Origin of the sequence: Neobacillus novalis NBRC 102450, from assembly GCF_001591805.1 — a bacterium.
GTDB lineage: Bacteria > Bacillota > Bacilli > Bacillales > Cytobacillaceae > Neobacillus > Neobacillus novalis.
Genome location: NZ_BCVP01000038.1, coordinates 1 through 57,671 on the forward strand (window position 1 = coordinate 1; position 57,671 = coordinate 57,671).

51 protein-coding genes and 2 pseudogenes (1 of these 53 running past the window's edge) are annotated in these 57,671 nt (G+C 37.0%); 14 read left to right on the forward strand and 39 right to left on the reverse strand.

Annotated features, from left to right (window positions below; translation table 11 throughout):
- Nucleotides 1-182: 182 nt before the first annotated feature.
- Nucleotides 183-442, reverse strand: a pseudogene (locus BANVL01_RS21620) (redoxin domain-containing protein); the annotation flags it as partial.
- A gap of 247 nt (nucleotides 443-689) precedes the next feature.
- Nucleotides 690-2,372: a M14 family metallopeptidase gene (locus tag BANVL01_RS21625; protein ID WP_066093546.1), complete on the reverse strand. Its 1,683-nt coding sequence runs from the start codon at nucleotides 2,370-2,372 to the stop codon at nucleotides 690-692.
- Between the two features lie 346 nt (nucleotides 2,373-2,718).
- Between BANVL01_RS21625 and BANVL01_RS27480 the strand changes: the two genes are divergently transcribed.
- Entirely contained in the window at nucleotides 2,719-3,000 is a 282-nt protein-coding gene (locus tag BANVL01_RS27480) for a hypothetical protein (protein ID WP_156482383.1), read from the forward strand.
- Nucleotides 3,001-3,797: 797 nt separating this feature from the next.
- Here the strand turns inward: BANVL01_RS27480 and BANVL01_RS21630 are convergent.
- Nucleotides 3,798-4,361: an REP-associated tyrosine transposase gene (locus tag BANVL01_RS21630; protein ID WP_066093548.1), complete on the reverse strand. Its 564-nt coding sequence runs from the start codon at nucleotides 4,359-4,361 to the stop codon at nucleotides 3,798-3,800.
- On the reverse strand, nucleotides 4,362-5,900 hold the full coding sequence (locus BANVL01_RS21635) for a YifB family Mg chelatase-like AAA ATPase (RefSeq protein WP_066093551.1): 1,539 nt from the start codon (nucleotides 5,898-5,900) through the stop codon (nucleotides 4,362-4,364).
- Nucleotides 5,901-6,455: 555 nt separating this feature from the next.
- Between BANVL01_RS21635 and BANVL01_RS21640 the strand changes: the two genes are divergently transcribed.
- A complete protein-coding gene (locus BANVL01_RS21640; protein WP_066093553.1) occupies nucleotides 6,456-7,016 on the forward strand; it encodes a hypothetical protein in 561 nt (186 codons plus the stop codon).
- Nucleotides 7,003-7,611 carry a lysozyme family protein gene (locus BANVL01_RS21645; RefSeq protein WP_066093556.1) on the forward strand — a complete coding sequence of 203 codons (609 nt, stop codon included), beginning with the start codon at nucleotides 7,003-7,005 and terminating at the stop codon, nucleotides 7,609-7,611. The genes BANVL01_RS21640 and BANVL01_RS21645 overlap by 14 nt, the downstream gene beginning before the upstream one ends.
- Before the next feature lie 92 nt (nucleotides 7,612-7,703).
- On the opposite strand, the gene BANVL01_RS27890 is transcribed toward BANVL01_RS21645, so the two are convergent.
- From BANVL01_RS27890 to BANVL01_RS21655, 3 genes are all read right to left on the reverse strand, one after another.
- Nucleotides 7,704-7,847, reverse strand: a complete 144-nt coding sequence (locus BANVL01_RS27890; protein WP_169803207.1) for a hypothetical protein — start codon at nucleotides 7,845-7,847, stop codon at nucleotides 7,704-7,706.
- 500 nt (nucleotides 7,848-8,347) lie between these two features.
- Nucleotides 8,348-9,880 (reverse strand): YifB family Mg chelatase-like AAA ATPase, encoded by a 1,533-nt coding sequence (locus tag BANVL01_RS21650; protein WP_066093559.1) that lies wholly within the window; start codon nucleotides 9,878-9,880, stop codon nucleotides 8,348-8,350.
- Nucleotides 9,881-9,922: 42 nt separating this feature from the next.
- A complete protein-coding gene (locus tag BANVL01_RS21655) occupies nucleotides 9,923-10,489 on the reverse strand; it encodes a transposase (RefSeq protein WP_066093562.1) in 567 nt (188 codons plus the stop codon).
- A gap of 475 nt (nucleotides 10,490-10,964) precedes the next feature.
- Here BANVL01_RS21655 and BANVL01_RS28800 point away from each other — a divergent pair.
- The 3 genes and pseudogenes from BANVL01_RS28800 to BANVL01_RS28805 all read left to right on the forward strand — a co-directional run bounded on the left by BANVL01_RS28800 (nucleotide 10,965) and on the right by BANVL01_RS28805 (nucleotide 13,768).
- Nucleotides 10,965-11,831: pseudogene (locus BANVL01_RS28800) on the forward strand (IS4 family transposase).
- 217 nt (nucleotides 11,832-12,048) lie between these two features.
- Nucleotides 12,049-12,993, forward strand: coding sequence for a hypothetical protein (locus BANVL01_RS21665; protein WP_066093568.1), 945 nt, complete (start codon nucleotides 12,049-12,051; stop codon nucleotides 12,991-12,993).
- Nucleotides 12,994-13,582: 589 nt separating this feature from the next.
- On the forward strand, nucleotides 13,583-13,768 hold the full coding sequence (locus tag BANVL01_RS28805; protein WP_082805099.1) for an IS3 family transposase: 186 nt from the start codon (nucleotides 13,583-13,585) through the stop codon (nucleotides 13,766-13,768).
- Nucleotides 13,769-14,101: 333 nt separating this feature from the next.
- Here the strand turns inward: BANVL01_RS28805 and BANVL01_RS21670 are convergent, their stop codons facing one another.
- Nucleotides 14,102-14,650 carry a hypothetical protein gene (locus BANVL01_RS21670; protein ID WP_066093571.1) on the reverse strand — a complete coding sequence of 183 codons (549 nt, stop codon included), beginning with the start codon at nucleotides 14,648-14,650 and terminating at the stop codon, nucleotides 14,102-14,104.
- A 589-nt stretch (nucleotides 14,651-15,239) separates the two neighbouring features.
- Between BANVL01_RS21670 and BANVL01_RS21675 the strand changes: the two genes are divergently transcribed.
- Together BANVL01_RS21675 and BANVL01_RS21680 are read left to right on the forward strand one after the other, a co-directional pair.
- Entirely contained in the window at nucleotides 15,240-15,935 is a 696-nt protein-coding gene (locus BANVL01_RS21675; RefSeq protein WP_066093574.1) for a hypothetical protein, read from the forward strand.
- 500 nt (nucleotides 15,936-16,435) lie between these two features.
- A complete protein-coding gene (locus BANVL01_RS21680; protein WP_066093576.1) occupies nucleotides 16,436-16,831 on the forward strand; it encodes a hypothetical protein in 396 nt (131 codons plus the stop codon).
- Nucleotides 16,832-17,960: 1,129 nt separating this feature from the next.
- On the opposite strand, the gene BANVL01_RS21685 is transcribed toward BANVL01_RS21680, so the two are convergent.
- Nucleotides 17,961-18,191, reverse strand: a complete 231-nt coding sequence (locus BANVL01_RS21685; RefSeq protein ID WP_066093580.1) for a hypothetical protein — start codon at nucleotides 18,189-18,191, stop codon at nucleotides 17,961-17,963.
- A gap of 294 nt (nucleotides 18,192-18,485) precedes the next feature.
- Here BANVL01_RS21685 and BANVL01_RS21690 point away from each other — a divergent pair, with 294 nt between their 5' ends.
- Nucleotides 18,486-19,808 carry a hypothetical protein gene (locus BANVL01_RS21690; protein WP_066093583.1) on the forward strand — a complete coding sequence of 441 codons (1,323 nt, stop codon included), beginning with the start codon at nucleotides 18,486-18,488 and terminating at the stop codon, nucleotides 19,806-19,808.
- 487 nt (nucleotides 19,809-20,295) lie between these two features.
- Here BANVL01_RS21690 and BANVL01_RS21695 read toward each other — a convergent pair whose 3' ends face one another.
- The 21 genes from BANVL01_RS21695 to BANVL01_RS21795 form a co-directional block, all read right to left on the reverse strand.
- Nucleotides 20,296-20,529 carry a hypothetical protein gene (locus BANVL01_RS21695; RefSeq protein WP_066093586.1) on the reverse strand — a complete coding sequence of 78 codons (234 nt, stop codon included), beginning with the start codon at nucleotides 20,527-20,529 and terminating at the stop codon, nucleotides 20,296-20,298.
- A 161-nt stretch (nucleotides 20,530-20,690) separates the two neighbouring features.
- Entirely contained in the window at nucleotides 20,691-22,085 is a 1,395-nt protein-coding gene (locus tag BANVL01_RS21700; RefSeq protein WP_066093588.1) for a lipopolysaccharide biosynthesis protein, read from the reverse strand.
- Between the two features lie 300 nt (nucleotides 22,086-22,385).
- A complete protein-coding gene (locus tag BANVL01_RS21705) occupies nucleotides 22,386-23,294 on the reverse strand; it encodes a glycosyltransferase family A protein (protein WP_066093591.1) in 909 nt (302 codons plus the stop codon).
- Nucleotides 23,291-24,067 (reverse strand): glycosyltransferase family 32 protein, encoded by a 777-nt coding sequence (locus BANVL01_RS21710; RefSeq protein WP_066093594.1) that lies wholly within the window; start codon nucleotides 24,065-24,067, stop codon nucleotides 23,291-23,293. The genes BANVL01_RS21705 and BANVL01_RS21710 overlap by 4 nt, the downstream gene beginning before the upstream one ends.
- A 153-nt stretch (nucleotides 24,068-24,220) precedes the next feature.
- A complete protein-coding gene (locus tag BANVL01_RS21715) occupies nucleotides 24,221-25,381 on the reverse strand; it encodes an O-antigen ligase family protein (protein ID WP_066093597.1) in 1,161 nt (386 codons plus the stop codon).
- A complete protein-coding gene (locus BANVL01_RS21720; protein ID WP_066093600.1) occupies nucleotides 25,368-26,177 on the reverse strand; it encodes a glycosyltransferase family A protein in 810 nt (269 codons plus the stop codon). Before BANVL01_RS21720 ends, BANVL01_RS21715 begins: the two co-directional genes overlap by 14 nt.
- 275 nt (nucleotides 26,178-26,452) lie before the next feature.
- Entirely contained in the window at nucleotides 26,453-27,772 is a 1,320-nt protein-coding gene (locus tag BANVL01_RS21725) for a nucleotide sugar dehydrogenase (protein ID WP_066093603.1), read from the reverse strand.
- A 12-nt stretch (nucleotides 27,773-27,784) separates the two neighbouring features.
- Nucleotides 27,785-29,026, reverse strand: coding sequence for a glycosyltransferase family 4 protein (locus BANVL01_RS21730; protein ID WP_066093606.1), 1,242 nt, complete (start codon nucleotides 29,024-29,026; stop codon nucleotides 27,785-27,787).
- Between the two features lie 47 nt (nucleotides 29,027-29,073).
- The gene (locus BANVL01_RS21735) at nucleotides 29,074-30,270 is read right to left on the reverse strand and encodes an ATP-grasp domain-containing protein (protein WP_218010683.1); all 1,197 of its coding nucleotides are present in this window, start codon (nucleotides 30,268-30,270) and stop codon (nucleotides 29,074-29,076) included.
- Nucleotides 30,271-30,274: 4 nt separating this feature from the next.
- On the reverse strand, nucleotides 30,275-30,814 hold the full coding sequence (locus tag BANVL01_RS21740) for a GNAT family N-acetyltransferase (protein ID WP_066148068.1): 540 nt from the start codon (nucleotides 30,812-30,814) through the stop codon (nucleotides 30,275-30,277).
- 46 nt (nucleotides 30,815-30,860) lie between these two features.
- Complete coding sequence (locus tag BANVL01_RS21745; protein WP_066093611.1) at nucleotides 30,861-31,469, reverse strand: sugar transferase; 609 nt, start codon at nucleotides 31,467-31,469, stop codon at nucleotides 30,861-30,863.
- Between the two features lie 10 nt (nucleotides 31,470-31,479).
- Nucleotides 31,480-32,706, reverse strand: a complete 1,227-nt coding sequence (locus tag BANVL01_RS21750) for a DegT/DnrJ/EryC1/StrS family aminotransferase (RefSeq protein ID WP_066093614.1) — start codon at nucleotides 32,704-32,706, stop codon at nucleotides 31,480-31,482.
- A gap of 223 nt (nucleotides 32,707-32,929) precedes the next feature.
- On the reverse strand, nucleotides 32,930-33,850 hold the full coding sequence (gene galU / locus BANVL01_RS21755) for a UTP--glucose-1-phosphate uridylyltransferase GalU (protein WP_066093617.1): 921 nt from the start codon (nucleotides 33,848-33,850) through the stop codon (nucleotides 32,930-32,932).
- A 61-nt stretch (nucleotides 33,851-33,911) separates the two neighbouring features.
- Complete coding sequence (locus BANVL01_RS21760) at nucleotides 33,912-35,738, reverse strand: polysaccharide biosynthesis protein (RefSeq protein WP_066093618.1); 1,827 nt, start codon at nucleotides 35,736-35,738, stop codon at nucleotides 33,912-33,914.
- A 412-nt stretch (nucleotides 35,739-36,150) separates the two neighbouring features.
- On the reverse strand, nucleotides 36,151-36,918 hold the full coding sequence (locus BANVL01_RS21765; protein WP_066093621.1) for a tyrosine-protein phosphatase: 768 nt from the start codon (nucleotides 36,916-36,918) through the stop codon (nucleotides 36,151-36,153).
- A gap of 99 nt (nucleotides 36,919-37,017) precedes the next feature.
- Complete coding sequence (locus BANVL01_RS21770; protein WP_066093624.1) at nucleotides 37,018-37,722, reverse strand: CpsD/CapB family tyrosine-protein kinase; 705 nt, start codon at nucleotides 37,720-37,722, stop codon at nucleotides 37,018-37,020.
- A complete protein-coding gene (locus BANVL01_RS21775) occupies nucleotides 37,712-38,461 on the reverse strand; it encodes a YveK family protein (RefSeq protein WP_066093627.1) in 750 nt (249 codons plus the stop codon). The genes BANVL01_RS21770 and BANVL01_RS21775 overlap by 11 nt, the downstream gene beginning before the upstream one ends.
- Before the next feature lie 301 nt (nucleotides 38,462-38,762).
- Complete coding sequence (locus BANVL01_RS21780; RefSeq protein WP_066093631.1) at nucleotides 38,763-39,494, reverse strand: LytR/AlgR family response regulator transcription factor; 732 nt, start codon at nucleotides 39,492-39,494, stop codon at nucleotides 38,763-38,765.
- A 47-nt stretch (nucleotides 39,495-39,541) separates the two neighbouring features.
- Nucleotides 39,542-40,348, reverse strand: coding sequence for an EAL domain-containing protein (locus BANVL01_RS21785; RefSeq protein ID WP_066093634.1), 807 nt, complete (start codon nucleotides 40,346-40,348; stop codon nucleotides 39,542-39,544).
- 85 nt (nucleotides 40,349-40,433) lie between these two features.
- Nucleotides 40,434-40,763 carry a hypothetical protein gene (locus tag BANVL01_RS21790; protein WP_066093637.1) on the reverse strand — a complete coding sequence of 110 codons (330 nt, stop codon included), beginning with the start codon at nucleotides 40,761-40,763 and terminating at the stop codon, nucleotides 40,434-40,436.
- A gap of 781 nt (nucleotides 40,764-41,544) precedes the next feature.
- Entirely contained in the window at nucleotides 41,545-43,530 is a 1,986-nt protein-coding gene (locus BANVL01_RS21795) for a hybrid sensor histidine kinase/response regulator (RefSeq protein ID WP_066093640.1), read from the reverse strand.
- A gap of 150 nt (nucleotides 43,531-43,680) precedes the next feature.
- Between BANVL01_RS21795 and BANVL01_RS26970 the strand changes: the two genes are divergently transcribed.
- On the forward strand, nucleotides 43,681-43,845 hold the full coding sequence (locus BANVL01_RS26970) for an aspartyl-phosphate phosphatase Spo0E family protein (protein WP_082805096.1): 165 nt from the start codon (nucleotides 43,681-43,683) through the stop codon (nucleotides 43,843-43,845).
- 23 nt (nucleotides 43,846-43,868) lie between these two features.
- Here BANVL01_RS26970 and BANVL01_RS21800 read toward each other — a convergent pair whose 3' ends face one another.
- A complete protein-coding gene (locus BANVL01_RS21800; RefSeq protein WP_082805097.1) occupies nucleotides 43,869-44,603 on the reverse strand; it encodes a LytR/AlgR family response regulator transcription factor in 735 nt (244 codons plus the stop codon).
- Between the two features lie 221 nt (nucleotides 44,604-44,824).
- Here BANVL01_RS21800 and BANVL01_RS21805 point away from each other — a divergent pair, with 221 nt between their 5' ends.
- The 3 genes from BANVL01_RS21805 to BANVL01_RS27895 all read left to right on the forward strand — a co-directional run bounded on the left by BANVL01_RS21805 (nucleotide 44,825) and on the right by BANVL01_RS27895 (nucleotide 47,185).
- Nucleotides 44,825-45,883, forward strand: coding sequence for a sensor domain-containing diguanylate cyclase (locus BANVL01_RS21805; RefSeq protein WP_066093646.1), 1,059 nt, complete (start codon nucleotides 44,825-44,827; stop codon nucleotides 45,881-45,883).
- A gap of 586 nt (nucleotides 45,884-46,469) precedes the next feature.
- Complete coding sequence (locus BANVL01_RS21815) at nucleotides 46,470-46,985, forward strand: YcxB family protein (RefSeq protein WP_066093653.1); 516 nt, start codon at nucleotides 46,470-46,472, stop codon at nucleotides 46,983-46,985.
- On the forward strand, nucleotides 46,982-47,185 hold the full coding sequence (locus BANVL01_RS27895; protein ID WP_066093656.1) for a hypothetical protein: 204 nt from the start codon (nucleotides 46,982-46,984) through the stop codon (nucleotides 47,183-47,185). Before BANVL01_RS21815 ends, BANVL01_RS27895 begins: the two co-directional genes overlap by 4 nt.
- 144 nt (nucleotides 47,186-47,329) lie before the next feature.
- On the opposite strand, the gene BANVL01_RS21825 is transcribed toward BANVL01_RS27895, so the two are convergent.
- Entirely contained in the window at nucleotides 47,330-47,527 is a 198-nt protein-coding gene (locus BANVL01_RS21825) for a hypothetical protein (protein WP_066093659.1), read from the reverse strand.
- Between the two features lie 517 nt (nucleotides 47,528-48,044).
- Nucleotides 48,045-48,203: a YwzD family small protein gene (locus BANVL01_RS27490; protein WP_156482385.1), complete on the reverse strand. Its 159-nt coding sequence runs from the start codon at nucleotides 48,201-48,203 to the stop codon at nucleotides 48,045-48,047.
- A gap of 462 nt (nucleotides 48,204-48,665) precedes the next feature.
- On the opposite strand from BANVL01_RS27490, the gene tagU reads away from it, so the two are divergent.
- Nucleotides 48,666-49,589: a polyisoprenyl-teichoic acid--peptidoglycan teichoic acid transferase TagU gene (tagU, locus tag BANVL01_RS21830; RefSeq protein WP_066093662.1), complete on the forward strand. Its 924-nt coding sequence runs from the start codon at nucleotides 48,666-48,668 to the stop codon at nucleotides 49,587-49,589.
- A 467-nt stretch (nucleotides 49,590-50,056) separates the two neighbouring features.
- Here the strand turns inward: tagU and tagH are convergent, their stop codons facing one another.
- The 6 genes from tagH to BANVL01_RS21860 all read right to left on the reverse strand — a co-directional run.
- Complete coding sequence (gene tagH / locus BANVL01_RS21835; protein ID WP_066093664.1) at nucleotides 50,057-50,917, reverse strand: teichoic acids export ABC transporter ATP-binding subunit TagH; 861 nt, start codon at nucleotides 50,915-50,917, stop codon at nucleotides 50,057-50,059.
- 67 nt (nucleotides 50,918-50,984) lie between these two features.
- Complete coding sequence (locus BANVL01_RS21840) at nucleotides 50,985-54,200, reverse strand: CDP-glycerol glycerophosphotransferase family protein (RefSeq protein WP_066097100.1); 3,216 nt, start codon at nucleotides 54,198-54,200, stop codon at nucleotides 50,985-50,987.
- A 165-nt stretch (nucleotides 54,201-54,365) separates the two neighbouring features.
- A complete protein-coding gene (gene tagD, locus BANVL01_RS21845) occupies nucleotides 54,366-54,761 on the reverse strand; it encodes a glycerol-3-phosphate cytidylyltransferase (protein ID WP_066093667.1) in 396 nt (131 codons plus the stop codon).
- Between the two features lie 152 nt (nucleotides 54,762-54,913).
- The gene (locus BANVL01_RS21850) at nucleotides 54,914-55,720 is read right to left on the reverse strand and encodes an ABC transporter permease (protein WP_066093670.1); all 807 of its coding nucleotides are present in this window, start codon (nucleotides 55,718-55,720) and stop codon (nucleotides 54,914-54,916) included.
- Nucleotides 55,717-56,922, reverse strand: coding sequence for a CDP-glycerol glycerophosphotransferase family protein (locus tag BANVL01_RS21855; RefSeq protein ID WP_235845696.1), 1,206 nt, complete (start codon nucleotides 56,920-56,922; stop codon nucleotides 55,717-55,719). Before BANVL01_RS21855 ends, BANVL01_RS21850 begins: the two co-directional genes overlap by 4 nt.
- Nucleotides 56,923-57,022: 100 nt before the next feature.
- On the reverse strand, nucleotides 57,023-57,671 hold the 3' portion of the coding sequence (locus tag BANVL01_RS21860; RefSeq protein ID WP_066097104.1) for a CDP-glycerol glycerophosphotransferase family protein. It continues 524 nt past the right edge of the window; only the last 649 of its 1,173 coding nucleotides appear in the window; its start codon lies off the right edge, out of view; the stop codon is at nucleotides 57,023-57,025.

Consider the following 57,671-nt stretch of genomic DNA (forward strand, 5'->3'; position numbering starts at 1 on the left):
ATGATTCTCTTCTAGTTTATCTAATTTTCTTTTTTCCTTCACGCTCATTATCAAAGTGCTTCTTTAGCTGATCTAATAAAGCGGGGAGGATCGGGGGCAGACCCCATAGCCATCAAGTTAAGCATATTTAATGTACAATTCCATAATTTTCTTTATGCTTCGTGACTAGGCACCGAGATTTAATGGTCATGCCATGCTTTATGTGTAAAGTGTGTATCTGTTAAAACTGAGAACACTTCAACTCCAAGACCTTGAAGTTCAGCATATTGGTTTTGAAGGTCCTCAAGCTCAGTCGGGCACACGAATGTAAAGTCTGCAGGATAGAAGCAAACAACACTCCATTGTCCTTTCATGCTTTGTTCAGTAACCCGATAAACTCGCCGTTACCAGCATCGTAAGCTTGTGCTTTAAATGGTAGAATTTCTTTTCCGATTAGAGACATAATAAATCTTCCTCCTAGTATGGTTAGTAAATGATAAACAACTATTAGTTTGGACATAAAGACAAAACTTTAATTAACGAAAAATAACTTTGTATCGATATTAATTATCATTCGTTAATTTCAAAACTTATTATCATATGGAGTTTGCTTTTTGAAAAATAATAATACTTAAATTTTTAAATAATTGTTGCCAATCAATGAAAAAAGCCAGTCCTATGATTCAGGACTAGCTTTATGATAAAAAAGGTTATTTCACAGGAAGCTTATCTTCCTTCATATAACGATAGATCGGAATCTCATCGCCTTTTTGAACAGGGATGAAGTTAAATGTGACGTAGCTATCAACGGATTCAGGTTCAAAAGCTAAAGCGATAAAATTGGCATTTGCTTGCGCCATGGAGAAAACATAGCTTCCTTTAGGGAATTGCTTGTTTTTCGTTGAGATCTCAGTTGTTACTTCTTTCGTATAGTGACCGTTTTCAAGTGTGGTAGATACTTTATTGTTTGTCACTTTGTAACTTTCAATGGAAAGAGTCACTGGTTTGTCGAGCTTCTTCACCTCGACGCCGAGAATTTGAAGCTTACGTGCAATATCGTGGTAGGCTGGAGGCATAATGTAAGCCGTGGGACGTTCACGCTCAAGTGTGGCGTATGCCTCTGTAGAATCTTCCCAATCAATTGGAATGGCGGTTCTTTCTCCTTTTGCCAGATCAACGACATCTAGCGTTTGATCCTTAATCAGCTTGTTTTCGCTTTGAACCACAATCTTATCATTATCGTTGATGCGTTTCCCTTTTCCAATGACCTCTTCACGGGCATCTTTCACTAGCTTTTTAATCGTTTGCGCGTTTTTGGCTGCTGCCTTAATAAAGTTGGTCTGTGCAATGGTTTGAGCGTAGACGCGGCGTTCAAAGTCTGCACGCCCGATATTGATACCACGAGTTTCTATTAAGTAAGTGAGTGTATTTTTCAAGCCAAGAGCATTTCGACCGATGCGTGTTTCCGTGCTGCCTTCCGTTGCAACAAGTTTGCCATCTTTATCTGTGCTAAGGGTATAGTAATCGTGATGAGTGAGTTTTTCTTTATCAAGTTCCTTTTGAACTTCAGGAAGGAGAAGCTGATCGGATGCTTTGCGAACCTGTTCCGGGATGTTTAAGTTTTTGGCCGAAGAGATGAGCAGGTCATAGGATGTGACGGAACCTTTTTCGCCATATGGCTTTAGCAAGGATGAATTGACCGTATATTCATGTGCATCAAGAACAACCTCAGGCTGATATTCGTTAAAAGCTTTATAAACTGCTTGTACTTCTGGATATTCAACTTTCATATAATCACGGTTTGCGTCGAGATTTGTCGCGATTTGCCGCTGAAAATAGTATGAGCCATCTGGATTAATCCGCGGTACAATCACTACATTCACTTTATCAAGGACATCGCCAAGTTTCCCTTCAGCTAGTAGCTGGGCAACGACAAGGTTTGACTCACTTGCAGCTGGCTCATTGCCGTGAATTTGTCCTTGAATCCAAACAAGTGGCTTCTTCTTGTTGTTTTTGACTTCTTTTAATTTATCCTTCGTGAAAACGATGATAGGGATCTCCCGGCCTTCTAAAGATTGGCCAATGATGTCAAGGTGAACATGCTTGTTTTTATTTGCTAGTTTTTTCAGAAAGGACATCATTTCTTCCTGACTAGTAAAGGCGACTTTTCCTTTTTCAAATCCGGGTGTTTGAAATTGCATAGCTGGTTTTGGAAAGAGGTGAGCGATATTTTCTGGCTGAACATAGCTCGGGCCTGTCCCATAATAAGGGGTAAATTCACTCTGAACCTCTGCCGCATATGTCTTTTCTTGGAAAATCCCCCCTGTAAAAGGCAAACTAGACGAAAATGTAAGCACTGCAACCATGGAAGTAACACGTAGCACTTTCTTCATTAGACACTCTCCTAAATTCAGAATTATTATACAATTTAAAACTTATCACAAAAGGTTAGGAATGAAAATGAATAAAGTATACTTCTGTAAAAAACAGGAATTTCAACCTAATCTTATTTTTATAGAACTGGACAAATGGCATAGAAGCACCTTTTATCGTATCAAAGATTATCCGTAGAAGGGCTCATTAAAAGATTGTCATCTTTAAAGATGTGAAAGAAAAAACCACTGTTTAGATTCGTGACGGTTACAATTAATTGTTCCCAATCTAAAAAATGAAATTTCCTATTTAATAAACTCAGACAGCCCCATCTTATTCTTGTTCAATCAATGAAATTTGGCATAAGTGTCACATTTTAATGGCAATATTCATTTTATCGTTTACTTCACTCATACTAACAATCTAACCACTGAATATTATATGAAGGGAAAGTCGGCCGATTATCTGGTCAATCGGCTTAAATGGTATTACAAAGGGATCATTACTACAAACAAATGGGGGATAAAAGCCGATTATTTACTATCAGTTTTTGTTAGGGAAATCAATCCTTATGATTTCCTCAATCTATCAAAACGGGACTTTGCAATCATTAATGAAAACAAGAGCTACAGTCTCTCGGACTTCTAAGATGATGATTTAACCTTCTAAAGAACTGGATGAGGCCACCACAGCCATGAATTGGGATTCTCAGACGATGGCTGGATAAAATGCATAACCTTTAAGTTTGTGTTCTTTCACCAATTTTCTCAATTGGTTAAACCATACAAACGTTTATTTAAATTTGCTAGAAACCGCGACACATAGGGATTATTGCGGTTAAACGGACAAAAACTTTGTCACTCAATCAAACGTTTATTTAAATGGCTGCGGAAGCCAGTGGGATCAACAATTTCCTGCTAAAATTTGAAAAAAAATTAGCGAAAGTTGGTTTTTTGTCTGAATCCGGTCCAGCATGATTACCATCTGCCCGCAAAGAATGACATTCCTCGATAAAATCCCCTTCTGAAAAACAAATCAAACGTTTGATTAAATTGATCGCGAAACCCGCTATTTAGGGTCTCAACTACTTTGGCTGCTAAAAATTTTGTCAGTTAAATAAACGTTTGATTGAAAGTGGCTAAGGCGGACACCATTCCTATATTTAAACCTTCAAACCGCTAAAATGCTTGTCGAAAACCGGAAATAGTTATAATTATTAACATGGTGAAGGAGCTGGGAGGAATAGTCAAACGTTCATCCCATAATTTATGCACTAACTTTTCTCCATTTTGCCGCTTATTTGCCGCTTATTTTCACCCAGTTTACCTTTTATACTTTACCGCTTTAAACTTTAGATGGGTGGGGGTCTGACCCTAAAATTCTGTCCGTCAACTCCTTCGGATAAATCGGGTGGCACCGGGATTATTCACGAAAATTATTAAAAATCATGGCGAGGGCTGATGATTAACACTGACACTCCGACAATACTTCTCCTTCTTCTGTTCCAAGGTCCCTTCATAAAAATCTAATAATCTATCGATATTCATAAAACAGGGTTGCACCGCTCTGGGATACTTAAACAAATAATAGCTGCTCCATGGATAGTATTCTGCCTGCCTGACCATCTTCGCTTCAACAGGATTTAGATGGATGTAGCGACTAACCTCTAACATGCCCTCTCTATCTTCAATCATTTTGTCATAATAGCGCTTTTCATAAACATGTCCTGTTATACGGTACTTTGTATTGTAGTAGTTTGCGTACCGTTTGTTGATAAGAGACATAAGTTTTGAAAAAGGAATTTCGGGGGAACGAATCTGCAGGTGATAATGATTGGTCATTAAACAGTAGGAGGCCATTTCAAAAGGAACCTTTTCATGAAGTTGATTCAGAATGTGCAAAAAAGCTTGAAAATCCGTTGCATTTCGAAAAAGCGGATCCCGTCGGTTGCCCCTACAAACAATATGGTAAAAACGATTGGGGATCCAAATTCTTTTCTGACGTGACATTTATGTTTCCCTCGCTATAGATTGTAGTTTAGGTAGTCCCCTTCTTCTTAAGGTCATGGCCTCCCAAATAGCTGCATCCGTTATTTTGTCTTCCCCGTCAAGGTCCGAGATGGTTCTCGCCAGTTTAATAATTTTGATTTGGACCCGGTTACTCCAGTTTTGCTTTGCAGCAACGTTCGAAACCATATTTTGTTGATCACTTGTTAACGGGCTGGTATGAGTAATAACCTCAAATGGAACCTTTGCGTTTGAAATTTCAGTTTGATAACGTTGATATTGAAGTTGCCGCGCTTTTTCAACACGTGTACGAATATCACAAGAAGATTCTTGTACATTAGATGCTGGTTGATCTAAGTTAATCGACTTTAATGATAATAGGATATCAAGCCGGTCAAAAATCGGTCCTGACAATCGATTTCGGTAGGCTTGAATTTGTTTTGGTGAACATGTGCAGTAATAATCATGAGAACCAAGAAAACCACAGGGGCATGGGTTCATTGCACCAATGAGGATAAAAGAAGAAGGATACGTCACAGTGGAATGGGCTCTGCTAATCGTCACTTGTCCGGTTTCGAGTGGTTGCCGTAACATATCTATCGTCTTTTTAGTAAATTCAGCAATTTCATCAAGAAATAATACACCTCGATGAGCGAGAGAAATTTCACCTGGTCTCGGTGAAGAGCCTCCGCCAATAATCGCAACCGAAGATGCTGAATGATGAGGGTTCCGATATGGGGCATTTTGATGCTGGCTTGACCTCTCCCCTGCTAGCTGATAGAGACTCATTACTTCTAGTTGTGCCTGATTCGTGAGGGTAGGTAAAATGGAAGGAAAAGTTTCCGCAAGCAGGCTTTTCCCACATCCCGGCGGTCCGCTCATGAGCAGATTATGTTCACCAGCAGCCGCAATTTCAAGCGCTCGTTTTGCTTGCTCATGGCCAATTACATGTCTGAAATCCTTTTGTGGTTGGTCTGCAAATAGAGGTATTTGATCATTTGAAGATAAACTTTGATGGAAGGGTAACAGTTCTTGTCCTTCTAAATGTTGAACGACTTCTTCGATATGTTGGATTACAATGCACTCCAAACCTTCCAGCATATGTATAGGGATTGTGGGATCATAAGGGAGATAAATCTTCTTAATGCCTAGTCCTTTAGCAGAAATCAATGCCGGCAGCATCCCCTCTGCTTTTACAACCATTCCATCAAGAGAAAGTGCTCCAATAAATGCTGCATTCGTTGGAATAGCACTTTTAATCATATGGAGCTCCTTCAAAGCAGCAATGGCAATTGCTAAATCAAACAGCGGCCCATTTTTCTTTTGCTCAGATGGCGAGAGATTGATCACAACTTTTTGGTCTGTCACATCGACATCAAAATGACTAAGTGCAGCTACAACTCGTTCCCTCGACTCCTTTACGGAAGCATCCGGCAAACCGACAATCACAATTGATTCTGTTCCGGTTTTAATTTTCACTTCTACTTGTACACGATAGCCTTCAAGACCTTTTAAGCCAACACTTGTAACTTTAACCGTCATAATAAAAAAACCTCCTGTATTATTTTTCTCAAACTACAAAATATGTTGAAATAAATAAATGAAGTGTGAAATAGGAATTGAAATAATAAAGGATTTGAAGAAGATATGAGGATTCCAAAAATGGGCTAGTGGACCTATTATTAGTTATTTTTCTACAAAAAATATAAAAACCCTTCAAAAAAATAAGAATAACTGACAAAGTTTATAATTTAATTTTCGACAAAATTCGGGGCGTGACAGGCACCGATATTCGGTATAATGTTAGCTCTCCCCTTTTTGTGGTCAGTCCCACTGGCCTAGGAAATTATTAAAGAGGAAAAAAAGGGAACAAGGTCATATAAAAACCCCGTTCTCCTTTTTTCAGTTATCAGACAAAATAAACTGTAAATTTTTTTAATGAATTATAATAAGTAACATCCATGCCAAGCCAGTGGTCTGACCCCCAAATCCATAAAACTTCTGAGTCGATTTTTATACTATAAATGGAAATAATGTGATATTATTATACATTATTAACAATTCTTTATTTTCAAGGAATTACGGAGGATTACTTTTATGTATTCGTTTATAGATTTATTAATTTCCTTATGTATAGGATTAGCTTTTATTTGTATGTTTTTAATACAAAAGCTAGTTTTCCCTAAAACATATTTCTCTTCACTATCAGTGATATTGGAATACAAAGTAACATATAGAATAGTTTTAATTAGAGTTTTTTTAATATACCTATTTGGATTAGTAATTTATTGGATTACATTGGATGTCAAAAATCTGTTATTAGGAACTTTTATCGGTAGTTTTTTAATAATCTGGCCAGCCTTGTTAAATCCAAGAGAAATTTACCTTTATCCAACATCTATTAAAATGAAATTAATAGTCTTTTTCTGGCTTTTTTTGTTTCCAGTCTCATCAATTCTTCTAGTTTATTCATCTATACTGAGTTTTCCAGAATCATCAAAATTATTTATTGAATATCTTAGGGCTTCTATTATTCCGTTTATTTTAGGTGCAATATTCATGAGCGGAAACAGTAAGAAAGTTTATGATATATTGGATACTCAAATTAGTAAGGAATCAAGCTCCTTCAACAAAGGAGAAGTAAATGAAAATGAATAATCCTTACTTGGAAACAATAATAAACTACAAGCACAAATTAACCTATCTTGCCAATAGGACAAAAGAAGATACAATACTTACTATTAATAAATATTCTTCCGTATATCAGGTAGACCCGGAAATTATATACAGTTTTATATTAATTGAATCTATGAATAGAGGTGGCATATTTACAAGAAAGCTCGAAAAATTTTGTTCATTTTTCCCATATTTATTAGTTAAACTGGATCCTAGTTTAGGTTTAGGACAAGTAAAAATAAGTACCGCAAAAATGGTTTGGAACTCATCTTGCGATACTGAAATTATTAAAAAACTCCTAAACCCCCAAAATAACATAGAACTAGTATCTAATCTTTTAAGTATATACTTAAAAGATTGCAAGGGTGAAAACAATAAATTTATGAGCTTAGTCAAGCTATACACCACTGGAAATAAATTTACTCCTATAAATAGAGAATTAATTATATATTACAACTTACTTTGTTGGTCCATTTCAAATCATACATATAAAAAAACTACAATAAAATATTCGAAAATAAACAATTTAGGAACTTTGAGGCCAGTCCCCCGATGTGTTAAATCGCCGGCGGACTGACCCTTTTTTACCCGACTAAATCCCGGCGGTGAAAGTGGTATCGGAGTTCTCAAACGTTAGTTGGAAAAAATGCAAAGCCCTCAAGTTTGTGTTTATTCACCGATTTTCTCAAATGGCTGAACCAATTGATTGGTATTTTTATTCTCTATCTCTTCAAACTTTAGTAAAACCGGGGGCGCTTGGCCTTGAATTAAAGACAACCAATCCACTTCGCTTTTATGACAAACCTCGACCATTCTCCTCTAATTTCCCTTTCAATCAAACGTTTAATTAAAAGTGCTACAATCCTTGAAATATAAAGCTTTCCCCCTGTTAACAGATAAAAATATTGTTGAAAAGTGCAATGAATTTTGGATATAACTAGTATCCAAATCACTTATTCTACTATCTGACATCCCTTCGACTCAATTCCATAAGTGCTATACTATTCAATCGTTTGATTGAAACAGCCATAAACACTGATATATAGAGATTTCCCTTCATAATTAGGAAAGAAAATTGTCTAAACTGGCAAGAGAAAATTGCAGATAATAATCCACCTTTCCACAAAATTGGACTGATTTCTTTTGAACATACAAAATTCTATTAAATCCCTATCTTTTCTCCACTACACAAACGATTTATTAAAAGATTCCTAGGTACGCTTGGAACGTGGATTTTTCCCACAAAGTGCCTGAAAAGAATGTCGAGAGCTGTCTTATACTAAATTATTTCAAAAGGAACTATAGTTAGCTGCTTACGTTTCCCTTGCTAAAGATTGTTGTTTATGAAGCCCCCATCTTCTTAACGTCATTGCTTCCCAGAGGGCTGTATCGGTAATTTTTTCTTCTACAGCAAGGTCGGATATAGTTCTCGCCAGCCGAATGATTTTGATTTGAACACGGTTGCTCCAGTTTTGCTTTACGACAACATTCATAAGCATCTTTCGCTGCTCATTTGTTAATGGACTTGTATCTGTTAAGATTTCAAAGGGAACCTTAGCGTTAGTTATTTCCATTTGATAGCGTTGATACTGAAGCAACCGCGCCTTTTCAACCCGTTCACGGATAGTCAGGGAGGAATCCTGTGTCTTTAATGTTTGGTCTAGACTAACCGACTTAAGTGATAATAAGATATCCATTCGATCATGGACAGGACCCGACAATCGGTTTTGATAACTTTGAATTTGCTTCTGGGAACATGTGCAGTAATGGTCATTGGAACCAAGATAACCACACGGGCAAGGGTTCATTGCACCGATGAGGATAAAAGAAGAAGGATACGTCACAATGGAATGGGCTCTGCTAATCGTCACTTCTCCGGTTTCGAGTGGTTGGCGTAACATATCGAGGTTCTTTTTAGTGAATTCTGCTATCTCATCAAGGAACAATACACCTCGATGAGCAAGTGATATTTCTCCTGGCCGTGGTGAGGAGCCTCCGCCAATAATAGCCACTGAGGAGGCTGAATGATGCGGGTGCCGATACGGAGCATTTTGATGTAAGCTTCTCTCCCCTGCCAACTGATATAAACTCATTACTTCTAGTTGTGCTTGATTCGTAAGTTTAGGCAAGATAGAAGGAAATGTCTCCGCCAGCAAGCTTTTCCCGCATCCCGGCGGTCCGCTCATGAGTACATTATGTTCTCCGGCTGCCGCTATTTCTAATGCCCGTTTTGCTTGTTCATGGCCAATAACAGATCGAAAATCCTTTTGTGGCGAAGGAATAAATAGAGGCATTTGATCATTTGGAGTTGGATTAGGATGAAACGGCAGTAGTCCTTGACCTTCTAAGTGTTGAACTACTTCTTCAATATGTTGAACAACAATACAGTCCAAATCTTTTAACATATGTATTGGAATTGTGGGATCATAGGGCAGATAAATTTTCTTTAAGCCAAGTCCTTTAGCAGCTATCAAAGCTGGTAACATCCCTTCTGCTTTTACAACCATACCATCGAGCGATAGTGCGCCAATAAACGCAGTATCCATTGGAATTTTCCCCTTAATCATGTTCAGTTCCTTCAAAGCCGCAATCGCAATTGCCAAATCAAATAGCGGCCCATTTTTCTTTTGTTCAGCAGGGGAAAGATTAATTACAACCTTCTGGTCCGTAATATCGGCATCAAAATAGCCAAGTGCCGCTGCTACCCTTTCCCTCGACTCCTTTACTGATACATCTGGCAAACCCACTATAACCATTGATTCGGTACCAGGTTTTATTCTTACCTCTACCTGCACACAGTAGCCCTCAAGACCTTTCAATCCAATACTTAAAGCTTTTACCGTCATACCAAATAACCTCCTGCTATTTCTGGACTAACCTTGATACGTTCAATTGTGTTTAGAACTTGAAGGGGTAATATTTAATGACCCTTCAACAAATTTTCGGTAATTTTCTTTTTGTGGTTCAGGGAAGTGTGATAATATTTTTTTGGTTGTAACATGAGGATTTACGGAATCCGATATATACGCACTATAGCTGCTCCACCGGTAATCACTAGGTGACTTTACCATCTTTGCTTCTACGGGGTTCAAATGAATATATCTGCTAACATCTAATAGATAGTCTGAGGAATCAATAAGCTCAGCTCCATACCTGCCTTGAAAAACATGCCCTACAAGAAGATGTGGTTTATTAAAATACATCGCATACCTTGAATTAAGCATTTTCATCATATCTTTTGGATGATGGTGAATGGTTTCTATTTGGAGATGAATATGATTGGTCATTAGGCAATAGGCGTGGAGATAAAAGGGATAATAACTGCGGGTTTCTCCTAGAAGTTGTAAATAGGCATCACGATCAAAATCATCATAAAAAATAGAGGACCTTCGATTACCCCGGTTCGTAATATGATACTTGGCACCAGGAAACCAAATGCGGTGATTTCTCGACAACTGGTTATAGCACCTCTCTTTCTACTTTATTCTCAATTAAATACATTATTCAACAACAACCTCTAAATTCCTACCATATTCGATAATAAATATTGACAAATTAAAGAACAAAAAACAGAGAGGGATCTTTACCCTCTCCTTCCATTTTACGCTTTACCGCTTTAAACCTTTATCAGAGCGGGGGTCTGACCCCAAAATTTGGAGAATTCAGCCCTCGCATTATGTAAAGTTTCCTCAGAGCTCCCCGTTAGAATTGTTAGAGCTTTAGTGAAAAATCCCATCCATACCTCCTATATACCAATTATTAGTAATAATTATAAATTAAACAGTATAAAAGTTCTATATAAATATTAAAATATAGAACTATTTTCATGATTAAGGATCGCTAATAGGTAAAAGGAAATGCATTTGCTTAATATATGTAAATAAAACTTTATTAACTAAAAGGGCTTCAGGTGGGATTGGTCGGTTAAATATTGTTGATTCTACTGAAATTAGATTACCAAAACAACTATGTGACTGGGCATTTATTTCAAAAGGACATAATGCCGTTAAAATGCATACAAGATTAGTAGTTGTTTCTCCAGACGTTGCGTTTCCAGACAAAATTGTTCCTTCAACAGGTACTGTTAGTGATTTTGAAAGTTCGGATGCCCTAATTGAAGAAGCCGATGCCACTTATGTGATGGATCGTGGTTATCCTTCGAGAAAAAATCTAATGGACTGGCAATAAAAAGAGATTTCGTTTGTTGTTCGAATCACGAAGGCACTTCGATTATATACATTGGAAGAATATGAACCAACTCATCCATCCGTCATCCAAGACGCCAAGGTATTATATGGTATTTCAAAAACGCCGGTTAGGTATATTGAATTCATTGACGAAAAAGAGAGAACGTATCGAATCTTAACTACTAGATTTGACCTCACAGATCAACAAGTGATGGAGATATACCGTAATAGATGGATGATTGAATTGTTCTTCAAATGGATTAAGCAGCATCTAAAACTTACAAAGATATGGAGTACTAAGCCGCAAGGAATTTGGAATCAAATGTTCCTAGCCCTAATTGCATTTGGACTTTCACTGATTGTAAAACTGGAAACTGAGTCACAAAAAACACCATGGGAATTCTTTCGGTTTTTACAAACCTATCTTTATAAATCTGTGGCTTCCTTTAAGAAAAAATTAAAGCCAAAAAAGAAGAAAAAATCTAAAGGAAGACAGAAAGTCCCTATTCCAATTCAGAAAAAAACACCATCGTTTGGAAACGTCGCTCTGGTAAAAGAAGTGAAGAAAAAAGAAGTTAGAAAACATCCAAGAAAATTAGGAAATTATTAAAGAGGAAAAAAAGGGAACAAGGTCATATTAAAACCCCGTTATCCTTTTTTCAGTTATCAGACAAAACCAACTGTAAATTTTTTTGAATAAATTATAATTAGTTACATCCATGCAAGGCCAGTGGTCTAACCCCACTGGCCCTGGTTTTTATTTAGTGCGTAATTAACAATAAGTGGTATAATAGTTCTTAATTCATAATGAAAGGATTTATTTTACAATGAAATATTTTATAACAATCCTCCTAACAGTTGTTATGGCATGTAGTTTTTTTACGTTTTCTACCTTTGCTGAGCAAAATAATAGTTCTGTAACTATTGAAAAGGTTAATGAATTAATTAAAAAAAATAGCAAGGAAAATCTAACTAATGCTGAATTGAATGACATAATAACCCAATTGAAGAATGACCGTATTGGCCTCCTAGAAGGAAATATATCAAGTCTACTGGGTTTAATGGCAGTTCTGTTTGCTGCTGTTGCAGTGATTGCTATCTTAATTGGATGGTACCTCCGAAGAAGGTTTGATGACCAACTTAATAAAGTTGAAAGCATAAAAGACGAGATTAAAAATGAAAAAGATGAAATTAAGCGCATTACTTCTGAAAGTGATGATTTAGCAAGTCAAATTAGGCAAACCAAAGCCTTTTTGAAAGAAAAAGAGAATGATATTTTGGGAATAAAGCAATTATTCAAAGTCAAAATGGAGGACATTGATCAGATCAGACCCTATATGCAATACCTGGAATATATGATTCAAAATCATAAGGTAATACTTGATTATATTGTAGAAAGGAATCAATTAGAAAAATTAATGTCAAAATTGGAAGGTTTTAAACAAACACCTTATATAAATCATTCCAGAGTTATTTTAAAGGTTGGGCAAGAATTGGGTGTTTTCATCGACCCTAATGAGACTATTGAGGATAAAATAAATTATCTATTTAAATCTGCTAACGAATCTGAAAAAGATTTAATAGAAGAAATAAAAAAATTTAATTTAAAATTTGTTGATTTTTACGATTCATTAGTTTCCGATGGGGTAAGCGAGCCACATTCAGATATAGATGCCTTTTATCACGATTGGAAACATAATATTGACAGTCTAACAATTATTTTAAATTGGCTAAATGCAGTTAGTATTATGAATCCACAAGACAGAGAATGATTTAGAACGGGGGTCTGACCTTTTCAGGGGCAAGGTTCCTGTTGTCCCCTTGTCCTTGCCGAGTGTTACATATTAATGGCAATTTATACGCACGAAAGAAATAATGCACACGTGGCAGCTCTTACTCTTATTATTTTGGCTTTGATAGTCATATAAAAATCTGGTTGACCCCTTCACTTAATCGTAATGCTTTATTGCTTTTAACCTTTATCAGGGCGGGGGTCTGACCCCGAAATTCCAAATTTACAACTAAATACCCACGGATACTTATTAGTCCTTTTCATTTCCTAAACCAAAATTCCGACAAAATCGTCCTATGGTCTCAGATAATTAAATTTTCCAGATTAATTTTAACATAACAATTTAAAAGCTAAAATAAGTAGATAAAGAGATAAGGAATTTTTTTGGTTCATCGCTGTTCAGCGTGGGCTATTTTTTTCAATAATCGGTTCAAAAGATAGCAGAAGCGGTAAACCCCTATGGTCGTAATCAATATGTAGGGTCACTGAGTGGGGGCCTGATCCCAAAGTTCCAAATCTCGACATATACTGGGTGGTGACAGGCGCCATAATTTAGGAGGACTAACTGCATAGATAACGCCTGTATTGAAAGTTTCTTTTCATTTGTAAAATCAGAACGTAATGAATTAAAAACCGTAAAGGATATAGAAGAAGCTAAACAAAATGTTTATGATTATATCCGTTATTACAACCACGAACGAATCCAAGGGGTTTTAAATTTTGGTACCCCTGCACGTTATGCCCAAGCGAGTTAACCAGAGGGGCATACATGCCACATTTTCTCCTTCTCATCTTGATAACCCAACCTAGGTGGAAGGCTGTCAAGTGCTTTCCTTGACGGCCTTCCACCTATCTGAGACACTTCAGGATGATGAGAAGAAAAGGAACCAGGCCTTGTCAGACCTGGTTTCCAAGTAAAATCCGAATTTATATTGTCTACTTTAAGGATCGCAACGCACAGGCACCGCAATTTAAAGAACAAAAACAGAGAGACTTGCCCTCTGTCTTACTTGCGCGCTTTACCGCTTTAATCTTTCGCTGAGTGGGGGTCTGACCCCGAAATTCATTACTTGATCACCTTTTTTATCTTATAATCCTGTATCTTCGCCATTTTCGTTACTATCTTTTTCAGGATGCGAATCCTCACTTATATGGTTATAACTTAGAAAAGGGTCATATGGATCAGGCCAATACTGAATTTGAGTTTTCCCTGATATCCATTCGTAATAAGGGTCATCCATGTAATTAATCTTCTTTTGCCCTTTTCCGTATTTAGATTTCAAATCTTTTAACAACACTTCTTCATCAAAGTTATTATGATCAAAGTAATATGTACCTTCCACCAACACTGGTTCATCATAGATTTTACCATTAAACTCCTTTTTAAATTCATATTCAAGACTTTCTGTCTTTTGACCAGAAATAATAATCTTGTCATACCATAGTTCTATAATATTTTCATCGGAGATTTTATCAATTTTTTCTTCAAAGTCTTTATTCCCGCGTTCTTTTTCTTTCTTTTTAACTAAATCCAATGATGACCCCCAGCTTACTTCTCTAAATCCATTAGTTGAGGATGAACAAGATACAAGAATCAGGACACAAGAAACTAATGTAAATGTGATAAACTTACTCATACTATCTCCCTCCTTAGGTATATCAGCAAAATTCTTTATACCTACCAATTGAATCTAAAATCGTAGAACATTTTTTATTATATTATTCCTTATCGCTGCTCTAATACGTTTTAATTTTTTTCAATATTGACACCATCTTTAACCCCCATTGTATTACATTTTTTATTTATATTCTTTATTTCTACATTTGTCCAAAATATTCCTATGTTTTCGTGTGAAAAGGGTGGGGTCAAATTGTGAGAATAAATCTTTTTAGTATTTTCGCCGATTATTCAATCTTGTAAAAGAGTGTAAACTCACCAGCATCCCATGTGTTGCCACATACACTCCAGGCCACTAAGCGAAGCGCGGTAGCAACTTTTAAAATTCAAAGGTAAAATTCAAAGGTAAAATTCAGTTTTTGTCGAATTATTTCTGTGTCCATTTATTAGGGGCTTGACCACAGGCACCGCAATTTATCACTTGACGGTTACACTAATCTTATACCCTATTAAAAGAGATAAAAATTATTCCTAGTAAAATGAAATTCGAAATTGATATAATGTAACAAAAAGGAATCATTCTCATTTGGATTGTGGGTGGAAATTGAATGAAAATAAAATCATTTAGAAATATATTAAAGCATTTGTTTTGGTGGGCTTTAGGAGTAGTATTATACTTTTACATAGACGATCACTGGTTTAGAAATATAATAGTAAATATATCAGTCATTGCTATGGTCACAAGTTATCTGTTTCCTTGGAGTGAGTGGTTACATGAAAAGGATTTGCGGAAAGAACGGTCAAATGCTGGAGAAGATTTATACAAATGGTCTGACACTTTAGTAGGTGGCGATAATTATTTAGAATATCTTTTTAAAAGTCTTAAACCCTCAGCCCTACCAAATAATATAAATTTAATATATAAAAGGATTTTAATGGAGGCAAATAATAATATTGAAGAATTAAGATTATTAAGAGCTTATTTTAAAGCTTATAAAGAAAGACAAACACTAACACTATATTATAAAACAGTTGGGACCGGTTTTTTAAGTTTTGTTATTTTTGGCATTCAAGCAATTTTACAAGGTAGGATTACAGACCAACACTTCGTTGAATTGTTTCATCCGTATAATTCATGGGGCTTTATCTTTTCAATTATTATTATCGCTTTATATTTCTTTTTACTACCTCATAGAGGTGAAAATAGAATTAATCTGGTAATAAATATTTTAGATGAAAGCATTGAACAAATTGGTCTAAATAAGGAAAAAAGTAATTCGTCCCTCACTTCTAAAAACAAGTGAAGGGCCGACCCTTTTTGATCAAAGTATTTAAGACATACCTACCCTAAAACTACCATTATTCCCCTGGGTGTGGGCCTAACTCCACTTTTTAAATATTCATGACTAAATCGTTAAATATTTTATATCCATGATCTGTAGTCTGATTCATTCCCCTTTACCTTTAACCCCTTGAGTGGGGGTCTGACCCCGAAGTTCTATATTTTCCATATAAAAAAAATACCCTTGTGACAAATTTAGCAATAATATGGCCATAGTCATAGAGACGATGATGGCTATTTCTGCTTTAACCTTTAGCACACCGATCTGACAAATCTAAACAAAATTCCCTTCCATTAAATCTAAATAAACGTTTGATTAAATATGCTAGGAATCCCGCCATTTAAGGATTTAATTCATTCGGCAGCTGAAATTTTTGTCATCGTATAGTAATCAATTTCCTCTTATGATAAATTAGGAATTAATAAAATCGTTCAATAATCTAAATAAGAGAGGTCTTTATTATGAATATAACATCTACACTCGTTACCTGCGTTGATAACTGGCTTCAAAACTTATACACTAAAATGTACTCGCATCATACTGAAACATATGAAAATACTGTTGAGGTCCATGTGCAAGAAACCTCTAGTCCACTTACTAAGACACTAGTACTCAGGATATTAATCAATGAAGAACATAAACAAGTTCATATTCCAAATATCTTTATCCCGTTAAATTTTCATCGTCAGGGCATCGGTTTCGGATTAATCAAAGAGATTCTTAAAGTAGCTAATGTATACCGATATGAACTCTTTATCGTAGACATGACGCCCTCCTTTTATGATCGTCTCCTAAATAGAAACGCTCAACCAGCAGGTTATGATGCTGTAAGGATTGATACAACCACACGATTATAAAATTACCTGTAGGTGTATGTTCTGCAGCTTGTGCAGTTTGAATTCTCCCTTCATTTCTAGAAATATCTTAGATTACTCATTGTAAAAGAAACTGGTGTATTGTGACAATTTCCGTCATAAACGTTTCATGGTGTGTAAAAAAAAGGAGATTTTCAACTAAAATCCATCTATTCTGAGAAGGGTAGGAATTATGAGAATTGACAGTGCACGGGGTATGAAGTCAAGTTGCCTCTTGAGTCTGAAGCTCCCTTATGAGAAAATTTTTAGATAGTACCTGGTCAATTTTAGCACACCTAACTGACAAATCTAAACAAAGTTCCCTTCCAATAAAACTAAATAATCGTTTGATTAAATATGCCAGGAATCCCGCTAGTAAAGGATTTACTCCATTAGGCGGCAAAAAATTTTGTCAGTTAATTAAACGTTTGATTAAATAGGACCAACCCCTAATGATATCAATGTTTCTTCTCTTCTTTTCAAAAAATATTTGACGAATATTGGTTTTATTTCTGGCTCCACTCAGCCATTTTTACTGACACCACTCCTAAACCGACAAACCCCAACAAAATATCCCTTAGAAAATCTAATTAAACGTTTGATTAGATTGTTCGGGAAAGCCGCAGTAAAAGGAATGAACCCATTTGGCAACAAAGAATTTTGTCAGTTAAATAAACGTTTGATTGAATATGCCGTAAAGTCCGCTAGTAAAGGATTAATTCAGATTAACGACCAAAGTTTTTGTCAGTTAATTAAACGTTTGATTAAACATAGCTCTGTCCATCATCTATAGTATTTGATTATAGGTTCAACAGGAGTAAGGATTACTCTTCAGCCAAAGAAATATTTTTAATTGAGGATTAAAAAGGAAGCATGATAACGTTAATCAGCAACCCTTTACTTTTTGTAACTATTTCTTTCAAAGCGGTGCTTAGTTATTGATACTGTTCGATGAAGTTTCCATTATATCGTAATTTGAAAATATAGAAGCCAGCAGAACCAGCCTGTTTTTTTCCATCCCCATGGTCTTAGAAAAAACGACAAAGTTAAAAATTAATTTGTTGACAAAATTCGAGGCGTGACACAAGCACCCGAATTTAGCCCGGAATATCATATAAGGATGATCTTAAAGCTAAATATGTGGATATTTAGATTTTAGGTGTTTTATTGTATTCATTCCATAGTTCTTACCAGATTTAAACAATTCATGTGCTTCCCTTTTTATCTGATTTACAGTATCAACTACACCTTGATGATAACCATTACTCAGTCCCTCATTATAGCCCTTTTTAAACCCTTTTAAATAGCCTACTCTTTCCACTCCTTTAATATATTCATTAAAATCCTCTTGATTCTGATCCATTATATCACCCCATAAACAGAATGTTTGTTCCTAACTATTCTATTCAATTATTTTTGATTTTATTCTAAAAATTTTAAATGAAAAACATAGCAACAAACTATATCCTCTTTTGTGTTCCACAGGGGCGGTTCTCATGGCTCTCGAAAGAGCCGATTGAAGAGGAAATCGTGAAATTAGGAAGAGCTCCTCCTTCCTTCTAATTATCGGTGACAAATTTAGGAATAATCCAGCAAATCTTTTTTCGAATCTGATAAAATAGGAGTTAACAGGTAATTTCCCCAGGAGGATAGAAAGATGAGTTTTATAGAAATACAAAAAATTATTTTTGATACATCCATATTAATTGCTATTATTGCAATTAATATGACTGTTATTGGTTTAACCTCGTTAGCGGAAACAAAGAAAATAATAGGAGTTGATTACGGAAGGTTTCTCGTTAAGAAATATAGAATTGTTGGTCCCGTGAGAATTTATGAACTGCTTGTCTTATTTGCAGTCATTAATGTATCCTCCTTATTTTTTATGTTTGTTCAAACCTTTACGTTCAGATTGGTCCATTTCATTCTGCTCACAGTTAGCTTGGTTTTTGCCATTTACTATTTCTTTGCGTATATTATTTCGGAGAATAGACAGGTTAAGAAGCAAATTTACGAAGATGAGCTGCTTGGATTATATTTTGAGAGTGATAGTTTTAGACATCAAGAAGCTGATGTTTTAACCAAAATGAGCGGCGGTTCTAGAACGAGTAAGAAGCTTTCAAGCAATATCATTAGTTACTTTGATACATATAATAGTGATTCCCAGCATGCTTTTTCAGAGGTGTTTGGTAAGCAATCTATCATTTATGATTACTCTAAAAAAATTCGAAAAAAAATCAAGAAGAAATACGGCACTTCACCCTATATATACAGGAAGCAACCAAACGGAATCTATGACATTTCTTATGAATATTTTCAGTTATTCCGTAGTAGTGAGCAACAATTTAAATGGACTTTGGAGATTTTAAGAATTTTTGACGGAGATCGTTCAATTAATCAATCTTTTGATTTAATCAGATTGTACAACTTCTCCAGGATAGTGACACATCTTAATTTATTTGGACATAATGAATCAATCTATAATTATAAATTTATCGAATATTTAGTAGGATATTATTATCATGCAACGGCAATAACGGACGAGGATTTAGCACATAGGGAGAATGCACCACATCTTAAAAGAATAGAAAAATATACATACCAGCAACTCGTTCAATTTATGTTTGACGTTGAGGATCACCCTCGAGATGCTGCTTTCCTGCAAAAAGCATTTACCATCTCCGAAGACATCATTTTAAATGATAAGTATGGTGGAGTGTTAACTAAAGAGGAACTTTTACTTTTATTATTAGACAAGACAGTAGAATTAAATAATCCTTTACTGAAAAAGTTTTTCACTGTCATTTTGAATAAGTACTATTCCCAAATGAAAGGGATGGCAATTCCACCAAAACTTAAATTGGAACAGATTAAAAGGCATATTAGGGAGTATCAGCAACGGATTGAAAGAAACCATGTAATTTCGATGGAGGAATTATTTGAGTCAAATGAACATCGAGAGCCAGCTATAGTCTTTTAGTATCCAAGTTTCACTTATAGATTGTGAAGCCTTACACCTCTGGCTAAATTTCACAGAGGTTTTGGGTACATTAGCAATTTATTCAACTTTCATATCTTTAAAATTATCAAAAGTTACAATTTTTATATCCAGATCTGGTTATTGCATGTCACGGAAAATCGTCACTCTGGTAGCTATACTGCACGGTTTTCTGGCCAGAAGTATCCCGTTTCAATTCTATTTTGCTACAAAACTCGCCATATGTCGGGTGGTGGCACGGGCATACTTTACAGCTTTAAACTTTAGCTGGGTGGGGGTCTGACCCCGAAATCCTAAGTGGCACTAAAATTTGGCATACGTGTCACTTTTTAATGGCAATATACAACTGCTTATAGCCATGCACGAGTGACAACTCTGCCACTTTTAAGAGCCACAACGGACAGATTTTGGATCCACTTCTGCCATGTTTGGAGCCACCTAGAGTATGCTTACGGACTAGTCTGCAACTTTAATATGGAGAGGCGGGCATGATAGCCTTGTTGGCTAACCAGCCCCATGAATGATGGCTTCCTAGCTGGGCATCCATACACATACCCGCAGAGGCTTCCTTATAAAGTGACAATCTGGTACCACTGACTAATTGCCCAACCTTTTTTATTGATGGCTGTGGCTGTCCTGCTAAACTAGTGGCACTCAACTTTGGCATAAGTAGCATTAAGTCGTGGCAAAATTCAATAGTCATATTATAATTCTGGTTGGCCCCTCCACTTAACCGCAACGCTTTATTACTTTAAACCTTTATCAGGGCGGAGGTCTGACCCCAAAATCTTTCATTTTATTAGTACAAGTGTTTATCTAAGTTTTACAAGTACAAACTATATATATAGATATGAAATGTCTCTTTTATCTCATTTTAATAGCTCTCAGTATTGCAAGAAGAATATCGCTAAAGCTATAGACAGTAATACCAATTAAAATCAAAATAATCATAAATAACAAAGGGATACTTTCGACTGTAAAAAATATATAGGTAACTACGGCTAATAAAAGAATATAAAACAAATTTGACAATGATAACTTGATATTAAATATCTTTCTAACTGCCAAAATTCGTAATAAGGCAATGGCTATAAAAGACAAACATAATGCCCCAACAGCACCATGGAGTCCCCAAACAGGTGTGAAAATCCATAAACAAACTATATTGATACCTGATGAAATGAGGGTTGTCCAGAAAATCCACTTTGTTATTTTTTCTGCCATAAAAATAGTACCAATAAAGTTTGCAAAAACATTAGATGCTACCCCTATTAAAGATAATGGCATTATCATTAATGCTTCATGATAGGCGGAATCGACAAAATATGGGAATATTACTTTTATCAACAATAGGAAAATACTACTCCCTATAATAACCACTTTAAATATATATTCTATTCCTTTTTTATAAATTACAATTCTATTTTTATCCTCTACCATTAAATACGCCATTTCATTCCATGCATATTGAAAAACAGTAACCACTAAAGCAATCATTGAAGTAAATCTATTAGCTACTGCAAACAAACCATTGGCATAATTACCTAATTGCTGAGAAATAACTACCTTTGTGTAACCACTCAACATCCAATAGGAAACAGCAGCAATACAAAGAGGTAATGAAAATTTAATCATGTCTAATTGTATTTTAATATTTAGTCTATCAAAGTGAAAATTTCTTAATGGATGTAACTTTGCTTCAATAATCAACACTTGTATTATAGAGCCTAAAATAAATGCAATATATAGTGATTCAATACCGAAATTAAATTTAAGTATTAGTACAATATTAATAATCGCATTTAGTATGCTATTTATTAATCCTGATATAACAAACAAATTATTTCTCAAGAATGATCTAGCTATAAATGTGTATAGATATTGCAAAGCAACTAATATTCCATAGAAAAAAATTAGCCACGCATACTCGAAATTGAAAACCTGATAAATTATTCCAAAAATTAACGAATATATAATATGGCCTAACACCATTACAGAAAATGAATTTGATATAACACTGTACTTCTCATCAGATTTGTGTTTATCAAATGAAAATCTAAACATTCCATCCCAAATTTGAAAAAAAGCTATGGGTGCGAAGAAACTAATTATTGTAACTACTAAATCATACATTCCAAATTCTTCGGGTGATAACTTACTAGTGTATAAAGGGAGTAGCAAAAATGCAATTATTTTAGATAATACACTCCCAATAAAATAAGTCCCTGATGTACTTAAAAACCTTTTAATTTTGCCCATTAATGCCACCAAATTCTTTAATATATACTATCCTTTAACAATAAGATTCTTTAAATTAATTCTATTACAATAGCACTACCTTTAACTTAATATTATGGATTTCGGTTTAATAATTTTTTCCGTGTAAAATAAGTTATTATCATTCCTAGCATACTCTACACATATATTCTTACTTTTATTAGTAGTTCAATAGTCTATTTATAGTATTGCAATACTTCTCTATGTTCTTGATTAACAATACTTTCAATTTATTATCCTATATATTTTTCAAAATATAAATTTGAATTATTTAATTAAACTTCATCTTATTACGCCTAATTTTATTAGTAGATTTTTTATAAGCGGCTTTATAAAAATTATTGTAGCTTTAGGAATAGCCAATGTATATAATATTTTTTGATCGGAATTTTTTATAATGTTTTTATTTCTAATAATCCAGTTCCCAGCCAAATAGTAAGATATGGCAATATATTTTTCTTTCGTCGATTTGGCAAACTTAATTCTTTGATTTAAGAAATAAATATACGCCTTTGGGTTAGCGCGGTGAACATTTTTTAAATTTTTTGAATATCCATCTTCTAAATATTCACAGATATACAATACCCTATCTAGCAGCAGCATTTTAAAACTCTGGTCTATCTGGTCATATATTACAGCCTCTGTAACAAATTTTTCATCTTTAAATACTGGAAAAAGATAGTTTTTTAAAATAGATGTTTTATAAATAAGCATGGTATCACCTTTAAATTTATGCTTACTATACAAATCGAATAATGAACAAATATTTATATTTTCAGGCATTCTTGTGCCAACTAATTTACCAGTACTATAACTTTTTAAGGCAATAATTCCAGATAGTTGACTATCGCTTTCTACCTTATCCCAATTTTCGTAAATTACCTCAACAGCATCTTTAGTTAAATAATCATCGGAATCAACACACACAAATATATCAGTCCCACAAAAATTAACAGCTGTATTGTGGGCAACGTGTTTTCCACTGTTTTTTTGCTTTATATACTTTATCTCTACCTTTTTTTCTCGTATCCAGTTTTCAACTAACTCCTCAGTATTATCCTTTGACCCATCATCAACTATTAACCAAATAAAATTTTTGTTCGTTTGGTTACATAAACTCTTGTAACAATTCTTTAATATATTTCTACGGTTATAGGTTGGGGTAAATATTGTTATTTTTGAAGAAGTCATTTAATAATTTTCCTTCTCTTTATCTTTAGTTTAAAGTTGTTGAAACCTTGCTCTCCGATAAATAGAACCATAACCTTTTTTACTAACTTTAATAAAATAATAATAACTTTCCAGAAGTTACTATTTTTCCTTCTCCTTTGTTTTTCCGTAAGCCATGTTCCAGCAAAGTGGTGAATTGCATGAGTATTCTCGGAAAAGTCCTGTTTCTTACTTTTATCTGAAAGAGGAGAAAAATACGTTTGAGGATATAATGCAAACCCCTGTATTACTTGATATTGATTATTAGGAACAAATCCATGTTTAGTACATATTTTTGTGAAAATATCTACATTAGTGGTTAAGTCATAAGAACCATCTTCTAAAATAAATTTTTTATTATTATAATGATCTAGGAACTCCCTAATAAGGTTTGAACCCTTTTGGGCTGCTAATATACCAGTAGTAATATGAGTTTTATTTTCAAAACCAGAAAACCCCTCATGCTCTAAAAAATTATTGAAAGATTTAATCACCTCAACATCAGTGTCTAAATATATACCACCATAATTATATAAAGCGTGCAACCTTACATAATCTGAAACGAATGCATACTTTTTGGTTTCATAAGCTTCACGTGTATAAGTGCACAGGTTAATATCAAAATTTCCCTCGTTCCATTCTATTATTTCATAATCTGGAAGAACTCTCTTCCAGCTATCAATGCATTTCAAAACGAGTTCAGGTAACTGATTTCCACCAAACCAGCAATAATGTATTTTTTTTTCTATCCCCATATATCCTCCCTCTTTTTTTATCTGATTTTTTCTTCAAGAGTATCTACTTGTATCGGTAATTATTACATTTAATAAAAGTTGTAAGCAAATTACGGTTGTCCACCTAATACTTTCTACTAACATACCGATATAGATTGATTAATACATATAATATTATTCAGTGTCATATAATTTTTTTCTATTTAAAAGAACAACTATTTTATCTATGTTAAATGAAATAACAAGTATAATCCAAAATTCAATTTTATAAAAAACACTCTCTACTAGTCCAATAATAAGGAAGGAAATAATTGAAAAGGATAATACTCTTGAAATAATATGATGTTTATATTTATCAAGACGGTTTCCGATTACAAAAAGGATAGAAAATAATACAACTATTCCTATCAGCCCCGAATTTAACAGGACTTCAAGAAAACCATTGTGTGTTTCTTCAGTAGGCTTATAAAAAAAGGAATTGGATGTATTTTCAAAGATTACACTATTGCCCCGCCCGTAACCAATAAGCCAGGATTCTTTTATTTTTTCCAAAGCTATATCCCAAATATAAGTTCTACCAGTAAATGAGATATCTTTATTGAGATAGTTAGTTATAAGTTCTCCAAATAATACCTCTTGTAATCTTAAAATTACAATCGAAACAAAAATAAGGAAATAAACTAAAATATATGTTTTAAATGATAAGCTGTAAAACTTGTATATACTTAAAAATATAACTGCTAGCCCCATAATAACTATAGCTGTTCCACTACCAGAAAAATACAAGCTAATAAAACTTATTATTAATAGAATAAATGGGATAAACCTCAATTTCTCATACATATAATAAGAATATAGTAAAATTATTGATATAGCAGGAAGAATCGTAATTTGTATTGTATTTTTTGCTCCCAAAAAGAAAATTGGATTATTTGGCATAGAACCAGGTATACCATTTGGGAAAATTATTATGGATACAAAATTAATAATTATTATTACTGAAAATAAATAATAGAGCCCCCTTATTAGCTCTGTGAAGTTGTTAATATTCCTATTAACATACAGACATATACCTAATAAAGTAAATATAGAGTACATAACCCCCAAGGATACTGTCCCATTTAACAACACGGGAAATAATGTAGAAAGTGCAAAGAGTAAAATAAAAATATCAAATTGAAGAAGGTATTTAGATTTATAAACCTGTGTTATAGCTACAAGACTTGGCAATAAACACAATATCGATAATTCAATTTGAAAATTAGTTTTAAGGGTATAAATATTTAAAAACGGAAAAATAAAAAATACTATTATCCATCTATTAGCTATTTTCATTCTGTATATCCTTCATTTTTTTATATTCTATTGATCCCATAATCATGTTTTTAAATACGTCTTTCATTGAAACACTGCTATTATAGTTCTTATATTTTCTTATAACAAATTGGAGGATAAGAAATAGGTACCATTTTTGAGACATTCCATAATAACTAGCGCCTATACTTTTAAATAGATGAGGGGTATACCCTTTAAACCATGTTGACTCGTCTGTTGAAACTGTCCCTATTCTAACAGGAACATATACTATTTTTAGTCCCTTTTTTAAACAGTCGTATAAAAATATACTTTCTTCCCCTAAGTAAAAATGTGACCCCGCTCCAAACAAGCTATTAAACTTTATTCCACTTTTTAAAATACTTTCTCTTTTAAAAGTTATTTCTACAGAGGAGATTTTCATACAACTAACATAATTTTCAACAGAAGTATAGTTTCTAAATTTTTTTAGCCTAGTAGAACCAGTTCTAATTACTTGAAAAGCTATTATGTCTGCATCCTTATGCAAATCATAAGCACCTTGTATTTTTTCTCTGTAGTCATTGTCATAAATAACATCGTCATCAGCTAATACACAAATATCGCCTGCTGCATTTTCAACAGCCCTATTACGACTATTACTTAACCCGCGCTCTTTATATGTTAACATTCTTATACTACTGTTATCACTTTGCCTTTGATTAAAGTCAACTTTATCACATTGGTTAATTATCAAAACATTATTATTTAGATTCATCTTCTTAGTTAATTCCAATGATTGTTGATTCATAGTTGAAACAAGTACTTCTATTTCCATCCTAACAACTTCCTCTAATTTAATAAAATTTAATTGCAACTAGTACTTATAATTTAATATCTAAAGAAGGCATAGAATGATTGCATAATAGCAAAACATAACCTCACATATCTACAATTAATTGATACACTTAAAAAATCTGTTTTCTTGTTAAAGAATAACTTAACCGATTAAACCTATAAAATTACTTTATAACCTCAAAGCCAAAAACTCTCAATAACTGCTTAAGAAAAAGAAATTTTTCCTTTCAACAAAACAAACTATATGGATTCCATTTATAGGCTCCAATATATATATCCATTTGTTTCGCATTTCTTTTTATTTAATAATCCTTTAATATCTACTAATACTTTTTTATCATCTAAAAAAACATCATCTAGAAAATCCAAGTCGTAGTTTTCCCTAAATTCATTATGATTAACTGCTAATACTACACAATGCAAATTCTTTAATTCCTCTTTATCTACTAGATTTATTCTATAATTTACCCATACATCTTCTTTATCTGCTACTGGATCATGCACAATTACTTCTACACCAAACTCTTCTAGCTCCTTAATTATGTCTATTACCTTTGTATTTCTAACATCAGAACAGTTTTCTTTAAAAGTTATTCCTAATATTGCTACTCGAGAACCTTTTATCGGTTGTTCAGCTTTAATCAAATTTTTTATTATATTCTGTGCAACATATACGCCCATATCATCATTAATCTTTCTACCCGATAGAATAATTTGAGAATGATATCCCAATTGTTCTGCTTTATAAGTAAAATAATATGGATCTACACCTATACAATGACCTCCTACTAAACCAGGAGTAAATTTAAGGAAGTTCCACTTAGTTCCAGCTGCTTCTAAAACTGCCTTTGTATCGATATCCATTCTATTAAATACCATTGAAAGTTCATTCATAAAAGCTATATTAATGTCTCTTTGAGAGTTTTCTATTACCTTTGATGCTTCAGCAACTTTTATTGACTCAGCTCTATGAACTCCAGCTTCAATAACGGTGCCATAGATCTTTGATATGATTTCGAGTGCGTCCTCATCTGAGCCAGACACAACCTTAGTTATTTGGGTCAGTGTGTTCACTTTATCCCCCGGATTAATCCTTTCTGGAGAATAGCCTACTTTAAAATCTACACCAAACTTCAAACCAGACTCTTCCTCAAGAATAGGTATGCACACCTCTTCTGTTGTTCCGGGATATACGGTGGATTCATAAACTACTATAGAACCTTTTGTAAGGTTTCTCCCTACAGTTTTACTTGCTCCAATTACTGGTGCTAAGTCAGGTGTTTTATCACTATTTATAGGTGTAGGTACTGCAACCACATGGAATTTACAATCTCTTAATTTCTCTTTTTCATTTGTAAAAATCATCGTAGTGTTTTCTAAAGCTTCACTTCCAACTTCATTTGTAACATCAATTCCAGATAAATATTTATCAACTTTTCTAGTATTTACATCATACCCAATAACATCAAACTTTTTTGCAAACTCAATAGCCAATGGTAGTCCGACATACCCTAAACCAATTACTGAAATTTTTTCTTTATTTCGCACTAAATTTTCATATAAATTAACACTCATGGTAATCTCCCTCTAATTAGATTTACTAGTTACCTCTTGTAAATACCTTGATAATTCTAAGTAAACTTTATCCGCATTAAACTTTTCTTCATAAAGTTTATAGGCATTTTCTGACATACCTATTAATTGTTGTCTATCCAAAAATAATCTTTCCAATATTGTAACTAACTCATTTGAATCTTTATAATTATCGCCACATTCATACTCCGAAACCAACTCTTCCATAATCCCATTAACTCCCAAAATCACTGGAATTGATGCCGATAAATATTCTCCAAATTTATTTGGTGTATTTTTAGTGAAATTTATACTATTTCTATATGGAGCAATACCAATTGATGAAGCAGATAATAACGATAGAATCTGTTCTTCTTCAATCCATCCGGGTAATATCACATTTTCTAAATTACTAGACATCCTTTTTATTTTATCCAAAGACTCTCCAACACCACAAAGAACAAATTTTATATTTCTTTGTTCCTTGAGTTTTTCTGCAGCCTCTATAATTGGTTCTAAAACAAACTGGCGACCAAAGTTTCCTAAAAAAATTACAATGAAATCAGTACTTTTTAAACCGAACTTTGACCAATGTTTATTAAAGTTATTTAAATGCCCTGAAATGTCGCGTGGTTTATATGAAGTATAAAATACTTGATCAAATTCTCTTTTATTCATTCTTGCTACATTTAAACCATAATCTAGAAATTGAGGAGTCACCCCAATCATACCGGTGGATTTTCTTATTATGGTTCTTAATTGACTTTTACATAGCCATATATATGGTTTGATAAGAGTTTTTCCCCAACTAGGAACAACCTCATTAAAAATTTCAGGCCACAAATCTCTTATATCTATTATTACTGGAACATTATTATACTCGCCATATTGTATTACTGCTTTAGATACTTCCAGCGGTGCCATTGTTGCGATTATAATATCTGGTTTTTCATATGCCTTAGTATTCAACAAAAATTTTCTTGATAATTTTTTATGATGAGATATTCTAGCTATTGAAACATTTTTTCTATATCCTTTTGTTTTTAACAAATGGATAGTATAGTTATTATTAATTTTTATGTCTTTGTCATTGTTACTTCTATGTTTCTTCTTATAATGATGAAATGATGAACTAAACCAATGAACCTCATTACCGTTTCGATATAATATTTCAGAAAGTAACCCCATCCTTCTTAGTCTTACATTACCTTCATCAGTTGGTAAAGGTTCACCGTCTGAAACTATCCATATATTCAAGTTTTTACTTCCTTTCTGAAACAAATTATTTCTAAAAAAGGGCTTTATTAACTAATAATTTTTATTTCTATTAAATTTAAAGCTTCTTCACAAATTTCTATAGCCTCTCTTGAGGAGTAACCTTGAGTAATTACATATCCAATCCTGTCATTACTACTACCTATCTTTGTTATCCTATCTCCTAAATTTTTAGTTAGGGCTATCTCTTTTACACCATTTTTCTGTTTTAATCTACTTGGATAATTAACTGACTTTAATATTCCTGTGTCTGTTTTTAAATATCGTATCGCTGCACCCTTCGATTGTATTTGAGGTAGTTTTACATCTTCTCCAAGTGCTAACCGAATGGAAAATTCCACCATATCAATTCCAGTAGCTAAGGGAACAAGGTGAGTTGTAATATTATCCCCACCTAATCTAGCACCGAGTTCAACAATTTTTGGACCTTCCGGAGTTACAATTATTTCCGTATGAGATGGACCAACATCAATGCCAATTGCTTCTATAGCAGCTAATGCTAAATTTTTTATTTCATTTTGAACTCTCGTAGGATGCTGCGATGGAATTGAATGTCCCATTTCTACAAAATGAGGAGCACCCGTAGTAAGCTTATCTGTAATTGCAATCACATGAGTTTTTCCATTAATAGTCAATGTTTCTACACTTACTTCCGGTCCTACCAAGTATTCCTCCACTAAAACCTCGCCTGACTTTGAATGTTTTTTAGCATACAAGTATGCCTCATTTATATTATTTATATCCTCAACCAAGACGATTCCTCTGCTCCCTGAATTATCAGCTGGCTTAACAATAAATTTCCCCATAAAATGTTTTGTAACTTTTAGATATTGCTCCAAACTTGAAACAATAAAGAAGTTGGGGACTGGCACATTCATTTTTTTAAGTTTTTTACGCATTTTACCTTTATCAGTAGCATCCAAAGCTGTTTCAAAAGAAATAGTCTGTAAATTACACTTTTCACCTATTGCAGCAACAGTTCTAATAGGCATATCACTAGCTAAAGTCATTACTGCATCTGGTTTTATTTCCAATGCTTTTTTTAAGGAATTCTCAATATCTATTGTACTTAATTGTATAGATTCATCGGATAATTTAAATCCTGGGGCATTAGGATCCATATCAATAGCAATTACTTTCAAGCCCATTTCCTTAGCTTTAACAATAGCAGGTACTTGCAGTATTCCCGCTCCAATTATCATGATTCGTTTTTGTTCTACTTTCATATAATCACTCTCCTAGTAAAAGAGATTTCTCTTTATCATTTATAAGAGCCATTAGGATCTTATCATGATATTTCCCATCTTTAAAAAGACTTTCTCGCATAATCCCTTCAGAAACAAATCCAACCTTTTCATATGCACTAACAGCTCTTTTATTATAGGAAAACACAACTAATGATACTCTATGCAAATTTAGTTCCTCAAAAACAAATCGAATTAATGTTCTTACAGCGTCGGTCCCTAAACCTTTACCCCAATGACTCTCAGCACCTAAATAAATATATAATTCTGTATTCCGGTTGATTAAATCCGTATTATTTAGTCCAATTACTCCAATTAAACTTTTAGTGTTGCACTCTTCTATACCAAAAATTTTATTTACCTTTTCATTTAATTTATTTTCAAACCATTTTTCATGTTCAACTTCCGATACTGGATATACTGTCCCTGTTAAATATTTTAATTTAGGGTTATTTACCCACTCCAGAATCTGCTGAGAATCCTCTCTTTTTAAGGCCCTTAAAGTCACTCGTTCACCAATAATCAATACCCTCATCCTTCCATAAGCTCAACTTATGAGCAGAAACAAACCTTTAATTTTTAAAAATTTCTTCATTCTTTATATTTATGTTTTTTCTTCTAATAACATTTATTATAGTAGCGATAATTATTCTAATATCTAAAATAGCCGATATATTATTCACATAAAAAATATCGTTTCTAAATTTTTCACTTTGTGCTATCGAGTTCCTAAAATAGGCTTGATTATAACCTGTAATACCCGGCCTAACATCTAACTTATGAATTTCCTCTTCATTATAAAAATCTAATGCTTCAAGTAAATCGGGTCTAGGTCCTATAAAACTCATATCTCCGATAAGTACATTTATTATCTGTGGTAACTCATCTAAGCTAGTTTTTCTTATAAACTTACCAACCTTTGTTAACCTAGGATCATCTTCTGAATTAAATGTAGATCCATCCTCATTTCTTATATCTGGTGCATTAACTTTCATTGATCTTAATTTATACATTTTAAATGGCTTTTGATCTTTTCCAAGCCTTTTCCCAAGATAGAAAACTGGACCCTTATCTTCTATTTTTATAAATAATACACAAATAGCTATTACCGGAAGTAGAAATGGCAATAGGGCAAGAGAAAATACAATATCAAATAACCTTTTTAAATATTTTTTGTACATTTTTTTGAATTCACACCCATTCCTTTTGACCGATAACAGCCTTTAAACAATCTACAATATATTCCACATCATCATTACTTAACAAAGTATGAAGGGGAAGCGTGATTTCATTAACATATTGCTTATAAGCATTCGCATAATCCTTAATATCAAATCCTAAATTCTTATAAGCCGTAAACATAGGCAATGGCTTATAATGGACGTTGCAAGCAACTCCAGCTTCAGCCATCTTAACAATTATTTCATTTCTCTCAGTTTCCCCAATCCCAGGTATCCTTGCTAAATAAAGATGCCCTGATGAGGCAAACTCCTCACCATAATGCTTCAAACTTTGAATACCTAATGGCAATAGCGCCCTATCATACATCTCAATAATTTCTTTCCGTCTATTCAATAGACCTTTGTATCTTTCTAATTGTATTAAACCAATCCCAGCCATAATATCAGTCATATTGCACTTGTAAGCAGGATAGACAATGTCATATTCCCAAGCGCCTTTTTGGGTTTTAGCCAAGGCATCTTTTGACTGGCCATGTAAACTATAAAGCATATATTGTTTATAAAGCCATTCATCATCCAACCCTAAACCACTGCCCCAAACAACCGCTCCACCTTCAGCTGTAGTCAAATTCTTAACTGCATGGAATGAAAAACAAGTGAAATCTGCAACTTGTCCACATTTCAACTCAATTCTTTCAGCCCCGAAAGCATGTGCAGCATCAGTCAATACAATTACTCTATTAAACAACGCTTGGAGTCCATTATTAGCCTTAAATAGCTCGCGTTTGCTTTCTACTATTTCATATATAAGATCGTAATTACACATCTTACCTGCTATATCAACAGGAATAATTACCTTTGTCTTCTCTGTAATCGCATTTGCAAGTTTCGTATAATCCATCTCGAAAGAACCTGGTGCTGTATCAACTAGAACTATTTTAGCCCCAACATGATCGATAACCGAAGCGGATGCTGTATAGGTATATGCTGAAGTAATTACTTCATCACCAGGTCCTACCCCTAAAATACGGAGGGTTAGTTCCATAGCTGCGGTTGCAGAATTAAGACATACTGCTTTGTTTACACCTACATATTCAGCAATTTTCTTTTCAAACTCTTTTGTTCTTGGTCCTGTAGTAATCCAGCCAGACTTCAACGCCTTTATGACTTCTTCAATTTCTTCTTCCGTAATATCAGGAGGAGAGAAAGGAATGTTCCTTACTTTGGTATCAAGCATTTTTATTTTCCTCACTTTACCTAGGTATTAGTTTATACAAATATTAATTCTTCTTTAGTCACTTAATACTTAGATTGATTAAAATTTTTTCTTATCCAACTAACTAGTAATCCACCAAAGTCAAAAGAATATCATTAAATATTATTAAATTAGTAACCTGAGTGCAAACCTTTAGTTGGTTAGTAAAAGGATATTCTCAACCAACTAAAGACAATATACAACCCTACTTCAAACTTAATTGAACTTCACTAACATCATTAAATAGAGAATCATCGTTGCTACTTACTACATCTCTCAAATAATTTAAAATATCATCTCTGAGATCCTCATGCTGTAGTGCAAACTCAATCGTAGTCTTCACAAACCCAATCTTCTCCCCAACATCATATCGCTTACCCTCAAAATCATAAGCAAAAACCCGCTGAATCTGATTCAACTTCTGAATCGCATCCGTCAACTGAATCTCCCCACCAGCACCAGTCTCCTGCTGCTCCAAATACATAAAAATCTCAGGCGTAAGAATATACCGTCCCATAATCGCCAAATTAGAAGGTGCAGTCCCTGGCTTTGGCTTTTCCACAAAATTATTAACTTGGTAGCGACGTCCTTCTTGAACTGAAGGTTCCACAATCCCATACCGATGCGTCTCATCATCAGGAACAGTCTGAACACCAATAACAGATGAATGTGTTTCTTCATATACATTAATAAGTTGTTTTAAACACGGAGTCTCACTTTGCACAATATCATCACCAAGAAGAACCGCAAACGGCTCATCGCCAATAAAATTACGTGCACACCAAACCGCATGCCCTAAACCTTTGGGCTCTTTCTGCCGTATATAATGTATGTCAGCAAGATTCGTCGCATAGCGAACCTTGTCCAAAATATCCAACTTGCCTTTTTCAATCAGGTTTTGCTCAAGTTCATGCGCAATATCAAAATGATCTTCAATCGCTCGTTTCCCTTTACCAGTCACAATAATAATATCTTCAATCCCCGAAGCCACTGCTTCTTCAACAATATATTGAATCGTTGGTTTATCAACGATTGGTAACATCTCTTTGGGCATTGCCTTCGTCGCTGGAAGGAATCTTGTTCCCAATCCTGCAGCCGGTATTATTGCTTTCCGTACTCGTTTCATGAAAAATCCACCTTTACTATTCGAAATCAAACCAAGAGGTTTGAATTTATTAATCAATATTTTATTTAACAGCAGCTAATGCAGTTCGCCGTTCATACTTATTATTAGCCACCGCAATCAAAGTATCATGCATCTCCATCTCACTCATATCTAACAAACTACCAATTAATCGGCCCAACTCCTCCGCCCGAATAACCTTCGCCTTCCCAATATGAATCTTCGGGAACACATGCTCCGGATGCACCTCATTCTCATTAAGAAGTTCCTCGTACATCTTCTCCCCAGGACGAAGTCCTGTGTACTTAATCCCGATTTCTTCTATAGAATAACCAGAAAGTTTAATAAGATTTTTCGCCAAATCCACTATCTTAACCGGCTCCCCCATATCGAGCACAAATATTTCTCCACCACGAGCAAGGGACCCCGCCTGAATCACAAGCCGTGAGGCTTCTGGAATTGTCATAAAGTAACGTGTCATCTCAGGATCTGTCACCGTCACAGGCCCGCCCGCCTGAATCTGCTTCTTAAACAACGGAATCACACTGCCACGGCTCCCAAGTACATTCCCAAACCGAACCGCAACAAACTTTGTGTCACTATTCTGCGCCAAACTCTGAATAATCATCTCCGCAAACCGCTTTGTCGCGCCCATCACATTCGGCGGATTCACAGCCTTATCCGAGGATATCATCACAAAAGTATGAACACCAAAGGTGTCAGCCGCCTCAGCAACATTCCTAGTACCATAAATATTATTCTTAACAGCTTCCCTCGGATTATATTCCATAAGAGGAACATGCTTATGCGCCGCCGCGTGGTAAACAACAAACGGCCTGTGCTCATCCATCACATCAAAAATCCTTGCCCGATCTTGAATATCCCCAATCACAGGAACAATTTCAATTCGGCCCTGATATTCCCTACGGAGCTCCATATCAATCAAATAAATACTGTTCTCTCCATGACCCACTAAAACGATTTTACTAGGATTAAATTTGCAAATCTGCCGGCAGATTTCCGATCCAATTGAACCGCCCGCACCCGTAACCAACACGGTTTTTCCTGACACCCGTTCTGAAATGCCTGCTATATCTAACTCCACCGGTTCCCGGCCTAATAAATCCTCCACCTGAACATCGCGAAAGTGATTAACGGACACTTTTCCGGTCATTAAATCTTCGAGCATCGGCATGATTTGTGTCTTAGCTGTTGTTTTTGCACATTCATCAAAAATCCGCTTTAATTCATTTTGCTTTAAGGACGGGATGGCAATCACGATATTGTCGATACATAGTTTCGTTACCGCATCTTGAATCTGACTCGAATCTCCAAACATCGGGATATTTAAAATCTGCAGCTTGTATTTCTTCGGGTCATCATCGATGAAGGCGATTGGCTCTAGCTCCGCATCCGCACTTTTTTGTAATTGCCGGGCCACCATGACTCCGGCAGCACCCGCACCAATAATAAGCGTCCTCTTTTTCGAGGTATCTCCCTTTAAATACGTATCGCGAACCATTCGCCAGACAAATCGCGTACCGCCAATCGATAATACATACAGCATCCACGTTGTTAATAACGCTCTAACGTATATCTCAAAGTGGACTAGGTATTGAATAACCGCAGTTGTCAACACTGCGAATGTTACGGCCTTCACAATCGCCAGTAACTCCCCTACACTCGCGTATTCCCACGCCTTGTTATAAAGCCGGTAATAGCTAGCAAAAATATGATGACAGACCACAAGAGTTATCCCACTTATGATCATAACCAGCTTCGTCTCAATGATAATCGATGGATGTAATGGATAATAACTAAGATATAATGCCATTAATACAAGAAAAGAATCTAATAACCCTAATGTTACCAGCCGAGTTCTGTATGCCACTCCATCATTCCCCCTTTTATTTTTTAATCTATATTTCGTCTAACTAAACAGTATCTGGTCAAAAAAATAAATACCTAATGAAAATGCAAGTGCCTGCCACTTATTCTTTCATTAGATATTTATTATTGTTAATTTGTTTTTAAGTGGGCATTTAACCCGACCTCACATCATCCTTCTGGCGACCTGCGCCTAAGGGCCGAAAAGGCCCCACAGCATGATCGAGTGCCCCCATGGATAACGGACAGGGAAGCATTGCCGCACAGGCAGTTACTGCCTGAATAATTTATAATTAATGTATTCTTATCGACTTAGTGGGTTAAATAACAACTTCCCGTCCAACATGACCGAAAGGACAGTTTACAGGGCTTCAGTGGACATTACGTTAAAAATCATGAAGATCCGTTCTCATTCATTAAAAAATCCCAAAAATTTTCTTCTTCTTCCTAACCCGCTCCGGCACTTCCTTATAAACATGACTGCCCTCAACCACCAGCGCCGCATTTTCCTGAAATAAATAAACCATCTCATTCCCATACTTCGCCTGAATAACATCGAATGCCTCTCTCATCTTAAACGTCCGATTCCCCGTATTATGAGCATCCGAAGCAATAAAATGAGTAAGATTCGCCTCAATCAACTGGAGGGTAAAACTCTTAATCTTCTTCCCAAAATCACCACAAACACTCGCCGCCGTCACCTGCGATAATGCTCCCTTTTTCACAAACTGATAAAGAAGGTCTGGCTGCTCGATGATTTGCTGGTTCCGCTCCGGATGAACAATCACCGGCACAAGCCCTTTTAGCTGCATTTCATAAAACAACTTCTCCGTGTACCTCGGTACATGACTCGACGAGAACTCAACCAGTACATATTGCGTACCATTAACCGCAAGGATATCTCCTGCTTCATAGGCTTCGGCCATTTCTCCATGAATCCGTGTTTCCTGGCCGGCTAAAATCTTCAAATCTATCTTTTCTTGTTGTAATGCTAAGTTCAACGCTTCGACGCCTGTAAGAATAGCTTGCTTTGGATTTTCATACTGATTATTCAAATGATGCGGCGTGGCGACAATCGTGTGAATTCCTTGCTCGACTGCTTTCTTCGCCATTTCCAGACTCTCCGACAAATCCTGTGCCCCGTCGTCAACGCCCGGCAATATGTGACAATGCAAATCAATCATAAGCCACACCCCTTTCCAATGAACTATTATCTAATTAAGGTTAACACGGTCGAAAGTCCTAGTAAAGGGGAGTATTTTGTCACAATTTGTCGAAACTCGTTATTTAACACCATAATAATAGTAATAATCATTATTCTTAATTTCTTTATGGTTCAACACGACACCTAAGAGCTTGCTGTGAGCATTTTCAAGCAATTCTTTTGCTTTTTTTGCTTGGTCAATTTCTGTCTTCTCACTATAGACAACGAGAATCGAACCATCACACTGATTTGCCAAAATTTGCGGATCCGCTACCGCTAATAACGGCGGTGTATCCAAGATGACATAATCAAATTGCGCCTTCGCGTCTTCGATAAATTGCTGCATTGATTTTGAGCTTAACAGCTCGGCTGGATTCGGCGGCACGGGTCCGCTCGTTAACACATATAGATCCTGCTCTTCTGTTTCTACAACCGTTTTTTCGAGCGTCTTTTGCTTCGTTAACACGGTAGTAAACCCAAAGCGGTTATCCTCACCAAATGTATGATGAACCGTTGGCTTCCGTAGATCGGCATCGACCAATAGTACTTTTTTTCCAAGCTGAGCGAAGGTTACTGCCAGGTTAGCTGCTGTCGTTGATTTTCCTTCTCCTGGTCCTGATGATGTCACCATAATCACTCTGATTTCTTCATCAATCGCTGAATATTGGATATTCGTCCGAATCGTCCGGTATTGCTCCGAAATCGGCGACTTTGGTGCAATTGCTGTAATCAGCTTTCGGCTTGGGTCTTTACTTGTTTGTGTCTTCTTTTGCTTACGAGCCAAGGGTCTCACCTCTTAACGTTGATTTTCGCGCCGCCCGCTTCAATTTCAATTCTTCGATTTGCTGGTCATCAATCGTGGCAATAACCCCTAGAATCGGCAAACCTAAGATTTTTTCAACATCTTGCTCGTTTTTTATCGTGTTATTGAAATACTCCAGCAAGAACGCAAGGCCGACCGCTGCCATTAACCCGACGACAATCGCAATCGCCACATTTAATAACGGTCTTGGTTTAATCGGCGCCGGATTTTCTGAAATATCCGCTTTCGCTAAAATACTGACATTATCGACCTTCATGATCTTCGGGATTTCCTTTTGAAACACTTCTGCCGTTTTGTTGGCAATCTGCGCTGCCACTAATTTATCCGGGTCCTGAACAGACAAGTTGACAACCTGTGAATCCTTTTCGCTGCCAACGGTAATCTTTCCTTTCAACTGTGAAGCCGTCATTTTTAAATCAAGCTCGCTCACGACGATATCTAAAATCGCCGGGCTTGTGATAATTACATTATAGGTATTAATCAATTGAAGGTTTGTTTGTACCTCACTTGGGCTATAAACACTTTGTTCATTTTTCTGTTGGTTGACGAGAATTTGTGTAGAAGCTTGGTATATCGGGGTCAATAAAAAGTAACTAACCACACCACTTACAATGGCAGCTATTAAAGTTATCGACACGATTAGAAGTAATCGTTTTTTTAAGGTCTCAAGCAGCTCTTTTAAACTAATAGTCTCTTCCATTTCGGCCTCCTAATTTTATCACTACAAAACATAGAGTATTATATCACAATTTGTCAGCTTTTACTGTAATTTGTCAAATTAAATAGCACTTACTCTATTAAACACTCTTTTGTAAGATATTTGAAGGGAAAATTAAAAAATGGTAAAAATTTCACATATTTGCCAAGGAACTGGCAAGTTAGCAAGCCGAACGAAAGACCTAAATAGAGTAGGCTCCCCGCCTCATTACTCATTTCCGAATTTTTACAAGTAAATCCTTCAAACTAAAAAAAAAGAGGTTTCTCACCTCATGAAAACAAACTCATTTCCCGATTAACCGGTGGACTGCTTGAATTTGTAATTTGGAAATATGGGCGGTCTTTTCCGAATTGGCAAAATGGGCTAGATAGGTTTCACCGAACGCTTCAATCTTGACGATTTTTCTCAGATTCACGACGTACGAGCGGTGGGTTCGATAAAAGTAGTTCGGCAGGCGTTTGGCGATATCCTGAAGGGAATCGGAGGACTCCACCTGCTCCGCTTCCAAATGGATGATCGACTTTCTTCCTTCTTTCTCGACATAAACGATATCTTCCATCGCAAGATAAACAAACGCTTGATTCGATCTTATAGCAAGTTTATTATGGGCGGAGGCCCCCTGCTTCGCTTCCAATCGCTTGTGTAATCGCAGACCAATCTTGGCCTTTTCTAAGGCAATTAGCAGCCGGACCTTCTCGATTGGTTTCACAATATAGTCCACCGCTGAGAGATTAAACGCCTCAACCGCAAACCCATCATACCCCGTCGTAAAGATTACCTGAAGCGAAGGAACCATTTCCTTACACAGCTGTGCTGCCTCAATGCCATTGATTCCCGGCATATTAATATCTACTAACACAATATCCGGCTGCTGCTTCCTGACAAGCTCCATCAGCTCTTCACCGCTAGACGCCTCCCCTGCCAGCACATATCCAGGGAATAACTGAATATAGTGGTCTAGCAGTCTTTTCGATGAAAAGTCATCATCCGCTATCATCACCTTCAGATTCTTCATGACACCACTCACTTTTACTCTCTAGTTTTGATGCCGCTGCATCCCGATTATTTTACACTAATTTCGGGACAAAATGAAGGAGCAGTACGTTGGGTTTCGAGTGGGAGCTGATACTTTCGAAAGACTGTCTGGGCGGTTAGTTTTTCCGGTTTGCCTAACAGGTAGCCCTGAATAATCGGCACATCAATATTGATGGCCGCAGCTAAATCGGCATCCTCTTCAATTCCTTCTAAGATCACGCCCATTTTGTACTGTGCATATTGAAGTAATAGTGAAATGATTTGCTGTTTTTCCGGCGACGTTGATAGTCCGATGGAAAAGTAGCGGTCCAGCTTAATGTAATCCGGGGAGAACTCAATCATTTTTTCTAATCCCGTTGCCCCTTTGCCGACATCATCAAGTGCGATCTTCATGCCGAGGTCTTTAATCAATGAGATTCTTTTCTTATATTCAGGAAGAGACCAGCAGGATTCTTCTTCTATCGTTTCATTTAATTCAATGATGACCCGCCCGCGAACGTACGGAAATTTTTTTACTAACTGATTCATGAAAAAAGGAAAGTGAGGATGGAGCAATGTTGACGGATAAAGATTGAGAAACAGCAGCCCCTCCGCTGGCTTTTTTAACGGAAACCGGCTGATCGCCTGAGCGAATGATCGCGTATCAAGCTCGTATAACGTCCCTTCCGCTCGAGCCGCAGCAAAGATCTGCTCAATATTGCCACCGCCATAGCCGCCCGGAAACCGCAGCAACGCTTCATAACCAAAAATACTCATGGCGTCTACATTCCACATTGGCTGATAAACATGTTCCATTTTTTGAAGGAGAACATCACTGATATGACCCACGCTCATAACCAACCCGCCATTTCTAAAAGAGAATTTTAACAATTATAGTAGCTTTTTATCATAAAGGATTTGTCATCCTTGTTTAAGTCGTTCAGTTTGCATGCTTGATTCTTGTTTCAAAATAGTCCCAAAACGTTTCAACCGTGACAATAATTCGGTTATGCTCGGCACTTCCTTCTAGATTGGAATCAGTGCCCTTCTTTGCATTCCCAGCTGCAGATGCAACCTTTAGCTTACCCTCTGCCGCCGGTTCTACTCCATTTTCTTCCGATGGCGCTTTATACTTAACTAGAATATCAGCTTCGATCTCTTCCACGATTTCAACCGCATCCACCACTTCTTTCTTCAGCCAGGCTTCCCCATACAGAACCATCCATATGACACCCAACGATAGCAAGACAGTAACAGCCTTTTGGATCACGATAATTCCCCTCCATCTTAACAAGGACCTTGGCAACCATAGAAATCGTGCTCATCCCTCTAATTGGCGTCGGGAATACCTAGGATATTACTACCTTAATTCCCTGTACATTCCAAATATAGCCATAAATTACTTAAGTGTCTAACCGCGGCGGGGCATAACAGACAGGCAAATGGGCCTTATAACTCAAAATAATGACAGAATACGACATGAAATGTGACATTTCGCAACATTTGCAGAAATTCGATTAGGTCGATGGTCACGGGCGGGCGGTCTTATCCACCGAGTGCGCTCTTTTTGCAGACCGTTTTGAGTACTAATTTTATTAATCTTTATATGTTGGGTGATAAAAAGCTGCTTCTCGCATCTAGGATTTAAGAGGGTCCGCACTTATCGTTTAAGGGACCAGGCTTAGTACCCGATCTGATAAATAGACGGAAAAATTCCGCTTAATGAGTAATTATTATTAAAAAAGGCTTAAATAGACGGAGAGATTCCGCTTATCGACACGAAAAACTCGAAAATGGGGGATTTTTCTTGGCATAATCGGAAAATCTCCCCTTATTTACCCAGAAATGAGCTCCAATCTGCATTTAACCGGAAAATCTTCTCTTATTTATGCCGATACGACTGTCATTTCGGCACTCCTTTTTAAAACGGATCCTTTATATCGACCGTTTGCGCTCTATTTCCTGCTGCACGGGCTTTATGAAACTCTCTTATTGACCGGACGCGCTCTTTTACAGAAAGAAAGAGCCGCCAGGAAATCTGGCGGCGGCGATTATCGTAAATGTTTGGCAACTACACTTAAAAAGGCTGGAATATCAATCGGCTTACAGATATATTCGGTAAATCCTTTCGCCAGTACCCGATTGATTTCATCTTGGATGGCATTGGCACTTACTGCAATGACTGGCGTTCGTTCGCAGGCAGGATTCGCTTTAATCCGCTCAAACACTTCACAGCCATTGAGATCAGGAAGGTTGATGTCTAAAAGGATTAAATCCGGCCGCTGCACCACGGCCAGCTCGATTCCCTCAGTGCCGGTCACAGCAGAAAGGAAGCCAATCCCTGGAATCGTGCCGAGAATCTCTTTGACTAATTGCAAGTTCGACAAATTGTCCTCAATATACAAAATCGTAAACTCGTTGTCTTGGAGCTGGACCGGCGCCTTTTTTTCAAGCTGTGGCAGGACGCTTGCTCCCGGAGCGTTCACGAGCGGCAGGCTGATGCAAAAGTCACTTCCCACCCCCATCCGGCTTTCGACAGTGACGGTGCCCCCCATTAATTGAATCAATTGGCGGACAAGCGAAAGGCCAATCCCTGTTCCTTCGATTTGCTGATGACCGCTTCGGTAAAACGGTTCAAAGATCTGTCCTTGCTCGGATAAGGGAATTCCTCCGCCGCTATCAACAATATGGACGAAAAGGAAATCATCCTTCACATCCCAGTGAATCGCCACCGTACCATTTTCCCGGTTATATTTAATCGCATTATCCAGCAGGTTCAAGAATACTTGTTGCAGCCTAAACCGATCTGCGACAACGTAGCAATCATCCGCGGCGGTTTGCTCGATTAGGATGCGGACCCCTTTATTAGCGGCTAGCAGGGAGATAAAGCGAACACATTCATCAATAACGGTACTGATGCTAATGGCCGCCGTTTCCATTTTCATCTTGCCTGCTTCGATCGCCGCTGAATCTAGGACGTCATTAATCAATGTCAATAGATGAGTGCCGCCTTTTCCGATTTGATCGACAAACTGCCGCTGCTTCGCAGTTAGCGTCTCCTCTAACTCCAGCAATTGCGAAAAGCCAAGGATCGCATTTAACGGCGTCCGGAGCTCATGACTCATCCGCGACAAAAACTCCGATTTCGCCTGATTGGCCTTGACCGCTTCTTCCTTTGTTTCGATGATGCCCCTCTCCATCGCCCGGCGATCGCTAATATCTTCAAGCGCCCAAATATGCCCCTTCAGTTCATCATCGATATAAAAGGGAAAATAGCTCCTTTTAAAGATTCGTCCTTCAAATCGGTTTACTTCATCTACTACCGGCTGTTTATTCGCTAGGATATCGTTAATAATATGCTTGTCCAGCTGATGATTTTGAAAATAGATTTGCAGCAGTTCAAAAAAATCCTTGCCAACAATCTTCTCAATCGGCATGTCTATTTGAAACAATTGGCAGCACCTGTGATTGATTGCGATGATTTTCCTGTCATCATCCATCACAACCATGCCAATCTCCAAACTATTAATCAGCGCCCCTTTTAACGCCAGCGACTCCTTGTGAATTTGCTCAGTCCGTTTTCGCTCGGTAATGTCCACACCCGAACCGATGACCTCGACGACTTTGCCCTTTTGCTTCACTGGACTTAACGTGACAAAATAATCCACCCCGTTTAGTTGGGCTTCATAAGCGCTGATTTCGCCATTCCAGGCCCTTGAATAAGCCTGCTCAATCCGATCGGCATCCTGTTTCGAATAAAATTGATGGAGATTTTTCCCCGTAACCATCTCTGAGGTAAGACCCATTTTTTCAAGTAATTGACCTTCCATCAACGTATGAATGTAATGATCTCCCTGTTTGACATACTTTAACGTCATTCCTTGCTGGCGGCGAATCGTGTTGATTAAATCGAACTCTACATCCTTTAGCCGTTGTCTGTATTTGAGGAGCAGCAGCAGCGTGGCAAACGATGCAATCAAGGCAATCAGGATCGATACGGCAGCAAAGATAGGTTGGTACGAATTTGAAGCAAACATCTAAACTCTCTCCTTTTTCCCACAGGCAGGGATTGTACATGCCAACTTCTCTCCCTTTAAACCATGAATTCCCGCATTTTACAACTTTTACTATAAAAACAGTTTAGTGAATGGTATTATATACCTATCTAATAAAAGGAGCGGCCGCAAATGACCTACTTATTAATGTTGATTGAAAGCTATCGAAATGAACTGTTTGAATTGGCCGAGCAGTATGGACCAACTTCAGCAAGAACAATTGAATGCAGTCAACAGTTAGACGAATTATTAAACTTATTAATGGCACTTGAGCAAAACCAGCAACGATTCTCGTGAAGATGAGCGCGTTAAGGTGTCAGCTAGATCAGTTTTTTGATTTCATTCATTTTTAACTTCGAGATTTTCGCCAATTGGTCATAGTCCTTAAAATGAACGATAAAGCTTTCCTTTTGCGGAATGATTTGCGAAATCTTTTCTAAATTAATGATATAGGAACGGTGTCCATGGAAAAAGGAATCATCGAGACGAGGTAGGATTCGCGCCATGGTTTCGGGCGTATCATAGATCTCCTTTTTCGTATAAACAAGGCACTTCTTCCCCGCCTTTTCGATAAAGAGGATTTCATCGAGCGGAATAAACAGGGTCGCAGTTTGGTCCCTCAACTGGAGAATTTTTTGCTGCTGCGTCGGACCGTTTCCGATTTTCTCCCGTTCAAACTCGATGATGTTCTTCGCTTTCTCCAACGCTTGCCCTAAACGCCCCTCCTCCACCGGCTTGACAAGGTAATCAACGGCAGCCATGGAAAAAGCCTCAATCGCATATTCATCATAACCGGTAATAAAGATCACTTTAAGCGACGGCAAAAAAGCAAGACACTCCTTCATCGCCTCAAGGCCATTTTTCTTTGCTAGTTTAATCGCGGTAAGCACGAGGTCCGGCTTCTTGACAATGACCTCCCAAGCGAGCTGCTCCCCATTCACACACTGTCCGATTAATTGAAACTCTGGTAAACTTGTAAGTACGCGTTTCATGATGTCTATGGATTCTTGATGATTGTCGGCTACTATCACCCTTATTGGACACATACCTGCCATTCCTTCCTTTAGACAAAAATAAACTCATGTCTATATTGTAAATGATTAATTACTACTATGAAAGCGTTGAAAATTAGCTGCTGCAGGACATAAGACATAGCGATCCATCCCCCTTCAGCCCCGATTATCGCCTTTTTGAGCCCATCATCTTGCAAAATTGTAAAATGGTGCCTACAATAGACTCAATTACCTGACAATTCACAGGAGGAACCTGGCCCATCATGTACGTATTTCATTATTATTATCTGTTTATCATCTTTATCCTTTTGGTGATTACCTTTTTACTAGGAAGATTTTTTCAAAAGAAAACGGACCAGCTGAAAACTTCTCTTCAAGCTACAACGGAGCAGCTGTCATCCTTCTTTTCCTATACATCAGATGCGATTAATATCACAACGGTGGACGGATTGCTTCTCTATATCAATCCCGCCTTTGAACAAATGTATGGCTGGACGAAAATGGAGTTACTCGGGAAACCACTGCCGATTATCCCCGCCGAATTGCACGAAGAGGAACTGCGGATGAGGGATACCTTGCTTTCCGGCAAATCGATTAACCACTGGGAAGCTTCCTTTTTACGAAAAGACGGCTCTCTCCTTGATGTCGAGGTCTCGGTTTCGCCCTTAAGGGATGCCGCCGGTACGGTTAACGGCTTCGCTGCGATTACACGCGACATCTCTGAAAAAATGCAATATGAGCAAAAGTTAAGGGAACTCGCCTTCTATGATCCGTTAACAGGTGCCGACAATCGCCGCTCTTTCTATTTGCGCTTAGCGGCAACAATCGAGACGGCAAAGGACGATAACCTGCGCTTCGCCTTGCTCTATCTCGACTGTGATCGCTTTAAATCAGTCAACGATACGATGGGCCACGATGTTGGCGATGAGCTCCTCCAGCAATTTGTCGGCCGGATTCAAGGCCTGCTGCCTCAGACCGCTTCTTTGTTTCGCCTTGGCGGTGATGAATTCGCGATTATCTATGCAGAGCCGTCTTCTGATGAGGAGATTGCGAGTTTAGCGGATCGGTTATTGGCCGAGCTGCGTGTGAACTGGTCGATTCAAGACCATTCGTTTGCAACCACCTGTTCAATTGGAATCAGCCTCTACCCGGACGATGGCACCTCGCAATCGGCTTTAATAACAGCCGCCGACCACGCCCTATATGAGGCGAAAGCCGCGGGGCGGGATGTTTATCGGTTTTATTCCGATGGGGTTCGGGGAGCAGTGGTGGCTGCGGACGAGCTTAGGGTTGTGGGCGGTGACGGCGATTCGGCTCGTTAAGTGCATTATTTTTACCATACAACTGCTTGATTGCAGTTGTATTTTTTGTTTTGGGGAAGGGAATGGGATTTTGTTGAATGGGACTGATATTTTGTTGAATGTCGCCTGGATTTTGTTGAATGGCACCGGGTTTTTGTTGAATGTTACCTGAATTTTGTTGAATGGCACCGGGTTTTTGTTGAATGTGACCGGTATTTTGGTGAAAGTCGCCGGTAACTTGCAGAAAGTGACCGGTATTTTGGCAAAAGTCGCCGGTAACTTCTAAAACACGGTCGATATTCTCGAAAAGTGGTCGATTCTACTTGCTAAGGGCAAACTATCAATCGGTAATTACCCACTCTCTAGGTTTTATTAGCGAATTTTTCGAGGTTATTAGCGAATTCCCATCATTTATTAGCGAATTTGAAGTTTTATTAGCGAATCGAAGTGGTAGACCCAAAATCTTCATTTTGAAGAAGCAAGATGCTGCTGTTTTTGCCACAAACTAAGTTTACTAGAGAAAAAGCTAAGCAAATTTTCCAGAAATAGATGTAAATTCACAGCCAAAAATGGTATCTTTTTTTAAAGAGATGTGAGGGGTGTTTCAATGGAGATTAACTACCATTTAACCGAAGATGATTATTTAAACTTCAATTTATATCACGTTAAAAATTCTCAAGCCGCTATGCGGACACTGAATATTCAGCGGATCTTAATGCCGATTTTCTTTATTGCGGCGGCCTATCTGTTTTCCACTATCGATGATGTCCCATTTTTGTGGATGTTAGTACCTTTTATTATTGTTAGTATTCTCTGGTTTATCTTTTACCCGAAGTATTTCTACAGACATGTTGCCCGGGGGACGAGGAAGATGATTAAGGAAGGGAAAAATGAGGGATTGTTGGGCGATCACACGATGCGGCTGTCCGAGGAAGGCATCGTCGATTCCAATTCTACCGGTGAAACAAAAGTAAACTGGTCCGGTATCTACGAGTTCAAGGAAAGCAGTGACACCTTCTATCTGTATAACAGTGCCGTCAGTGCCTATATCCTGCCAAAACGGGAGTTGGCGAATGTTGCCGAGGTAAGGGATTACCTCTTGGGGAAAATAAAAACAAATTGACATGTGCAGCAGCAAACGAAACGGTTGGGTTGGTGTCAGGCACCCGGGCGGTAAAGCAAAATAACAATTACCTAGGCCAGTCCCCAAAGTGCGGGGGCTGGCTTTTTTTAATAGTTGAGGGGGATTATGACAAGTATTTTCACCGCTTACAAAATATCCCTACAAAAAAATATCCGGCACAATGGCCGGATACGCAATAAAAATATATTTTAAAGGGGTTTGCGAGAAGAAGATGCAGTGACTTCTTTCCACGCTCTTATTATAACTGGCAAAAATGAAGAAACTATGAACAAACCATGAAAAGTTTCTTATTTTTCTTTTCGAAGCTGCTTCCGGTAGTAGGCTTACTCCCCCGACTTCTCCTGCATCACTTTAATCAACGCATCCAGCTTCTCATTTCTCGCTTGATCTAATTGTGTCTTTTCATTCATGAACCTGATTGCACGGACGGTAAAATAAATACCAAACGCAATAATGAACAAATACAGTATGATTGGAACAAGTGCAAACAACCCGAATAAACTGCCCATCTCAGTCGACATGAAAATCCTCCCTGAATGTAAACTTATACCAATAGTATACAGAGTGCTTGATCGTTATCCAAGTTTTTTTGTCGAGCGTGGCGAGAGATGCCCGCATATAGGGTCGGAATAATCTTGAAACGGGGTTTTCGGGGGCCAATAAAGGCTATTGACGACCGGTACGCTGTTGAAATCGGGATAACGGGCTCCAATAACGGCTATTGGTGACCGGTACGATCTCGAATTCGGGATAACGGGCTCCAATGAGGGTTATTGGCGACCGAAACGCTCTCGAATTCCGGATAACGGGCTCCAACGAGGGTTATTGGCGACCGAAACGCCCTCGAATTCCGGATAACGGGCTCCAATGAGGGCTGTTGGCGACCGGTACGCTCTCGATTTCCGGATAACGGGCTCCAATGAGGGTTATTGGCGACCGAAACGCTCTCGAATTCCGGATAACGGGCTCCAACAAGGGCTGTCAGCCAAAAAAGGCCGCCGGGGTCTCCTCCGGCAGCCTTATGTATTGTATATATAATTAGCCTATTACTAGACTCTTCAAATCCGCTTTTAAATCTTCCATTAATTTTTCTACCGTTAGTTCTTGCTCATTCAAGCCCTTGTCATATGCCTTTTTCACGATTGTTGAAAAATCTATGACATTCGAGCTGCTATCCTTTTCAGGTTTCCGTTCCAATTCCCAATGTCCTCCTTCCAGTTATATAGTTAAATATTCTACTAGATTCGGATTCGATTGTAAATACATTTCCAGTTGAATATTGTGGAAATTGTGTGAATTTTGTCGAACAGCTTCGTTTTGGTGTCAGGCACCATGTCATGCCCCACACCAGAAAAGCAAAACAACAATTACCTAAGCCAGCCCCCAAAGTACGGGGACTGGCTTTTTTTTGCTGATTTAGCTGGTGGTGGCGGGTAAATTCTAAAAAGTGACGAGTAAATTCAAAAAAAGCCGAGAGTAAACTTCCCGCTCCCCCTTCCTTTTTCCTCCTATTCCCAGAGGCGACGTAACGCACCAATCGCCAGCATTCGACACCCCCGCGAAAAGTTTCCACATCTTTTTTCTATCTATTTAGCCATTTTTTTGTTACTCTATATCATGAGTTCGAAAAAATTGTAAAATTTTTGGAGGTTTGATCGAATGAGATCTCAAAAAAGGAAAAAGAAAAAATGGTTAAAGGTGACTAGTATTATTCTTCTTGTCCTGATCATCGGGGCAGGGGCATATGCCTATACAGTATATAATTCGTTTAAAAATGCAGCCAATACGATGCATGAGCAGGTTGACCGCCAATCAGGCAAGCGGGATACCGCGGTTTCTTTTAAGAATAAGGATCCATTTACCGTGTTAATGCTTGGTGTCGATGAACGACAAGGCGATAAGGGCCGTTCCGATACGATGATAGTCTTAGCCGTTAATCCGAACAATAAATCAGTGAAAATGCTGAGCATTCCGCGTGACACACGCACCCAAATCGTCGGAAAAGGCACAGAGGATAAGATTAACCATGCCTATGCGTTTGGCGGTGTGCCAATGGCCATGGATACGGTTGAAAACTTCCTTGATATCCCGATTGACTATTATATGAAGGTGAATATGGAAGGCTTTAAGGATATCGTTGATGCTGTCGGTGGAATCAAGGTTCAAAATAATTTAGATTTTACCCAAGATAAAATCCACTTTGCCAAGGGTGATTTAAAGCTAAACGGTACAGAGGCGTTAGCCTATACGAGAATGAGAAAACAAGACCCTAATGGTGACTTCGGCCGCCAAGGCAGACAGCGTCAAATCATTCAAGGTGTTATTAAAGAGGGCGCTAGCGTATCAAGCCTTGCGAACTACTCAGACATCTTTGCTGCTCTTGGAAAAAATGTAAAAACAAACATTGCTTTCGATGATTTAATGGACCTTCAAAAGAATTACAAGGCTGCCGGTTCAAATATTCAACAAATGGAAATCAAAGAAACAGGGACAAAGATTAATAAAATTTATTATGGAATCGTATCTGCCGAAGAAAAGCAGAGAGTTCAAAGCGAATTGAAGACACAGCTGGAATTAAAATAAAAAAAAGTGTGCGCAATTTGATGCGAAAATAAGAAAAACACGCCAGTTCAGGCGCGAAAAATGACCCCGGCAGCGAAAACCGGGGTCATTTTTTCTAGGTTGTTTTCGTTGCTGTTAAAAATAGCTTAAATAAACGGAGAGATTCCGGCTAATTCGTAATTATGATTAAAAAAGGCTTAAATAGGCGGAGAAATTCCGCCTATTTAATAAAAAAACTCGAAAAAGAGGGATTTTGCTTGGCATAATCGGAAAATCTACCCTTATTTACCTCGAAATGAGCTCCATTCTTCATTTAACCGGAAAATCTCCGCTTATTATACTTTTGCTGGTTACTCGATTAGGAACAAGACCATTCTACTTAAAAGGGAGTGTGTTTTATCTCAAGAATCCAGGATGCATTACGGTGAACTAGCCTTTTTTATTAATGATATACGGTTAGCCCTGCACCCGCGGGTAACCCGCTCCAATTAACGATTAAAAATCCCCAAGCGCTTGCCCTTAGACTTTCCCTCCGCGAGGTCGGTTTCTGCCGTCCTCAGTTTGCCGCTTCGTTTTTCCATTACCTTTAAATTAAACTGTTTCTTTTCTTCCTTAGACATCTTGTTGAATTCTTTTACGAATTGTTCATACTGCGGGACTACTTCTGCAACAGGTCCGTACGCTCGTACTTCCCCAGCTTCCAGCCATAGCGCTTTTTGGCAGAATTCTTTTATCTGGCCAATTGAGTGACTGATAAAGAAAATTGTTTTTCCTTTTTCTTTAAAGCTGTTCATTTTGTCTAAACATTTTTGCGCAAAAATCTTATCGCCTACGGAAAGTGCTTCATCAATAATCAAGATATCTGGATTGATATTTACCGAAATCGCAAAGCCCAGTCTTGATTTCATCCCGCTCGAGTATTTTTTGACGGGCTGATCAATAAACTCGCCTATTTCAGCAAATTCAATGATTTCAGGCATCAGATCCTGAATCTCCTGCTTTTTAAAGCCGAGCATCAGGCATTTTAGCTCAATATTCTCTCTGCCTGATAGTTGATTATTTAGGCCAGCGCCGATGGAAATCAGGGCGGCGTCACCATTAATGTCAATCGTACCGGAACTTGGGGGAATGATTCCAGAGATGATATTCGATATCGTCGATTTACCTGCTCCATTTACCCCGATAATCCCAATAATGTCTCCATGTTCCGCCTGAAAACTAATATTTTGTAAGGCATAAAAGTCTTTCCCGTAACCATTTGGCAACACCAAATCCAATAATTTATCGGTCGTTTTTTTATACATTTTATATCTTTTTGTGACGTTTTTTAAAACAACTGAAGTGCTCATAGGTTCTCCTTGCTTAAGGTATGATCATTGGTTTGTCCTATAAATTTACCATATATAACAAACAATGTTAACCTTGTCGTCCTTCTGATTCTAAACATTTGTAGAAGGATTCCATTGCAGCAGCATTATATTGATTGTAATCAAACTTTTTAAAACGAGGCTTCTTATCACTTGCCATCAAGTTGAGGCCTTCTTCAAGACCACTGATACTATTCTCAACAAGCAGCCCATAAACTCCATCTTCTAAGACCGTTCGATTCGCTACAATATCCGTTGCGATAATATCCATCTCGAGCGTCATCGCCTCTAACAATACCATCGGCTGTCCCTCGTAATGTGACGAAAGCACAAAGCAATCACACTTTTTAAGAAATGAAAATGGATTCTCAATTTGTCCTAAAAGATAAACAGCATCATGCAAATCCAATTTTTCGATTAATGCCTGTAACTCTTCTTTCAAGGGGCCGTGCCCTAAAATATACAGCTTACTGTTAGTTTGTTTTTGGTGGAATCCGGCAAAGGCTTTAATTAAATTGTCTTGGCCTTTTTCCGGGGATAATCTTCCCATCGTAACAAAATTCACATCGTTTTTAGCAGGATATGGAATAAATTTATGATCGATCTCCATTCCAAGTTTCAAATCATGTTCTGCTCCGGTAGAAACCTGGCTCTCGTTTACCGATGCCGGTTCACTTGCCGTTTCCATTTCTTCCAATCTGCTATTTTCCATTTTTTTGATCAATTCTTTTTTCCTATTATTGTATTTGTATCTAAGTAAGTTTCTTATCAAATTGATTTTATGCTTATTAACTTCACTTGTATTCCCGTCAATCGTACACTTTCGATAAACTCGTAACGCCGAATGATCAATCCATCCGATTACCGTATCATGGATCGATATTCTAAAGTATATCCCATGGAAGGTTTCTGCTTCTTGATCGATATCCACGATCATGTCTTTAAACGCCCTACTTGAAGAAACCTTTTGACAATCAGGAACCTCATAGGGCGCCGACCAAATATCATTACCTCTTGGCTGTCCAAGCTTCGCAATTTTATCGACATTCTGTTTGGATAAAATGGTATCCGGTAATAGCTCTACTGCTTCGCTGCTGATCCACCCGATTATTCGGTTGTTGTGGCTAAATTTATAATACGTATTTTGCCCATCAGATGCCTTTCTTGAGATGATAATTTCCGCATCTTTGAACTCTTGTGCCAATGGAAACTGATTTGCCTTACCATTACCGGGAGGCATGTTCCAAACAACCTGTTCTTTGTTACCTTGTAGTAATGCTATTGCTTTAAAATTTTCAGTTGCCATCAATGGGTCATTTTTCTCATCGATCGCAGCTTCTGTCGGATGATCGTTTTGAAGAATTTTCTCTGGATTTATCGAATTTAGAATATAATCGAACTTTTCAAAAGGCGCGTATTCTAATAAGTTTTTTCTATTTAACTCCATCGTTCCTTTCGAAACACTTACCAGTTTATCAAAGCGATGATAAACCGAAAATAGTCCCCTCAGATTGATTTTATGAGGTCTTTTTCCATCAATGATTTTCTCACTCTCTGAGAGCAAATCATTATGCATATAACAAATTTTCGTTTTTGCATCGGCCACAATCAAGTATTTAGCCCAGAAAAGGCTATAGCCGCTGAAATCAATCACATAATCAAATTTGCTATTGCCGAATAATCGCGCATGGTCTCTTGCATAGGCCTTTTCTGGAAAAAGGAGTTTTCCTAACCAGCCTCTTTCGCCCCGATTATGAATAAACCTATCCCGATATATTTCTAACAGTTTATAAACAGGGTAGCCAGGCTTAAAGAGGAACCGCACGTTTTTGTTTATCTTCTCTAAATTATTCAAGACCTCTTCTGAGTTTGGTGTCCCAGTAAAACAACTGACATCGTATTGATCAAAATCAATGTTATTCATCAGATTGATAAAAGAAGAGGTAATCCCATTATTTCGCAATCCGCCTGGATAGATTAATAACTTTTTCTTTTGGATATCGAGCTTATTGACTAGGTTGAGATCTTTCGTACCTTTGTCGAAAAGGAAGCGGACCACTCTTTCCGTGACATTGCCATCGTCATATCTTGTAAATTGATCTTGCATTTTCTTATAGTTATCAAGAAAGTTCACTTTATGGGTTTCAATATTCTTGATTGCTGCTGCTAATTCTTTAGAATTATAAACAATCGGGCCAGGCAGCTCATCGTTCTGAATATATTGACCCCTTTCCTCCCCATAAACATCGATGTCCCATGTATAAAAAACAATCGGCTTATTTGTCACGAGAAAATCAAAGAAAATACTTGAATAATCTGTAATTAATAAATCAATTGCTGCTAACAATTCGTTTGGATCGACAAAATCAGGGACTAATCGATCGTTAAGCTCGGGATACTTTGCTGCTTCTTTATAAAGGTATGGATGGACCTTAATCAAAATACTATAACGGTCCCCTACCTCTTTCTCAACATAGTTTATATCGGCAATGATTTGCAGGACATCATTTTTAACTTTTGTCGTATTCGTCCCTTTCCATGTCGGTGCATAAAGAATCGTTTTCTTATCATCATCTATCCGTAAACCTAATTTCCTTAAGTACCCTTTATACCCTTCTGGATCCGTATTAAGGGTTAAATCAATCCTCGGATATCCCTCTTCAATAATCGTTCCTTTATATAAACCATCGAGTTTATAGCTGTCCGTGAAAATTTTCGTGGTATGAGTGTTGGGGCTCAACATATAATTGGTACTTAAAAAGTTCCTTACTACGTTTTGGGAGTGAGCTGGGTTACCTGGAATATCAAATCCCATACTTTTAAGTGGTGTGCCATGCCAGGTATTGATATACACTTGATCCTTCTTCGGAATAAAAAAGGATTGAAAGGTTGAATTATTTATCAAGTACTCACTGGTTGCAAGATACTTTAAATACGTCCTTGAATTTCGTTTTACAAATTTCACATTATGATAGTCCTGATATTTGGCCATCACACTTGCCACTGCATCGAAATCGGCTACTGACCAAATATGCTGATAATCTTTGAAATCTGGGTTTTCTAACATATATGTAAACATCGCATAGGGATTATCGGTTATACTATTCCCATCCCGGCTTTCGTACAAAATGGTGTTTTTTTCAACCTTTAATTGATCATAGTATTTTGCATACAGATTGACCCGATTATGACTTTTCTTAAAGAAATAATTTAACATCGGTGCGACTATGAAATTGATCTTTCTCTTGATGATCTTCTTATTCACTTCGGTAAACATCCCCCTATTGCATTCAGAGATTTCTTCTCTATATGTATTCGTATTACTATTATTCCTATTTATTTTTATAATAAAACCAAATAGGATAATCTACGCAGTAAAAATCCTTCCTAATAAAATAGGAAGGATTTATTTAGTTATCCGATTTAAGATTTATTTCGCGGACATTACTAATTCCTTTTTGATTTTAGTAGTAGAAATACCGATGGTCCTTGGTAAGTATACTACTTCGCAATAGTCCTTTAGGAAGTCAAACTTCCCTTTCCAATCATCACCCATAACGAAAATATCGACATCATGTTTTTTAACATCGTCAATCTTCTGCTTCCAATTATCCTCTGGAATGACTTCATCCACATACCGGATTGCTTCAAGTATCATTTTCCTTTTCTCATAACTATGATACGAGGTTTTATTTTTTATTGCATTAAATGAATCCGTTGAAATCGCTACAATTAAATAATCTCCCATATCTTTCGCACGTTTTAACAAATTGATATGGCCCCAATGAAGCAAATCAAATGTTCCGTACGTAATTACTTTTTTCACTCTTTCTACCTCCTAGCCTGTACATTTTTTTCTCCGCGCGCTATTTTTTATATAAAAAAATCATATTTACAGTTAATTTACATTCCATTTACAACAAATTTAATTATAGCATACATAAATTTAACAAACTACTGGAAATTTCGACTTTAATCTTACAAATAGTCTACAAATCGTTTACCAAATTTGACATGGAGAGCTGAACCTATTACTAACAGGAACAGAACTAAGACCCAAAAATAGATGGTGTATTGGATATTTTCAAGAAAGTACCAATTGGTTCCTAACAAGGAGGAACGATATCCTTCTACAATATAGTAGATAGGGTTTGCCATTAACAGTTTCCCAATCGAAATCGGCAATTTATCTGGTGTCCAGAGAATCGGGGTTAGGTACAGCAGCACCCTGACAGCCGCTTGGACAATCATTTGGACATCTCGAATAATCGTTGCCAGTGTCGATGTGACCAAGGAAATCCCAATCAATAACGCAAAATTGGCAAACATCATATAAGGAAGCTGTAGGATATAAAGGCTTGGGAAATATCCGTAAAAGGATAAAATCACCATTGAGATAAACATCAAAATGATATGCTGATAGAACAATGAGGTGATCACGTAAGAGGGAATGACACTCATTGGAAAGTTCATTTTTGAAATAATATTAATTCTTGTATAGATGGATTTAGACCCTTGTAACAGAGACTGCGATATGAAAAACCAAACGGTAATTCCAGAAAGCATCCACGGAAGATAGGCAATTCCATCAACATGCTGCCCTCCCCTAATCCCATAGCCAAACACAAACCAGTAAATACCGATTAGAATTAAAGGATTTAATACTTCCCAAAGCATCCCTAAATAATGGTTATTATTATTGCTCTTCAGCTCAAAAAGTGATAGTCGAATAATTAAATAAAAATGATTAATATGGTCTTTTACTATTTGGAATAATGATTTCATTGTACTGCCCTTTCTGAAAATACGCGTTTTACTACTTGCTCTGTTGAAACACCCTGCTCTATACCGCAGAAATTCTCATGAAATCTCGTGATGGCATCCGTTGGTTCAAAGCCATCTCGTTCTAATCGTTTCACTTCTGCAATTAGCTCCTCGGTTGTTTTTACTAACGGTCCGGGGTGATCCTTTTCTAAATCAAAATAAAAACCTCTTAACGTATCCCGATAGGTATCAAGATCATACGTATAAAAGATAATCGGACGTTTCAGGCATAAATAATCGAAAAAGACGGATGAATAATCAGTGACAAGGATATCACTAATTAAATATAAATCCCGATTGTCATCATAATCGGAGCAATCAAAGACAAAGCCTTGATAGGGCTGAATATTAATCCGATTAGCGATCAGATAATGAACGCGTAAGATAATCACATACTCCTCACTTAGGGTCCGCTTGAGTTCTGCCAAGTCTAACTGCAAGGTAAATTTATATTTCCCACTATCATCAAATTCATCATCTCGCCATGTAGGGGCATATAAAATTACCTTCTTATTGTTGGGAATTCCTAACGTATCCTTGATTCGCTTGATCGTATCGTCGTTATTATGAGTAATAAGTCGATCATTCCTTGGGTAACCTGTTTCCAAAATTGTTTTCTCATACTGAAATGCCCGTTTAAAAATTGCGGTCGAATACGGATTAGGAGAGATTAAAAAATCCCAGCGGCGTGATTCTTGAAGAAATTCCTCTTTGTATTCGATTGTTGTCGTCCCGGCCATATGAACTTCCTTTATATCTGCTGCTAATTTCTTCAGCGGAGTTCCATGCCAGGTTTGCACATAGGTCGTATGGTTTGGTTTCTTAAGCCATAATGGCATCCTGCTATTCGTGATCCAGTATTCCGCCCGTGGTAATAGCCATAGCCATTTAAGCGAAAACCGATTTACATAGGGAATATTTAATTGCTGGAAAATTCGAGAGTGTTTCCTATCTACGCTCCAGATCATTTCATAGTCATAATCGTGATGCTTTACATATTCATAGATGGCCCTGGGATTACAGCTGAATTGACGCCCAAGAAAGCTTTCAAAAATCAATAGCTTCTTTCTAACAGGCAGCAAACCTACTACGATAAATATCCATTTATAGATCTGCTTCATCACGGATGCAGGTTTGAGGAATTCTTTCAGATGTTTGCTCACATTACTCCCCTTACTTTTTTAAAAAGTAGATCCTTTACTATTAGAATTTATTTCATTGAACTTCGAGAATTGCCCAGCGCAAGCGTGCTTGCGCTTTTTCTTACTTCATTCGCTCTACAATATAATGAGCCAAATTTTCCGCTGAATGTCCAACTGAATATCGATTCCATTTATCGGAAAAGTCTTTGATAGCCTGCACATCAAAACGGTCTGCTACGATTTCTTCAATCAGTTCGTTGGTATTGTAGACAATCGGCCCAGGCACGAGTTGTTGATAATCCTTAACCAAGCCCCTTTGTTCACGATATTCAGCCAAGTCATAGGGATAAAAAATGATTGGCTTATGTAACAGAGAAAACTCAAAGGGTAGGGAAGAATAATCGGTTATTAAGTAATCCGTCACCACTAGCAATTCATTGATCCGTTTATATTCAGAAAAGTCGCAAACAAAATCTGGAAATAATTCCTGATAATTTGTTTTAGTCTTTACAGCAGGGTGAAGTTTTATTAACAAGAAATAGTTACTGTCTAATTTCTGTTGCATCTGTTTAATATCAAGGTGAATGTCACTGTTTTCCAATTGCCCGTCGCGATATGTTGGCGCATACAAAATCAACTTTTTACCCGCTAACAGCGGATAATTTTCATAGAAACTTGTTATCACTGCATCTCTTGACTTTTTTTCATAAAAAAAGTCCGTTCTTGGAAACCCTGTTGGCAGCATTCTTTGCGAGGGAACATTGAAAGCC

Excerpts from the sequence above, each read along its gene's own strand:
- BANVL01_RS21675 (WP_066093574.1), top strand. The coding sequence starts at position 15,240 with ATGAAAATAAAATCATTTAGAAATATATTAAAGCATTTGTTTTGGTGG.
- BANVL01_RS21695 (WP_066093586.1), bottom strand. The coding sequence starts at position 20,529 with ATGACTATTGAATTTTGCCACGACTTAATGCTACTTATGCCAAAGTTG.
- BANVL01_RS21795 (WP_066093640.1), bottom strand. The coding sequence starts at position 43,530 with ATGTTTGCTTCAAATTCGTACCAACCTATCTTTGCTGCCGTATCGATC.
- BANVL01_RS21780 (WP_066093631.1), bottom strand. The coding sequence starts at position 39,494 with ATGAAGAATCTGAAGGTGATGATAGCGGATGATGACTTTTCATCGAAA.
- BANVL01_RS21850 (WP_066093670.1), bottom strand. The coding sequence starts at position 55,720 with ATGAAATCATTATTCCAAATAGTAAAAGACCATATTAATCATTTTTAT.
- tagU (WP_066093662.1), top strand. The coding sequence starts at position 48,666 with ATGAGATCTCAAAAAAGGAAAAAGAAAAAATGGTTAAAGGTGACTAGT.
- BANVL01_RS21745 (WP_066093611.1), bottom strand. The coding sequence starts at position 31,469 with ATGTACAAAAAATATTTAAAAAGGTTATTTGATATTGTATTTTCTCTT.
- BANVL01_RS21775 (WP_066093627.1), bottom strand. The coding sequence starts at position 38,461 with ATGGAAGAGACTATTAGTTTAAAAGAGCTGCTTGAGACCTTAAAAAAA.
- BANVL01_RS21625 (WP_066093546.1), bottom strand. The coding sequence starts at position 2,372 with ATGAAGAAAGTGCTACGTGTTACTTCCATGGTTGCAGTGCTTACATTT.
- BANVL01_RS21690 (WP_066093583.1), top strand. The coding sequence starts at position 18,486 with ATGAGTTTTATAGAAATACAAAAAATTATTTTTGATACATCCATATTA.
- BANVL01_RS21710 (WP_066093594.1), bottom strand. The coding sequence starts at position 24,067 with ATGGGGATAGAAAAAAAAATACATTATTGCTGGTTTGGTGGAAATCAG.
- BANVL01_RS21735 (WP_218010683.1), bottom strand. The coding sequence starts at position 30,270 with ATGAAAGTAGAACAAAAACGAATCATGATAATTGGAGCGGGAATACTG.
- BANVL01_RS21670 (WP_066093571.1), bottom strand. The coding sequence starts at position 14,650 with ATGAGTAAGTTTATCACATTTACATTAGTTTCTTGTGTCCTGATTCTT.
- BANVL01_RS21715 (WP_066093597.1), bottom strand. The coding sequence starts at position 25,381 with ATGAAAATAGCTAATAGATGGATAATAGTATTTTTTATTTTTCCGTTT.
- BANVL01_RS27890 (WP_169803207.1), bottom strand. The coding sequence starts at position 7,847 with ATGGTCGAGGTTTGTCATAAAAGCGAAGTGGATTGGTTGTCTTTAATT.
- BANVL01_RS21750 (WP_066093614.1), bottom strand. The coding sequence starts at position 32,706 with ATGCTTGATACCAAAGTAAGGAACATTCCTTTCTCTCCTCCTGATATT.
- BANVL01_RS21665 (WP_066093568.1), top strand. The coding sequence starts at position 12,049 with ATGAAATATTTTATAACAATCCTCCTAACAGTTGTTATGGCATGTAGT.
- BANVL01_RS21645 (WP_066093556.1), top strand. The coding sequence starts at position 7,003 with ATGAAAATGAATAATCCTTACTTGGAAACAATAATAAACTACAAGCAC.
- BANVL01_RS21785 (WP_066093634.1), bottom strand. The coding sequence starts at position 40,348 with ATGAGCGTGGGTCATATCAGTGATGTTCTCCTTCAAAAAATGGAACAT.
- BANVL01_RS21630 (WP_066093548.1), bottom strand. The coding sequence starts at position 4,361 with ATGTCACGTCAGAAAAGAATTTGGATCCCCAATCGTTTTTACCATATT.
- BANVL01_RS21725 (WP_066093603.1), bottom strand. The coding sequence starts at position 27,772 with ATGAGTGTTAATTTATATGAAAATTTAGTGCGAAATAAAGAAAAAATT.
- BANVL01_RS21815 (WP_066093653.1), top strand. The coding sequence starts at position 46,470 with ATGGAGATTAACTACCATTTAACCGAAGATGATTATTTAAACTTCAAT.
- BANVL01_RS21680 (WP_066093576.1), top strand. The coding sequence starts at position 16,436 with ATGAATATAACATCTACACTCGTTACCTGCGTTGATAACTGGCTTCAA.
- BANVL01_RS21685 (WP_066093580.1), bottom strand. The coding sequence starts at position 18,191 with ATGGATCAGAATCAAGAGGATTTTAATGAATATATTAAAGGAGTGGAA.
- BANVL01_RS21705 (WP_066093591.1), bottom strand. The coding sequence starts at position 23,294 with ATGACTTCTTCAAAAATAACAATATTTACCCCAACCTATAACCGTAGA.
- BANVL01_RS21700 (WP_066093588.1), bottom strand. The coding sequence starts at position 22,085 with ATGGGCAAAATTAAAAGGTTTTTAAGTACATCAGGGACTTATTTTATT.
- BANVL01_RS21765 (WP_066093621.1), bottom strand. The coding sequence starts at position 36,918 with ATGATTGATTTGCATTGTCACATATTGCCGGGCGTTGACGACGGGGCA.
- BANVL01_RS21640 (WP_066093553.1), top strand. The coding sequence starts at position 6,456 with ATGTATTCGTTTATAGATTTATTAATTTCCTTATGTATAGGATTAGCT.
- BANVL01_RS21825 (WP_066093659.1), bottom strand. The coding sequence starts at position 47,527 with ATGTCGACTGAGATGGGCAGTTTATTCGGGTTGTTTGCACTTGTTCCA.
- BANVL01_RS21650 (WP_066093559.1), bottom strand. The coding sequence starts at position 9,880 with ATGACGGTAAAAGCTTTAAGTATTGGATTGAAAGGTCTTGAGGGCTAC.
- BANVL01_RS26970 (WP_082805096.1), top strand. The coding sequence starts at position 43,681 with ATGACCTACTTATTAATGTTGATTGAAAGCTATCGAAATGAACTGTTT.
- BANVL01_RS21635 (WP_066093551.1), bottom strand. The coding sequence starts at position 5,900 with ATGACGGTTAAAGTTACAAGTGTTGGCTTAAAAGGTCTTGAAGGCTAT.
- tagH (WP_066093664.1), bottom strand. The coding sequence starts at position 50,917 with ATGAGCACTTCAGTTGTTTTAAAAAACGTCACAAAAAGATATAAAATG.
- BANVL01_RS21720 (WP_066093600.1), bottom strand. The coding sequence starts at position 26,177 with ATGGAAATAGAAGTACTTGTTTCAACTATGAATCAACAATCATTGGAA.
- BANVL01_RS21805 (WP_066093646.1), top strand. The coding sequence starts at position 44,825 with ATGTACGTATTTCATTATTATTATCTGTTTATCATCTTTATCCTTTTG.
- BANVL01_RS21800 (WP_082805097.1), bottom strand. The coding sequence starts at position 44,603 with ATGGCAGGTATGTGTCCAATAAGGGTGATAGTAGCCGACAATCATCAA.
- galU (WP_066093617.1), bottom strand. The coding sequence starts at position 33,850 with ATGAAACGAGTACGGAAAGCAATAATACCGGCTGCAGGATTGGGAACA.